We start from the raw sequence: 56,473 nt of genomic DNA, 5'->3' as shown, positions 1-56,473 counted from the left end.
GGTCAGGGGGCGAGGCGCTCCAGGAGCCAGACCGCCTCGTCGTGGGGGTCGGCCCCCGCGCCCCGCAGGTAACGGAATCGGTCGTGCATGCGGTCGACTCCGCCCTGCCAGAACTCCACCTCCTCGGGGACGATGCGGTAGCCGCCCCAGTAGGAGGGGCGCGGAACCTCTGCGTCCTCGGGCCAGGCGGCGGCGAAGCCGGCGTACAGGCGGTCGAGCGCGGCGCGGTCGGCCACGGGGCTGGACTGCCGCTCGCTCGCCCAGGCACCGATCTGTGAACCCCTGGGACGGGTGCGGAAGTAGGCGTCGTTCTCGGCGTCGCTGAGACGTTCGACACGGCCTGAGACGAGCACCTGGCGGCGGATCGCGTGCCAGGGGAACACCGCCGAGGCGCGCGGCTCGGCCTCCAGCGCGCGGCCCTTGCGGGAGCCGTAGTTGGTGAAAAACCGCAGGCCGGAGCGGTCGTACCCTTTGAGGAGGACGGTCCGGGCGCGGGGCGCTCCGCTGGGCTCGACCGTGGCCAGGACCATGGCGTTGGGTTCGGCCAGCCCCGCCGTGTGTGCCTGTGTGAACCACGTGTGAAACTGCTGCATGGGATGGGCGGCCATGTCGCCCCGCCGCAACGGCGGGCCGAGGTAGGGCTGGCGCAGTTCCGCCGGGTCGCACTGGCTCACAGTGGAGCATCCTCACACGACCTGTGGGGTAGCCGCCACCTGCACACCATCACCACTAGTGACACCTCACGTGCCACCGAAACATGACCGAACGGTTCAATGGGCGCACCCTTGCACATGGACCGAGAAACACGGAGGAAGCCGGTATGTCGGACTTCAAACCGGGGCTCGAAGGAGTCGTGGCGTTCGAGACGGAGATCGCCGAGCCGGACAAGGAGGGCGGCGCCCTCCGCTACCGCGGCGTCGACATCGAGAACCTTGTCGGCCACGCCACCTTCGGGCGCGTGTGGGGGCTGCTGGTCGACAACAGCTTCGAGCCCGGGCTGCCCTTCGCGGAGCCGGTGTACCAGGCGGTGCGGACCGGTGACGTCCGCGTCGACGTGCAGAGCGCGCTGGCCGCCCTGGCGCCGCTGTGGGGCTTCAAGCCGCTGCTGGACATCGACGACGCCGAGGCCCGCGACAACGTGGCGCGCGCCGCGTCGGCGGCCCTGTCGATCATCGCCCAGTCGGCCCGCGGCGACCTGCCGGAGGTGCCGCGCGCCCGCATCGAGGAGGGCACCTCGATCGTGGAGCGCTTCATGATCCAGTTGCGCGGCGAGCCGGACCCCCGGCACATCAAGGCCGTCGACGCCTACTGGACCTCGGCCGCCGAGCACGGCATGAACGCGTCCACCTTCACCGCCCGCGTGATCGCGTCCACGGGCGCCGACGTCGCCGCCGCCCTGTCGGGCGCGGTCGGCGCGATGTCGGGCCCCCTGCACGGCGGCGCCCCGGCGCGCGTGCTGCACATGCTGGACGAGACCGAGCGGATCGGCGACGCCCGCACCTACGTCCAGCGCGCCCTGGACCAGGGCGAGCGCCTGATGGGCTTCGGCCACCGCGTCTACCGGGCGGAGGACCCGCGCGCCCGGGTGCTGCGCCGCACGGCCAAGGAGCTGAACGCCCCGCGCTTCGAGGTCGCCCAGGCCCTGGAGACGGCCGCGCTGGAGGAGCTGCACGCCCGCAAGCCCGACCGCGTGCTCGCCACGAACGTGGAGTACTGGGCCGCGGTGGTCCTGGACTTCGCGGAGATACCGTCGGACCTGTTCACGTCCATGTTCACCTGCGCCCGGACCGCCGGCTGGTCGGCCCACATCCTGGAGCAGAAGCGCACCGGCCGCCTGGTCCGCCCCAGCGCCAAGTACGTCGGCCCCGCGGCCCGCGACATCAACCAGGTGTCGGGAGCCGCAGAGGCACTGGCCCAGGGCGTGTAAGGGCGCGTAAACGCCTCCAAGGCGTCCACCCCCCGCCTGAAAGCCGAGCCCGGCTCAGAAAGCCCAGCCCGGGGAGACCGGCCGGGAGAGTCCGGCCGGACGAGTTCAGCCCGCACGCGGAAGGCCCCGCGATCCGAAAAGGGATCGCGGGGCCTTCCGCCTTTCCCAGCAAATCCGCCCCTGAAGAATGTTCGCGTTCTCACTTGGCAGAGGCGTCGATCTCATCCAGGACAGAAATGTCCAAAGTGACGTACGGTTCCTCAATCAGCCAGTCCCTGGAGCGCCCTCTTTTGATGGCCATGACATCCACCTGGATCATTCCGGAGGAGTCAAAGGAAACGAGGCTTCCCCGCTCAAAGACGAGCATCAACGGCTCGAACGGGCCTGAAAGTTCGGGAACCTCAACCCCGGAATCCCACAGGGCGGCGAAGTGGAGCGCAAACTCACATGACAGACGCAGGACCTGGGGCACTTCCGGCAGACGGGCAGTCGCCTGCTGAATCACCGCCGGGTCGGCCCTCACCTCCGGAGCCACTTCTCCTGCGTAATCATAGAACGGCCATCCCGCGTCGGGAAAACGATCCGCCCACCACGCAGCCCGCCTCATGAACTCCCGCACAAGCAGGGCTTGCGAGGGACGATACGGCGGTGATTCCAAGGGTTCAAATTTGGATATCCGCTGAGCCAGAATAGAAACTCGGCTACCTGTCATTCCACTCATCCAGAAGGTTTTGGGCGAACTCGGGAAGTCCCCTCAGATCATCGTGGACGTCAAAGTCCGGCTCACTCCGCCCCATTCTGTAGTAGTGACCGAACGGTCGCAAGGAAGGTATTTGATTCGGAGCAAGGTCGTGAGCCCCGTAGTGCTCGGGTGTAGGGACCCCCGATCCCGTCGAGAAGTACTCGGGATGACTCGACCTGTAGGGAAGCCCATTTTCCATAAGGAAAGCTTCTACCCATTCGTGCATTACCATCCTGCGAAAATTGTAAACGTCTTTGTCTCTATACTTGTCGCCGTCCAGCATCCGCATCCATACGGCACTCACGTCACCATTGGGGCTGAAGAGGCCCTCTCGAACCTCCCCTACTCCGGTTTCCACTACATGAACCTTGTAGAACAGGTGTTTTTTCACTCGGTCTATCATATCGAAACTGATACCGGATCTTTCTGAGAGGATGTTGACATCGTTTGCCATCCCCCGGATGTTCTCATAATCCCGGAGAGCCCCCAAAGTATCTGGACCGTCAAGGAAGACGTTTCCATGCTGGTCTCGATATCGCCCTGCCCCGTCGGTATAGCCGTCACGGATCCGCGGACCCAAGCCAGGCTCGTAACCCTTTTCAGCGGAATCCCAGTCGAAATAGACCCGTTGCGCGTCGGGAACCACCGCAGGATTCGCAACCTGTTCGGCAACCGGCGGCCCTGATGACTCCACCGGCGTCTCCTCAGGCGCGTTCTCGGGATCATCATCTCCGTCTGCCGTGCCCTCCACACGGAACCCGTCCTGGGATCGCTGCTCCGGATCCGGCGCCTCCCCGTCTTCACCGTTCTCATCGGAGGACACGTCAGGTAGGCCGCTGACTGTTGGCGATGGCGGACCACCCCCCGAACCTGTTGTGATACCGCCGCTCGCGTTCGTGGGGCGCGATGCGGGGTCCTGCCTCGGCGGCTCGGTCTGGTTCGGCGTGTCCTCGATGTCGTTGCGCGCGCGGTGGGTGGTGTCGGGGTCGTCGGCGTTGGCCTGGATGTCGTATTCGGGGGCGCCGACCAGGGCGGGCTCTCTTGTAGCGGGGCGGGCGGCCTCCGGGGTGTTCTGGGGGATGTCGGGATGCTGCTCGTTGTTCGCGTACAGCTCGGTGGTGTCGAGGAACCGCTGCAACTCCCGGGCCGTGGGCAGTCCGTTGCCCGACGTCGGCATCTCCAACTCCGGTGTGCTGTCCATCCCGGCCCCGGAGCCGGCACCGGTGCGCGGTCCCGGCGCTTCGAAGTCGAGATCGGGCCACCGCCCCCCGATGTCCGGGCCGCCCGCGCGGGGGCCGTCGCCCACGGAGTTGAGGTTGCGCAGCGCGCCGAACCCCTTGCGGGCGAGGAGGGCCATACCCACCGGGGCGCCCACCCCGCTGGCGATTGAGGCCACGGCGATGACATCGGCGGTGATGTTGAGGCCCGCGGTCGTGCCCGCGTACCCCGGGCGGTCCTCCAGTTCCGTCCACGGGAAGAAGGCGTGGGCCATGTCGGCCCACGCCGCCCCCGTCGCCTCCAGGCTCTGGAAGCTGAGGCCGTTCTCCACCGAGACACCCATCAGCGACATCGCGCCCACGGCCGTCCCGTGCCAGAACTCCGCCGCGTTGGCCATCATCTGGTCGGCGTCGGCCGTCCACGTCTCCGTGGCGGGGTTGTAGGCGCCGATGGAGCTGGCCGGGTCGGTGACGAACGCCCAGGCGAAGTCACCGACCGCCGCTCCGACGTCGACGTACCATGCGGCGTCGTGCTGCTGCGGGATGGCCCACGGGGTGGCAACGTCGCGCGGAGCCTCGGTGTAGCCGTACGCCTGCGTGTTCGGCCCGAGGTCGGGGTCGGTGCCGGGCTCCACCGCGACGAACGTGGTGCCGCCGAAAAGCGCGGTGATCTTGTTGGCGCAGTCGCGCTCGGCGGCCATGAAGTCGTTCTGGACCTTGATCAGGTCGTTGTTGAGGGTGTTGAACTCCTCGACCTTGGCTTCGTCCTTGTCCCATTCGGCGTTGTCGGCGATGTGCCGCTGCATCGCCGCCGCGTCGGCCTTGAGGCTTTTCCAGCGCTCAAGGATCGGCCGCACCTCTTCGGCGAAGGTGAGCAGCGCGTCGCCGGCGACCGCTGACGCGCTCTGTACCTGTGTGCCCTTGGTCGCCACCGGGTCGACGGCCTCGAAAAGGATGTCCTCCTCCGGCGCGCTGTAGACGGCGGCCAGCCCGGCCCAGTCGGACTTGATGTCCTGCCCGATGTCGAAGATGTCCTGGCCGTCGTTCTTGATGGCCTCGGCCGCCGTCTCCAGTTTCTCCAGGTCGACCGGCGGGATCTCGATGGCCCCGGGTGCGATTCCGTCCGCAAGGCCCTCGGGGATCTCCGCTGTCATCCGCTCCGCCTCCGCCACGCGCTACTGTCCGCCAGCCGCGCAACACCCTAAGGCGCCAATGTGACGCAATGAGGTGATTTTTCGCCTCTCCCGAGGCGCGGAACGGAGCACTGCCTCCTTTCCGGGACACGGCCTGCGAATACGGACGCCGGTGACGGCACCCCGCCTGGCGGATGGCCGGAAGCGGCCACCCCTCGTGGGCGGTTGGATACGGTATGTCGTGCGTGTCGAGGCCGGGGTGCGGGGCCTGCTCAGTCCTGCCGCGCCTGCTCCGGCGGCGCACCCAAACCCGCCTGGAACCAGTCCGGCATGTGCTTGGGGGTGCGCGGGAGGCGGCGCTGTTCCTCGGTGAGCGCCTCCGTGGGGACCGGGGTCAGGAGGTCGGGCAGGGCGGTGTAGTCGTACTCTGCCGAGAACACGTCGGGCGGGTTGATCGCGTAGCGCATGGCGAACCACGTGCCCGTTCCCTCGCGGTACATCCCCTCGCGCAGCCGCAGGAACAAGGGCCGGATTTCGGACGGTACCGCCAGGCGCTCCATCCGGCCGCCGCCCATCCGCACTCCCGAGCGCGCCCGCACCCTGGTGCCGAGCGCGGCGTAGTCGATGAGCACCTGCCGCCATCCCGTGGGCAGGACGGGCAGCAGGTGCAGGGTGATCTCGCTGAGGATGTGGTGCTGCTCGACAGGGTTGAGCCAGCGGCGGTCAGGCATGCGGGTCAGTCCTTGGTGGTCGGTCGCGCCGGTTGCGGTCAGTGCGGTCCGACGCCCCCTGGCCCGGGGATGTTCCGCACCGCGCCGCTCCCGGCCGCATGCGGCCATCTGGCCGTGTGGCCTCTGGGACCTCTGCGGTCCTTGTGGCTCTCTGGTCATCCGGCTCCCGACCAGGCCGGAAGCGCGGTGTTGACGTCTTGCCCGCTACCGTCACCGCCCCCTCCCTCGGGCCGGGCGTCACTCACCACACCGGGCGCAGCGGCGGCACCTGGTCGCCGCTCAGCGCGCGGATGAGGCGGGCGAGTTCGCTCCGCAGGACTCCGGTGTCGGCCCCCGCGCCCTGCTCGGCGACCTCCGCCTCCAACCGGTGCAGGATGCGGCCCGCCACCGCCAGGTGCTCCCGGGCCGCGTCGGTGAGGACCACCAGGCGGCGCCGCCCGCCCGCCGGGTGGGGCTCGCGGCGCACGTAGCCCCGCTTTTCGAGGTCGTCCACGATCTGCCCGGCCGCCTGCTTCGTCACCCCCAGCCGCTCGGCCAGCTCGCTGCTGGTCGCCCCGCGCTCCCGCAGGGCCTGGAACGTCATGCCGTGGATCGGCCGCAGGTCGGCGTACCCGGCGGTCGCGAGGCGGTCGTTGAACTCGGTGAGCAGGAGCTGGAAGCCCATGCCCAGCAGGAAGGTCAACTCGGCGCGGGCAAGGGGGTCGTCACTGTGCGCGGGGTCCATGGCCAACCATGGTGACACACGGGGGTAAACCTGCTTTACTCACATGAGTAAAGCTCGTTTACTCACTGGGAGTCCCCATGCACGTCCTCACCCCCGCGCCCGCCGTCACCACGCCCAACGCCGTCATGACCGGCCTCGCCGCGCCCAGCCGGGGCAGCGCCGAACTCAGCACCTGGCGGGTCCGGATGGAGGCCGGTTCCGCCGGACCGGAGCACTCGATCGACCGCGAGCAGGTCTGGACGGTCACCAGCGGCTCGATGGAGGTCACCTCCGCCGGCCGCACCGAGACCGTCGCCGCGGGTCAGGCCGTCGTCCTGCCCGCCGACACGGTGCGCCGCGTGCGCGCCGGCGCCGAGCCGGTGGAGGCCCTGGTCGCGATGCCGGTCGGCGGCCGCGCCTTCGTCCCGGGGAGTTCGGAGGCACGGCCGCTGCCCTGGGCGGAGTGAGCGTCGACGACCGCCGATCCTGCCGCTCCCCGCTCCGGGCGCGGCAGCCGCGCCGCCTGCCTTAAGAAGACTTGGAGATGTGGAGCACCGCGCCCTCGTCGTCGGCGCCCAGGACGCGGACCGTCACGCCGTTGAAGCGGTTCGCCGACATCTCCGTGAACGGCGCCTCCTGGGAGCCGCCGAACTGGATGCCGGGCCCGTACAGGGAGAATGTGACCTTCCGCGGCTCGACGGTGTCCACGACCAGTTCCTCGATGCCGGTGTACCCGCCGAGGTCGATCTCGTCGCCCTGGCTGACGCGGACCTCGCACTCGGCGTCGGAGCAACTGGCGAGGTCGGTGCCGTTCGCCGGCTCGGGGATCTCCTCCTCAGTCGGCGACGGCGACGGCGAGGGGGCGGGGCTCGGCGTCGGGCTGGCCTCACTCCCGGCCCCTGAACCGGCGTCGGCGCCGCCCCCGCAGCCGGTGAGCAGCAGCGCCCCGGCCGCCACCGCTGCGGCGGCGAACGCGAGGCGCGGGGGGACGCCCCCGAACGGGGTCATCACGGTGTTCATGGTGTCTTCGTCCCTACTCTCGATCGACCAGCGGGCAACCCGGAAGCCCGGGCATGGGTACGGCCGAGCGCTCACGAACGGTTGGCGAGCCCTCACGGAGCGGACAGACACCGCGATTCTGCCGCTCCCCACCCCCGCCGTCACACCCGCGCGGCCACATCCGGCCACGTGCCATACGCCGCGTACCGCGTGCGGCCGCATACGGACACCGGAGGCCGATTGCCGCTGTCCGGAACGACGCGGTGGCACATTCCCATGGGTCCCGCGCTACTGGGGCAGCCGTGCGCTCTCGCCTGCGCGGGGCGGCATCTGCCGGACGATTCATGGATTATCGAAATCGGGAATGCAGAAGTATGTGAGATGTGAGGAGGCTCTTCGCCCCGCCGCGCCCCCTTCGCTTCTCCTAATACAGCCGATCGGCGCACCACCCGGTGTGCCGAGTCACCGGCGCTCCCAGTCCCAGCCCACCGGCCCCTGTAGACCCTTGTCGACCCCTGGACCAGGCGCCGCAATCCGGGGTCCCCGATTGCTCCCATCCGTGGCATCCGCTTGGCTTGCCTGCGGCGTAGGGGCGAGGCGAGGGCGGGGGCGACCATGCGGACGGGCAGGCGGGCGCGGCGGGGGCTGGGGCCGGGGTTCGGGTGGCTGTGGGGGTCCTTCGCCGTCAGTTCGTTCGGGACTCAGTTCGCCTTCGGCGCGTTTCCGCTGGTAGCCATCACCGTGCTGCACGCCGGACCGGCCGAGGTCTCGATGCTCTCGGCGGCGGCCCTGGCCGTCGGCGCGGCCGTGGCGGTGCCGCTCGCGCCGTGGGTGGAGTTCCGCCGCAAGCGCCCCGTCATGATCGCGATGGACCTCGTCCGCTTCGCCGCCCTGCTCAGCGTTCCCGCCGCCTACGTGCTCGGCGTCCTGTCGTTCGCCCAACTCCTGGTCGTGGCCGTGGTCGCCGCCACCGCCGACATCGCCTTCCGGGCCGCCCACGGCGCCTTCCTGAAGGGCCTCGTGCCGCCCGAGGACCTGGTCGCCGCCAACGCCCGCCTCGAATCCGCCACCTGGACCGCGACCATCGCCGGTCCGCCCCTCGGCGGCGCCGTCGCCGGGCTACTCGGCCCGGTGGCCACGCTCGCGGCCGACGCCTTCAGCTACCTGCTGTCGGCCCTCGGCCTGCGCGCCATCGGCGGCCGCGAGCCGAGCCCGGCGCCTGCGTCCGCCCCGGCTTCCGCTCCTGCGTCGACCCGCTCGTCGGCCCCGGCGTCCGCCCCCGCGCCGACCCCCGCAGCTCACCGAATGCGGGTCTCCGACCTCGCCGACGGCTGGCGGTACATCCTCACCGACCCCGTCTTGCGCCCCCTGTTCCTCAACACGGTGCCGGTCAACAGCCTCATCATGGCGACCGCCCCCCTGATGAGCGTCCTCATGCTCGCCGACCTCGGTTTCGCGCCCTGGCAGTACGGCCTCGCCTTCGCCCTCCCCTGCGTCGGCGGCCTCATCGGCGCCCGCCTCGCCCCGCCGCTCGTCGCCCGCTTCGGCCGCCGTGCCGTCCTCCTGGGTTCGGGCATCGTGCGCGTGTGCTGGCCGGTGGGCCTCGTCTTCGTCGGGCCCGGCACCCCCGGCCTGGTGCTGGTGATCGCGGTGCAACTGGCGCTGGTCACCAGCATCGGCGTGTTCAACCCGGTATCGGCGGCCTTCCGCCTCGACCGGACCCCGCCCGACCGCGTGGCCCGCATCCTCACCGCTTGGACCGTCACGGGGAAGGCCGCCGTGGCCGCCGCCACCGCCGCCGCCGGGCTGCTCGCGAGCGCCACCGACACCCGCACCGCCGTCGCCGTGGCGGGCCTGCTCCTGCTGGTGACCCCGTTCCCGCTCCTCTGCCTGCGTGATGCGCGCACGCCGGCCGAGGAGCGGGAACGGGGCCAGGGTCAACCCTCGAACGAGGTCAGGTCCGGTCGGCCTTGACCGCGCCGAGGAAGCGGATCCATTCAGTCGAGGGGAACTGAATGTCTCCCATCTGGCGGTTCTTGCTGTCCCGCACCGCCGAGGCGCCGGGGGCGTCGGCCACCTCTACGCAGTTCTCACTGCGTGTGTAACTGGAGGTACGGAAAGCATCGGTTGCGGATTGAGTTGTGGCGCGCATGCTTCTTTGTACATCGGGACTTTGGTCCTTTTCAGGCGTTTCGACATTCCCGCGTCAACTCCTCGTTGTGGGATGACCGGCTCATTTCCCGCCGTCCCGTCGCGGCCGCCGGCCTCGCGGAGTAGGCGCCCGGCCGGATCAGCCGCCGCCACCCCCGCCGCCGCCACCGCCCGCACCGCCGCCACCTCCTCCGCCACCACCGCCGCCACCGCCACCGCCACCGCTGAAGCCTCCGCCGATCCCGCCGCCCGCGCCGCCGTGGTAGCCGCCGCGCCGTCCCGAGCCCCCGCTGCCGGCGAGGTTGACGGCCTGCGCCACACCGACCATGAACATGACTCCCGCGATGGCCCCGACCGCGATGTAGAAGGGCGAGAGCTCGCTGTCGCCGGGGGCGGCGCCGGTTCCACCGCCGACCGGCTCCGCCTCGTTCACGGTGACCGGCGCGTCGGCGGGCAGGACCACGTCGACGCTGAACGCCTCACCGGGCGCCACCCGGTCCTGGGTGAACGTGACGGTCGCGGCGCCCGTCGTGGTCCCCGGGCCCGTGCACTCGTCCCGGGATCCGGGCGCGCCCGCGTAGCAGTCGACCGCCCGCGCCGCCACGGGCGTGGTGACCTCGGCGGTCACCGACTCCACCGGGACCTCCCAGCCGGAGCCGATGACGTCGAGGTACAGCCGCGCGCCGCCCGCCTCGGACTCGATGAGCAGGGTCTCGTAGGCGTAGGAGACGACGAACGTTTTGCGCCCCGTCAACTGGTCGTCGCCGCCCTCGGACCCGAACCGCACCGACGACCCGTCCGGCAGCACCTCGCTGTGCTCGACCCCGGCGTCGTCCTCGATGGTGAGTCCGGTGAGGCCGAGGGACTGCTCGGCCGAACCGTCGATCGGGGCGGACAGCGGCAGCGACCGGTGCGCGGGGCCGCCGCCTCCGTCGCCGAAGTCGTAGGTGATCTCCTCGCGGACCGACACGACACCGTCCTCGCCCACGGTGATGTCGGCGTCGAAGGCGACGACCGAGCGGTCGCCGCCGGGTGCTTCGGCCGGTACCGCCGCCGGAAGGGCGGCGGTTACCGCGACCATGACCAGGTTTCCGAAAAGGCCCACCATGAAAGGTGGGATGGCGCACTGCCGTCAGGGGTTCCCGATGATCTTAGAGCCGTCCCTGCTTGGCTTGATGGCGCAGACGAACGCGGCCCACTGCGCCGAGGGGGCCTTGATGTGGCCCGCATCGGGTCGATGGGAGTCCCGGAGCGCGGAGACGTGGGGGATGTCTGCCACCTGCTGCACAGTTGTTTTAGTTCGGTCAACTAAAACAACTCTGCCGGAACTTCAGAACAGAACCACTGGCCACAGCGGCTGCCCTCAGGCGGAGAACGCGTCCTGCTTCACGGCCACGACGAACGCCGCCCACTGCGCCGACGGGAACTCGATGTGGCCCGCCTCGGGCCGCTGGGAGTCCCGGACCGCCGAGGCACCGGGGAGGTCGGCGACCTCGACACAGTTCTCTGTCCTCGGACCTGAGTAGGAGGACTTTCGGAAGTTATAGCGGAGCGCCTTCGACATGGGTGTTCCTTACGTGCGGGACTCCAACATCCTTTCGAGGAGGGCACGCGACTCATCCACACTGAGCGCCGTTGACTGTACGTAGTCATACAGCAGCTTGTAGCGCTCTACTTCTTCAGGTTCCTCATGAAAGAGTTGAGTGGTGTGGCCCTCGACGTAGACCACGCTGGGGTCCTCCGGGAAGTCCAGGATGAGGAACTGTCCCATCATTCCCGCATGCGGCCCGATGGAGTCAGGAAGTACTTGCACCCTTAGGTTAGGGCGCTGGACCTGCACTAGATGACGAAGCTGCTCCTCGCGAAGCTCACGAGGGATCTTCCGTAGCGCTGACTCATCTATTATCGCCCAGTAACGCGGCGCATCCGACCGAGCAAGTATCTGCTTGCGCATCATCCGAGCTTCTACGCGGCGGTCAATCTCGGCGGCGTCGGTGATGCCGCTGCTCGCGATGAGGGCACGCGCGTAGCCTTCAGTCTGGAGCAGCCCAGGGATCACGGCCAACTCGAAGGTCCGAACAACCGACGCTTCCGGCTCGAGCCCCGTCAGCGTTCCCTTACCAAGTACGTCGGCGTAGCCGACCCACCAGCCTCGCTGACGCGCCTGCTTGGCAAGGATGACTATGGCATCCCGCTCGCCCGGGTCGTCGACACGGTAGATGTCGAGCAGAAGCTCCACGTCTTCGACCTTCGGGCGCACCCACTCGTTGCGCTCGATGCGGGTGATCTTGGAAGCGGACCAACGGCTCGCGCCGCGCTCGTGCGCCTGATTGGTGACTTCGTCCGCCGTCAGACCCGCTTGTTCTCGCAGCTCCCTCAAGCGCCAGGAGAGTCGGCGGCGACGAAGAGTTGGGCTACTGGCCAATGGATCGGTGCTCCTCGCATCGCGACGTCGCTGTCCCGATCGTAGGTGGCTCTGCTGGTTTCCCGACATTTTTCGCATCTCCTGAACACAAGTGGGGTTACCAAACAAGATTCTTCCACCTACTTAAAAGTTGGTCTTGCATTTTTAGCTACCGCACGTGACCATGGGGGTGCTGGTAACCGCCGGGGCTCCCCGGCCTGACCGCCTGTGAGGGCGTCATGCCTTACTTCAGTCCTGCTCCCGAGGGGCGCCCACGCCTCGCCCCTCGGGTACGTCCCTACGTGACGGCGCCTCCTCCCGCGCCGCCGCCTCCGCGTCCGCCCGACGTCTGCGACCCGGCTCCCGGCGAGGTCCACGCCGCCTTCTGCGAGGTCGCCGAGTACTACGCCGACCAGTGGCTCGAGATCCGCCGCTTCTCCGGCGCGGACCTCCCCTACCTGGCCGCCGACCGCCCGCGCGGCATCACCGTCCGGGCCAGCGACCTCGGCGCCTTCGCCGCCGCGCTCTCCGCCTACACCCCCTGGGACCCGCCGCTGGACCCGCCCTCGACGGCCTCCACGGCCTCGGCCGCCGCCTCCTGCTCGTCCTCCTCCGCCGAGCGGGGGTGGCCCCGGCATGAGTCCGCTTGAGCGCGCGTACGCCCGCCGCGTCATGGCCCGCTTCCCCGGCGCCACCGTCTGGCGCGGCGACCACACCGGATCCTGGTGGGCCATGCTCCCCGAACTCCCCCACCTCATCGAGGCGCGCGACCCCGACACCCTGGCCGCCCGCATCGCCTGGGTCCGCACCGCCCACCACCAGTGGATCCCGCACGAGGACCCGCCGACCCCGCCCGCGCGCCCCGCCCCCCGGCCGCGGCCGCAGGGCGCTCCGCGCCGCCCCCAGCCACCGCAGCAGCCGCCCCCTGCGCCCCCCGCGCAGCCGCCGCGACCTGCGGCGTCGCGCTCCCCGGGAAGGCGGCGGCGGACCTCTGACAACCGGCCCCCTTTCCTGCGGCGCGGGGGGCTCAGCCACTACGCTTCTGCGGGTGACCGACATTCAGATTCCCGCTAACCTGCTGCCCGCCGACGGCCGCTTCGGCTGCGGCCCGTCGAAGGTCCGACCCGAGCAACTGGCCTCCCTCGCGCAGTCCGGATCCGGCTACATGGGGACCTCGCACCGGCAGAAGCCGGTCAAGTCCCTCGTGGGGCGGGTGCGTTCCGGTCTGTCGCAGCTCTTCTCGCTGCCCGAGGGCTACGAGGTCGTCCTCGGCAACGGCGGCACCACCGCCTTCTGGGACATCGCGGCGCACGGCCTGATCCGCCGCAAGTCCCAGCACCTCTCCTTCGGCGAGTTCTCCTCGAAGTTCGCCAAGGTGGCCAAGGGCGCCCCCTGGCTGGCCGACCCCAGCGTCATCAGCACCGACCCCGGCACGCACGGCGACCCCGTCGCCGAGGACGGTGTCGACGCCTACGCCCTCACCCACAACGAGACCTCCACCGGTGTCGCGGCGCCCATCCGCCGCGTCCCCGGCGCCGCCGACGACGCGCTGGTCCTGGTCGACGCCACCAGCGGCGCCGGTGGCCTGCCCGTGGACATCGCCGAGACCGACGTCTACTACTTCGCCCCGCAGAAGAGCTTCGCCTCCGACGGCGGCCTGTGGGTGGCCGTCATGTCGCCCAAGGCCCTGGAGCGCGCCGCCGAGATCGCGGGGGGCGACCGCTACATCCCCGAGTTCTTCTCGCTCCCCACGGCGATCGACAACTCCCGCAAGGACCAGACCTACAACACCCCGGCGGTGGCCACGCTGGCGCTGCTCGCCGACCAGGTGGAGTGGATGAACGGGCGCGGCGGGCTGGAGTGGACCGTGGCCCGCACCGCCGAGACCTCCTCGATCCTGTACTCCTGGGCCGAGAAGACCGACTACACCACCCCGTTCGTGGCCGACCCCGCCAAGCGCTCGCAGGTGGTGGGCACCATCGACTTCGCCGAAGGTGTGGACGCCGCCGCCGTGGCCGCCGCGCTGCGCGCCAACGGCGTGGTCGACACCGAGCCCTACCGCAAGCTGGGGCGCAACCAGTTGCGCATCGGCATGTTCCCGGCGGTGGAGCCCGACGACGTCCGCGCGCTCACCGAGTGCATCGACTTCGTCGTCGGCAAGCTGGGCTGAGACCGGGCTTGCGCTGGGCTGAAGCCGGGCTGGCACTACGGCTGTCGCCCGGCTGACCCGGTCCGCGCCCGCCGCGAGCGGGCACGGCCGCACCCCTCAGCCGCTTCGCGATCACCTTCGGCCTGCCCGGACACCCCGTCCGGGCAGGCCGCGGCTCGCTGCGGGCGTCCCGCACGGCGCCCGCGGCCCCATCACCGGCCCGACCCGCGTCACCAGACCGCGTCACCGGACCGAGGCCCGCGACTCGCGGCCGGACCCCACCACCACGAACCTCCACGATCACCCATCACCACGACCACGACCCGAAAAGGCGGCTGTGCGCAGAAACAAGCAGGAGCCCCCCATCAAGATCATCTCCCACCGGGGCGCCTCGGGGCACCGCCCCGAGCACACGCTGGCCTCCTACGAGCTGGGCGCGCGCTTCGGGGGCGACTTCATCGAGGCGGACCTGGTCGCCACCGCCGACGGCGTGCTGGTGGCCCGCCACGAACCCGAGATCGGCGGCACCACCGACGTCGCCCAGCACCCCGAGTTCGCCGACCGGCGCACCACCCGCACCATCGACGGCCGCGAGTACACCGGCTGGTTCACCCAGGACTTCACGCTGGACGAGTTGCGCACCCTGCGCGCCGTCGAGCGCATCCCCGAGGTCCGCCCCGACAACGCCGCACACGACGGCGTCCACCCGATCCCCACGTTCCAGGAGATCGTCGACCTGGCCAAGAGCCTCACCCGCGAGCTGAAGCGGCCCATCGGCGTCTACCCCGAGACCAAGCACCCCGCCTACCACTCCTCCATCGGACTGGACCTCGAACCGCCGCTGCTGGCCGCGCTGCTGGACAACGGGCTGACCGGCCCCGAGCCGGAGGTGCCCGTGTTCCTCCAGTCCTTCGAGAGCGACAGCCTGCGCAAGCTGCGCGAGGCGCAGGTGCCGTGCGTGTTCCTGATGGGCACCGAGGAGCACTGGGCGCGCTTCCTCACCCCCGAAGGGCTGGCCGAGGTCGCGACGTTCGCCGAGGCCATCGGCCCGGCCAAGGACCTGATCTTTCCGCGCGACGCCGAGGACGCCATCACCGAACCGACCTCGCTGGTGGACGACGCCCACGAGGCGGGGCTGCTGGTGCACCCCTGGACGTTCCGCAGCGAGAACCACTTCCTCCCGGCCAACCTGCGCGGCGACGGCGCCCGCAGCTTCGGCGGGTTCGCCGCCGAGTACGAGGCGTTCTTCGCGACCGGGATCGACGGCGTCTTCACCGACCACTCGCGCCACGCCTTCCTCGCGCGCGAACTGTTCCTGGCGGAGGGGTGACGGCGGCGCCCGCGCCCGGGACGGGCGGTGCCGGCTGGGGCGGCGCCGACGCCGCGCGGGCTCGCCCAGGCGGAGCCGCGGGCGGGCGCGAGGGCGGGGACGCGGGCGGGCGCGGGAGCGCCTGGCCGCCGCCGCTGCCGCGCGAGGTGGCCGAGAACGTCGCCGCCCTGCCCGGCGGCCCGGCGTGGCTGGCGGACCTGCCCGAGCGGCTGGGGGCCGTGGCCCGGGAGTGGGACCTGGACCTGGGACGGCCCTTCACGGGCGGCAGTTGCTCGTGGGCGGGTCCGGTGCGCACGGCCGGGGGCGAAAGCGCGGTGCTCAAGCTGTCCTTCCCGCACCGCGAGGCGCGGGGCGAGGCGGCGGCGCTGCGCCTGTGGGCGGGGGCGGGCGCGGTGCGGCTGCTGCGCGTCTCCGACGACGGGTTCGCGCTGCTGCTGGAGCGCTGCCGACCCGGGGTGCCCCTGGTCCGCGCCCCCGGGGACGCCGAGGAGCGGCTGGCGGCGGGCGCCCGCACGCTGGCGGGGCTGTGGAGCCGGGGTGCGGCGGCCGGGCCGGGGCTGGAACTGCTGGCCGACGTGCTGGCGGAGTGGGCGGAGCTGACGGCGGACCGCCACGCGCGGCTGCGCACGGGGACCGATCCCGGGCTGGTGCGGGCGGCCGTGGACCTGATGGGGGCGCTGCCGGGTTCGGCGACGCGCACCGTGGTGCTGCACGGCGACTTCAATCCGGGCAACGTGCTGTCGGCCGAGCGCGCGCCGTGGCTGGCCATCGACCCCAAGCCGATGGTGGGCGACCCGGGCTACGACGTGTGGCCGCTGGTGACGCAGGTGGACGCGCCGATGGCGTATCCCGACCCGGTGCCGGTGCTGCGCCGCCGCTTCGCGCTGTGCGCCGAGATTCTGGGCGAGCCCGCCGAGCGGCTGGCCGCGTGGTCGGCGGCGCGGGCGGTGGAGTCGGCGTTCGACCGTTTCAACCGCGACGACGCCGAGGGCGGGAGTGCCGACCTCACGCAGGCGTCAGCCCTGGCGCGCGTGGCCGGGCTGTAGGCCCTCCGGTCAGGGCCGTCTGGAGGCCGCCTGGCGGGGCCGCCCGGTGGGCCAGGGCGGTTCACCGGTGCCAGGCGGCGGGGCGCGGCAGGCGATCGGCGCTCGCCCACGTGGTCGGCCTGTAAGCCATCCGGTCAGGCCGCCTCGGGGCCGCGCGGCGGGCGTGGGCGGTTCACCGCCACCGGGCAGCGGGCGCGGCGGGGCGTCGGCGCTGGCCCGCGTGGTCGGTAGGCCATCCAGTCGCAGCCGCTCCGCCTGAGGGCCGTCTGGGCGAACGCACGGCGGGCGCACCCGGCGGGGCCGCGCGGCAGGCCGGGATGGTTCACCGCCACCGGAGGGCGGGGCGCAGCGGAGCGCCGGCACCGGCCCACGTGGTCGGGCGTATAGACCCTCCGGTCAGGGCCGCCTGAGGACCGCCCGGCGGGAGCGCCCGGCGGGGCCGCGCGGCGGCCCAGGAGGGCTCACCGGCACCGGGCGGCGGGGCACGGTGGGGGCATCGCGCGGCCGTGGCGCGATCGTGGCGCGGCTGTAGCACAACCAAGGCGGGGCATTCGAACCGGTTGTCCACAGCTTGGGGATGGTTATCCACAAGGTGCCCCGTTTGTTGTTGAAAACCCGGGGAAACCGCTGTGGATAACGTGGGGATAAACCTCTCAACTGCGGCGGGCCAGGACCGCGATCCCCGCGATCACGACCGCCGCGATCCCCACCCCGGTCCAGATGAGGATCGAGGCCGTGCGCGGGTCCGGCCCCTGCTCGGAGGCCGCGGAGCCGCCCCCGCCACCGTCCGGTTCCCCGGTGTCGCCCGAGCCCGCGCCCCCGTCCGCGCCGTCTCCGCCGCCGCCCGTTCCGGTATCCACAGGCACCCGCCACACCGGGCTGCCCGCGCCCTCGGTTCCGGCGTAGAGCGCCGAGCCGTCGGGGGCGAACGCCAAAGACTCCCCCTGGTCGGACTCCGGCAGCGACACCCGGTCCACGATTCGCGCGCCCTCCACTCCATCGGCGGCGTCGTAGACGCTGGCTGCCCAGTAGGTGCGGATGGCGAAGTGCGAGCCGTCGGGCGCGAACGAGGCGTCGGTGGCGTACAGCGGCGCGGAATCCACCCGGGTGAGGGTGTTGACCCCCTCGGGGTCCAGGGTCTCGGGCGCCGCGTAGACACCGCCCGAGACCTCCTTGCTGATCACATAGAGCCGGTTGTCGTGCGGGTCCACCATCATGGCCTCGGCGTCGCGCCCGCCGTCGGCGTAGCTCAGCGTGAAGGTGGTGGCCTCGACCGTCTGGTCGGTGAGGTCGGCGGGCTCGGTGAACCGGTAGACCCGGACGTTGGGCCAGCCGCCCTGGAAGTTGTCGCCGATGTCGCCCACGTACACCGCCGGCTCGCCGGAGTCGTCGGCACCCACGGCCACGGCCTCCCAGTCGCGCGCCTCCACCCCGGCCCCGGTGAGGGAGACGGTGGCGACGGTGTCGCCGTCCTCGTTCACCGCGTACAGTTCCGGGCCGTAAGCGCCGCTGTCGTTGTGCGTCCAGAACACGCCCTCGTGGCGGCGCGAGGCGACCATGCCGCTGGACTCCTGGATCCGCTCGTCGGTCAGCGTGAACTCCGGCTCCGCCGAGGGCGGCGCGCCGGAGCCCGGGGTGGGCGACGCCTCGGCGGCGAGCGCCGCCGGACCGGCCAGCGTGAGGGAGCAGAGCGGCACCAGGGCGACCGAAACCGCGAACGCGGCGCCTCTCGTCATGCCGACAATCCTGCCATCATCGGCGCGCCGCCCTGGCTTGCGACCCGTGCCTTGTGGGCATGCTCCCCTTACTCACGCGCTAGAGCGAAAAGGACGGCACGCATGCGGATCGTCGCCTGCCTGAACGGAGACCGCCGCCCAGGGGCCCATCCCGCGCTCCCGATCTCCTTCGACCAGCTCGCCCTGGACGCCCGCGCGGCGGTCGAGGCCGGGGCCGACGAGGTCCACATCCACCCCCGCGACCGCACCGGCGCGGAGTCGCTGGAACCCCAGGTCGTCACCCCGCTGCTGGAGCGCCTGCGCGCCGACCTCCCCCGCACCCCCATCAGCCTCACCACCGCCCTGTCGGCCGAGCCCGATCCCTGGCGCCGCTACGACCTGGTGCAGCGCTGGAGCGCCCTGCCCGACTCCGCCACCGTCAACCTGCACGAGCCCGGCTCGGTCGAGGTCGCCCGCCTGCTGATCGACCGCCAGGTCGACGTGGAGGCCGGGGTGTGGACCCCCGAGGCCGCCCGCATCCTGGTGGCCTCAGGACTGGCCGAGGAGTTCGCCCGGGTCCTGGTGGAGCCCATGCAGGCCACCGTCCAGGACGCGCTGGCCAACGCCTCCACGATCGACGCGGTCCTCGACCGCGCGGGCCTGGACCTCCCCCGCCTCCTCCACGGCACCGACGACACCGCCTGGCCGGTCCTCGACACCGCCCTCGCCGCCGGCCGCGACATCCGCATCGGCCTGGAAGACACCCTCCGCGACCCTGAAGGCCAGGAAGCCGAAAGCAACGCCGCCCTGGTCACCCACGCCGCCACCCGCATGTCCACCGCCGCCTAGCCACGACGCGCCGGGTGGGGCGGGCCGGGTGGGGGCGGGTCGGTGGGTTAGTCCAGGAGGGCTCCGGCGACGACCAGGAGCATGATGGCCGCGAGCACCGTCGGCAGCAGCCAGCGCTGCTTGCGGTTGTTCGTCAGCATGCTCATGGTGGTGCCCTACTCCCCGCCCGGGTGCCGGGCAGTGCGGTGCGGCGCCCTGGTCGGGGCGCCCGTGTTCGGTTTCAGCCTAACCGCCATGTCTGGAGGGTCTCGTAACGGGGCCGCCGGGGGTGGTGGCTGCGCATGAGGCGCACCTCCTCGACCGTCCAGAACGCGGTGGCGAGCCGCCCCAAGGTGTAGCGCAGCGCGCTGACGTCGCCCGGCGGGCGGACGCGGGCCAGGGTGAGGTGGGGCGCGTAGGGGCGGCGGTCCACGCGGACGCCCGCCTTGCGCGCGGCGCGGCGCAGGCCGTCGGCCAGCAGCGTCAATTCGTCGACGTCGCCCTCCAGGCCCGCCCACAGGACCGACGCCTGCGCGGGGTCGCCGGGGAAGGTCCCCGCGCCGCGCACGGCCACCTGGAACGGGGCGTGCCGGGCCGCCTCCGCCGCCAGGCGCTCTGCGACCCCGGGCACGGCGTCGTCGGCGACCTCGCCGAGGAACACCAGCGTGACGTGCCACTCGTCGGGGCTGGACCAGCGCAGGCCCGGCGGCACGTGCCCGCCGGCGGGCGCGAACCCTCCGCCGGTGATGTCGGCCGCGCGGGCGTCGGCGGGGGCGGCGGCGCGGTCGGCCGCGCCCGGCTCGGGCGGGGCGAGTGCCTCGACGGCCAGCGCGACCTCGTCCAGGACGCCGTCGGGCGGCTGGACGGCGGCGAAGAGCCTCATGGATCACCCCGTGTCGTCGTCGGCCGGGCCGCGGCGGGCGCGCGGCCCCGGCCCGGCGCGCGGGCGCGCTGGCGAAAGGGTACTGGTGCGGGACCGCCGGTGGGGTGTCCTGCGCCACGCGCGGGGAGCGGGGCGTGGTCGGCGCCCGCCTCCGACGTGCGGGAACCCACCGCGGGAGGCCCCGCCACACGAGGCGCCCGCCCACGTGCACGCGACCGCCTCCCGCGCACGGCGACCACCACAGAAGCGCCCCTCCGCGTGAACGCGACGGCCTCAGGAGTCATGCGCGCGCACGGGGCCGCGCGCGCACGGGCGCTTCAGTCGGCGGCGGGCAGGGGCTCGCGGTCGCTCACCCGCACGAACGGGCGGTGGCGGGCCAGGCGGACGCGTACCCCCAGCTTGCGGGCCAGCAGCACGGCGACCACGAGCACCACGACCACGGTGACCGTGCCGCCCACCGCGAAGCTCGTGCGGGGGCCGAACGCGTCGGCGAGGAAGCCCACGATGGGCGCGCCGATCGGGGCCACCCCGAGGAACACCAGCATGTAGATGGCCATCACCCGGCCGCGCATCTGCGGGTCCACGCTGAGCTGGAACGTGGCGTTGAGCGAGGTCGTGAACGTCATGAACGCCACCCCCATCGGCACCAGGACCGCCACGAACGCCAGGTAGCCGGGCGCCATCGCCGCGGCGATCTGGAGCGCGCCGAACGCCAGCGCCCCGGTGAGGACGATCCGCAGCCGGGGCCGCTCGCGCCGCGCCGCCAGCAGCGCGCCCGCCAGGGCGCCCACGGCCAGCGCGGCGGCGGCCGAGCCGAACGCGGCGGCGCCGGTCTGGAACACGTTGTTGGCCATCAGCGCGATCTGGCTCTGCCCGTTGGCGCCGAAGAGCTGCACGAACACGGTCATGAGCAGCAGCAGCGCGAGGTCGGGCCGGCCCAGCACGTAGCGCACCCCGGCCAGGGTCTGCCCCTTGGCGCGCGGCGCGGGCTCGGTGACCTGGAGTTCGGCGGGCCGCATCAGCCACAGCCCGCCCAGCACCGCCAGGAACGACACCGCGTTGATGAGGAACACCGGGCCGCTGCCGATGGCCGCGATGAGCAGCCCGGCGACGGCGGGTCCGGCCACCCGGCCGAACTGGAAGCTGGCGCTGTTGAGCGCGACCGCGTTGGGCAGGTCGCGGTCGCCCACCATCTCCACGACGAACGTCTGGCGGGCGGGGTTGTCGACCACGGTGACCACGCCGAGGGCGAACGCGAACACGTAGACGTGCCAGACCTCGGCCAGCCCGGCGGTGGCCAGCACGCCCAGCCCGGCGGCGAGCACGCCCATGGCCGCCTGGGTCGCGATGAGCAGCCCGCGCTTGGAGAGCCGGTCGACCAGGGCGCCGCCCCACAGGCCGAACAGCAGCATGGGCAGGAACTGGAGGGCCGTGGTGAGGCCCAGCGCCATGCCGCTGCCGCCGCTGAGCTGGAGCACCAGCCAGTCCTGGGCGACGCGCTGCATCCAGGTGCCGGTGTTGGAGACGAGCTGGCCGCTCGCGAACAGGCGGTAGTTGCGGATGGCCAGGGAGCGGAACATCGCGGTGCGGCGGCGCAGGTCGGCGGCCGACTCCGCGGCGTCGGGCTCGTCGGGCCGGCGCGGCTGATCGGGTGCGCCCGGTGTGTCCGGCCCGCCCGGGGCGGCGGCGTCTCCGGTCACGGCGGCGGGCGCCTCGGCGGCCGGGCCGCCCTCCCGGGCGGCCTCGCGCGGCGGCACGGCCGGGTCCTCCCGCGCCCCGGCGGGCACCGGCCCGGCCGGGATCAGGACTGGCTCAGCCGGTCCAGGATCTCCGCCGCCCGGCGCAGGGTGTCCCGCTCCTCGGGGGTCAGCTCCTGGAGCCGCTGGGCCAGCCACGCCTCCCGCTGGCGCTGGTCGGCCCGCACCAGCTCGCGCCCCGCGTCGGTCAGGTCCACCAGTTGCCGCCGCTGGTCCCCGGGGTGCTTGGCGCGGCGCACCAGCCCGCGCTCCTCCAGCGCGGCCACGATCCGGGTCATCGAGGGCGGCTGCACCTTCTCGTGCTCGGCGAGTTCGCCGGGGGTCATCTCCCCGTGCCGGGCGAGGGTGTACAGCGCCGCGCCCTGCCCCAGCGACAGGGACGTGTCGAGCCTCTGCGCGCGCAGCCTCCTGGCCAGTCGGCCCACGACGACGCGGAGAACGGCCGCCAACCCCGCGTCCGTCCTCGTGCTCTGGCTGAAAGGAGACTTCTTCATTAGCAGAACTCATTACTTTTGCTAACAGTACGGGGCGCCTCCGAAATTCCGCCCGAAGCGGACCCGGGGGGACACCCCGGGCCGGGGCCGGGCGGCCGGAGGCGCCCGCGTACCGAGCCTAGTGACGCAACGTCACGATCACAGCCCCAACAGGGACTCGATCGGGCCGAGCGCGAAGTGCACCACGAACGCCGCCGACACGATCCACAGCAGCGGGTGCACGTCGCGCAGCCGCCCCTGCGCGGTCCGGATGATCACGTAGCTGATGAAGCCCACGCCGATACCGTTGGTGATGGAGTAGCTGAACGGCATCACCACGATGGTGAGGAAGGCCGGGATCCCGATCGCGTAGTCCTGGAACGGGATCTTGGTGACCTGGGTCATCATCATGAACCCGACGATGATCAGCACCGGCGTGGCCGCCTCGAACGGCACCAGCTCCACCAGCGGCGAGAACAGCGTGGCCACCAGGAACAGCACACCGGTGACGATCGGCGCGATCCCGGTGCGCGCGCCCTCGCCGACCCCGGCCGCCGACTCCGCGAACATCGTGTTGGACGACGCCGACGCAGCGCCGCCGGCGATGGTGCCCAGCGAGTCCACGATCAGCACCTCGCGGGCGCGGGGGACGTTGCCCTCCTCGTCCAGGAGGCGGGCCTGCCCGGCCACGCCCACCATGGTGCCCATGGTGTCGAAGAAGTCGGCCAGCAGCAGGGTGAACACCAGCAGGATCACCGCGATCGTGCCCGCGTGGGCGAAGCTGCCGAACAGGCTGAACTGGCCCACCAGGCTGAAGTCGGGCACCGCCACCAGGTCGCCCGGGGAGGTCGGCAACTGCGGCACGGTCAGCGACCAGCCGTCGGGGTTGGTGTTGCCCTGGCCGTCGGACATCGGGCCGATGCCCGCCAGCGCCTCCACCGCCACGCCCACGACGGTGGCCACGACGATGCCGATCAGCATCGCGCCGCGCACGTTGCGCACGATCAGCACGATGGTCAGCACCAGGCCGATGACGAACACCAGGATCGGCCAGCCCGACAGCGACCCCGAACCCAGCTGCACCGGCACCGTGGTGTTGGCGGCGTCGGGGATGCGGCGGATGAACCCGGCGTTGACGAACCCGACCAGGGCCAGGAACAGGCCCACGCCCACGGCGATGGCGGTCTTCAGCTCCGGCGGGATCGCGCGGAAGACGGCCGTGCGGAACCCGGTGAGGACCAGCACCAGCAGCACCAGGCCCTCAAGGACGATGATGCCCATGGCGTCGGCCCAGGTCATCTGCGGCGCCAGGGTGTAGGCGACGATGACGTTGAGGCCCATGCCCGCCGCGATGGCGAACGGGTAGCGGCTGATGACGCCCATGAGGATCGAGATGACCCCGCCCACCAGGGCGGTGGTGGCGGCGACCGGGGCCAGGCCCAGGGTGTCGCCGTTCATGTCCTCGGCCGTGCCGATGATGAGCGGGTTCAGCACGATGATGTAGGCCATGGCGAAGAAGGTCGCCAGGCCGCCGCGGATCTCGCGGGCGAACGTGGACCCGCGCTCGCGCACGCGGAAGTAGCGGTCGAGGCGGCCCGCGAAACCGGTGGCGGGCCGCGAGGGCGTGTTCTCGGCGGACTGTGGCGTTGGATTCACTCGTACGACCCTGGCAGAAAGGGGATGGACTTACGGGATCAGCACACGTCAGCCTAGTTGCAGGTTCGCACAACGGGACACAACCGGCACGCCCGCCGGCCTGGCCGAACCTCCAACCGCACCCTCCGGACGGCCCCTCCCGGTCCGGCCGAGCCCGGCCGCGCGCGGCGCCGGATCGTCTAGCCTGAAGGGGTGCGCCGTGCCCGCAAACCCGATCCCGAGGTCCTGGAGAGCGACTACCGCATCCCCACGGCCCTGGGCACCGTGGGCTGGTTCGTGGCGTTCGCCATACTGGTCGCCCTGGGCGACCGCGTGCCGCCGGCCGACCAGTGGTGGCGCTGGGTGTGCGTGACCGGCATGGCCTTCGGCGTGTTCGCCTACTTCTACATCCCCCGGCTGCTGCGCCGGCGCGCCGCCGAGGACCTCGCGCGCGCCCGCGCCCGCGAGGAGCGCGCGGCCGCGGGGTCGCCCGCGGCGGCCGAGCCCGCGCCCGGCCCTCTCGACTCCCCCGCGCGCACCCCCGCCGCTGAGGCGCCCGCCCCCGCCGCCGAGGCCGGCGGCCGCGACGACCTTTCCTGACCGCCCCGACCCCTCGGCGGGGCGCCCGGGCACCGCCTTCTCCGTGCCCGTCGGCAGTTCACGGCCTGCGGCCTTGCGCGCTCGCGGATAATGGGCGCGTGTCTGATACGTTCCGCCCGTTTCCGCCCGCGCTCGCCGACCGGTTGCGCAAGACGTTGATCGACGCCGACTACACCGTCTCGGGCGTGCGCGACCGCCTCGGCGACATGGCGGCGCGGGCGCTGGCGCGCGAGCAGCTCACCCCCGCCCTGCGCGCCACCGGCGGCGAGGAGCGGCTGGGCCTGCTGCTGCGGCTGTGGTGGCTGCGCGAACCGGTGGCCGCCGACGCGGCGGCGGCGATCCTGCCGGTGGCCGAACTCGCCGAGACCGGGCTGGTCTCGGTGCACGGCGACACCGTGCGGGCGCTGGTGCGGCTCTCGCCCTGGGAGATGGACGGCGGCCGCCCCGGGTTCGTGGTCTCCGACCCCACGGTGCGCCCCGGCCAGGGGGTCCCGCGCCCCGACCACGTGGTGGGCGCCGGCGGGGCCTCGGCCACGCTGTCCCAGCTCATCGTGGACGGCCCGTTCGACCGCGCGCTGGACATCGGCACCGGCTGCGGCGTGCAGTCGCTGCACCTGGCCTCGCGCGCCGCCGACGTCACCGCCACCGACGTCAACCCCCGCGCCCTGCGCCTGGCCGAGATCAGCTGGGCGCTGTCGGAGGTGCCCAACGTGCGCGCCCGCGAGGGCTCGATGTACGAGCCGGTCGCCGGGGAGCGCTTCGACCTGATCGTGTGCAACCCGCCGTTCGTGATCTCGCCCGGGTCGGCGCACTACACCTACCGGGAGTCCGACTTCGCCGGCGACGCGGTGTGCGCCGAACTCGTCCGCCAGGCGCCCGCGCACCTCACCGACGGCGGCTGGTGCCAGATCCTGGCGAACTGGCTGCACGTGGAGGGCGAGGACTGGCGCGACCGGGTCGGCGAGTGGGTGACGGGCACGGGCTGCTCGGGCTGGGTGGTGCAGCGCGACGTCCAGGACCCCGCCGAGTACGTGGAGCTGTGGCTGCGCGACTCCTGCGAGACCGGCAGCCCGGAGTACTACCGCCGCTACGACGCGTGGCTGGACTACTTCGAGCGCGCGGCCGTGCGCGCCATCGGGTTCGGCTGGATCTGTCTGCGCAACGACGCCGCCCAGGACGCGGCGGTGCGGGTCGAGGAGTTCCGGCACGAGATCGAGCAGCCGGTCGGGCGCTACCTGCCCGACGTGGTCAACGGCGCCATGACCGCGCACCGGCTCACCGACGCCGCGCTGCTGAGCGCGCACGTGGCGCTGGCGCCGGGCGTGGTCGAGGAGCGGATCGCCGTGCCGGGCGCGCCCGACCCCGAGCGGATCCTGCTGCGCCAGCGCGGCGGCCTGCGGCGGGTGGCCCAGGTCGGCACGATCGAGGCGGCGCTGGCCGGGGTGTGCGACGGCACGATGCCGGTGGGGCCGCTGCTGGACGCGATCGCCGAGCTGATCGACCGCGACCCCGCCGAGGTGCGCCGGCGCACGCCCGACGTGCTGCGCTCGCTGATCGCCGAGGGGTTCTTCCGCGTCGCCCGCTGAGGCCCGCGGACGCGCGGCCCCACCGGCGGCGCGGACCGCACGCGCCGGCCGGGCGCAGCGCACGGCACACCGCGGGGCGACTCGCCCGCCGCTCGGCCGGGCGCCCCGCGCCCCGCTAGTCGAGGTCGGCCTCGGCCAGCAGCACCGGCAGGGAGTCGGGGTCGCGCAGCACCGCCGCCACCAGGTGGCGGTCGGCCCAGCGGTCGGCGATCCGGCACAGCGCCCGCGCCAGGCCCTCGGGGGTGGAGGCGTGGGCGGTGGTGCCCTCGCAGAACCACTCGGTGGGGGTGTCGTCGACGGTCAGTTCGTCGTGGTGGACGTAGGTGTGGGCGCCGGTGTCGACCAGCGCGCCGACCTCGGGGGGCACCGGGCGGACCTCGCCGATGGAGGTGATGCGGCCCTCGACCTCCTCGCTGGCCAGGGCGAGGTCGAGCACGTCGGCCAGCGCCGGCGCCGCCCAGGCGGGCGCCAGCACGAGCGGGCGGTCGGCCAGCAGCGGCAGGAGTTCGGGGAGGTCGACCACCACGGTGTCCTCGGGGTCGGCCAGCACGATCGCGCCGCCGCGCAGCGCGCGCACCCGCTCGGGCGGGGCGACGCGGTCGGCGTCGACCTCGGCCAGCGCGGTCCACAGCACCCGCAGCATCCGGCGCGCGACGTGGCGGTCGGGGTCGGCCATGCGCTCCAGGAGGTCGTCGGGGCCGTCGGGGTCGGCGAGGAGGTCGGCCAGGGTGGAGCGCACGCCCAGCGCGGCGGCGAGGTAGGGGTCCAGCCCCTCGGGGGCGGGGTCGTAGAGGTCGGCGAGCACGGGTTCGGCGTCGGCGGTGCGCAGCTCGGTGGGGCGGCGTCCGGCCAGGACCGCGCCGGTGCGCAGCCACCAGGCGGTGTAGGGCGGGACGTCGGCCACCCGGCCGCCGCCGCCCAGCACCCGCGCGGGCGTGGTGACGGTGTCGCGCAGCAGCGGCCCCGACAGCAGCTCCAGTGCCTGGGGCCAGCGGTCGTCGCGCACGAACTCCAGGTCGGCGACCGCCACGAACTCGGTGACCACGGGCGGGAGGTCGGGGTCGCCCAGCCGTTCGGCGACGTCCTCGGCCCACTCCTCCAGGCCGTCCAATCCCTCCAGGCGGGGGTCGCGGGCGAGGTCGGCGGAATCGGCGCCCAGGGTGAGGTCGGCGGCGCGGACCACCGCGAAGGAGTCGAGCACCCCCACCAGGCCCAGCACGGCGGCGCCGTGGCGTTCGACCAGGTCGTCGGCGACCACGCCGAAGGGGGCGTCGGCGACGAAGATGTCGCGCAGCGGGCTGGTGGGCAGCAGCAGCTCGCCGGCGACGGAGTAGCCGCCTTCGTCGTCGCGCAGGGCGAGTTCGGCCAGCCACGGGGAGTCGGCTGCGGCGGTGCCGGCCATGGCCACCAGTTCCAGCACGGGCGCGGCGACGAGGTCGGGGTCGTCGGCGTCGAGGGAGTTCTCGACCGCCGCGCGGGTGCGGGGGTCGGCCAGGATGGCGGCGGGTCCGGCCTCGACCGCGCCGAGCCGGTCCAGCAGGGGGTCGGCGGCCTCGGGGTGGACGATGCGCAGGCCCAGCGGCGCCAGGGCGGCGAAGTCGAGGCCGTCGCCGAAGTCGTCGGCGGCGGGCACCAGCAGCCCGCGCGGGCCGCGCACGAGCCGGCCGTCGACCAGCGGCACCGGCAGGGCGCCCAGCTCGCCGAGGTCGGCGCCGCGCTGCCCGGCGGCGCGCAGGGCGGCGTACAGGCCGGCCCACCAGGCGGGGTCGCGGTCGAGGTCGGCCAGCAGGTCGGCGAGTTCGGCCAGGCCCAGGCGGCGCACCCGCAGTTGGGCCAGCGCGGGGTGGCGGGGGTTGAGGTCGCCGGGCAGGGCGGTGGCGACCAGGCCCGCCAGGGCGGCCACGACCTCGGGGCCGCCGTCGAGGAGCACGGCGTCGCGGGGGCGCACGGGGTCGCCCCCGGCGGTGGTCAGGAACGGGGTCTCGACCAGCGGCTTGGCCACGGCGGCGCGGAAGCGGGCGTCGAACTCGCCCTGGCCGGGCAGCGCCGGCGGCACGAGGTCGAGCGCGGACCGGGGCTCCACCCGGCACAGAAGTTCGCAGTAGCCCGCGGCGGCCTCGGTGATCAGCGCCTCGGCCACGGGGCCGGCGGCCACGCGGCGGCGGTCGGCGCCCAGCGGGAAGGTGCCCACCAGCAGCGCGGGCACGGCCAGGCGGTCGTCGGTGGGGGTGGGGGCGTGGACGACGTCGGCCACGCCGGCGGGCAGCGCCGCGGCGGCGCCCTCGGGGGTGACGGGCACCGCCCAGGTGAGGCTCCAGTCGAGGCGGGCGCGCTCCTCGGTGGGGCGGTCGGCCAGCAGCGCGGGGTCGAACCGGCCGGCGCGGGTGGCGGTGCGCCAGCGCACGGTGTCGGTGCGGGCGGGGTCGGCGGCGCCCTGGGGGTCGAGGTGGGCCACGCGGGTCACGACGTCGCCCTCGGGCGCGGGTTCGCGGGTGAGCACGCGTTCGCCGGCGGGGGTGGCCACCCGGATCTCGGCCAGTCCGGGCAGCGCCAGCAGCAGCGCGGGGCCGGTGTCATCGAGCAGGGCGCGCAGGCGGTCGGCGGACTCGGGGTCGCGGGCGGTCAGCGCGACCTCGGTGGTGTAGCCGGCCGGGGGGCGGGCGTCGGCGGGGAAGGGCAGCCGCAGCACCGGCAGGTGGCGGTCGCGCCGCTCCAGTTCGGCGGCCAGGCCGGGCGCGCGGCCGGGCTCCAGGAGTTCGGTGCGCAGGGTGTCGCGGGCGAGGTCGGCGCTCCAGCGCACCGCGCCGTCGGCCGAGGCGACGGTGATGTCGTCGCTGTAGGCGGCCACGGCGGCGAACCCGACCCCGAAGCGGCCGGTGGCACCCGGCGCGGAGTCGTCGCGCTTGGCCGAGGCGCGCAGGGTGGACAGGGATTCGACGCCGGCGGGGGTGAGGGGCGCGCCGGTGTTGGCGGCGGTGAGGCGGTCGCCGCGCAGTTCCAGCCGCAGGCGGCCGGGTTCGCCGGCGCGCAGGGCGGCGTCGGCGGCGTTCTGCGCGAGTTCGACCACCACGCGGTCGCGGTAGCCGCCGAGGGCGAAGTCCTCTTCGGCGTTGGCGTCCTCGCGGAACCGCGCGGGGGCGTCGGCCCAGCCGGCGAGGACGCGCCGCCGCAGTTCGGCCGTGCCGAACGGGTCGGTGTGCGTTTGGGCCATGGTGACTCCTCCACGTCGGTGCTGCACTACGGTACGCGACCCCGGTGACGTTCTCGGAGGGGTTCGCGAAACGCGCTGGGCGCCGCCGGGGGGCGGTCGCCGTGCGCGGGCGCAAGGCGAATGATGCCGTGTTCGGCGGCGGTCGGACAGGGGAGTCGCCCGGCTGGGGATCACGTCGCTGCCGGGCGGCCCGGCGGGCGCCCGCGCCGCCCGGCGCGCCCGCCCGGGAGCGGGGGCGCGGTGCCGGGGACGGGCGCGCGGTGCCGGGCGCGGGGGCGGTGCGGGTCAGGCGGTGGCCTGCGCCGGCGGGACGCCCTCGGACGCCTGGACCAGGACGAACCCCTGGCCCTCGAACGCCAGTTGGAACGCCTCGCCGCTGCCGCGCCCGATCAGCGCGCCGGCCTTAACGGTGCGGCGCATGCCGGTGCGCAGCGACGCCGCCCAGGCGACGGCGGCCTGGGGGTCCACGAAGGTGGGCTGGTCGACGTTGAGCAGCACGGGGGTGCCGTGGCAGGCCACGGCGATGCGCCCGGTGCCGGTGAACACGGTGTTGAACAGGCCGCCCGAGATCAGGCCGGCGCCCTCGACGCGGCGGATGTCCCACTCCAGGCCGGGCTCGAACGCGAGGACGTTCTCGCCGTTGACCGTGATGGAGTCGCCCTCCAGGTCGATGACGTGGATCTCCCAGGCGTCGCGGGCGAAGAACACGTCGCCGCGCCCGGAGACGGTCATCAGGGGGACGCCCTCGCCCGACAGCGACTTCTTGAGGAGCTTGGTGATGCTGCCCGCCCCCTTGTAGGCGAAGTCGATGTCGCCCTGGTAGGCCACCATGGACCCCTGGCGCGCGTAGACCTCGCCGTCGAGGCCCACCCGCAGCATCCGGGGGTTCTGGAGGGCCATGCCCCGGTGCTGGGTCTCCCGCATCTGCTCGCTGAACAGCTCGCTGCGCAACGTCACCCGCTCCTCTCGTGCCCGGCCGCGCTCGCGGACCGGCGTGGTGGTTCCCGGCGCGCCCGGGGATCGGGCGCGCGGGGATAGGACCCGGCCGGACCCCCGTGAGGTTCCGGCCGGGTGGGCGGGCGGGCCGGAGGGCGCGGTGCGCGGCGTCCGGCGGCGGCCGGGCCGGGCTCAGCCCTCCGAGGAGACGAGTTCCAGCTCGGTGGTGTCGTCGAAGACGATGTGGTCGTAGCCCATCTCGTCGACGACCGGCCGCATCGGCGGCTGGGTGGTGGCGGCGGCGGGCTGGGCGGCCTCGGAGTGCGCGCCGCAGCCGTGGTCGAGCGAGACGACCCGGCCGTCGTCGGGGGCGAACTCGTTGGTGCACACCCCGAACATCCGGCGGAACTCCCCGGCCAGCGGGGTCATGAACCCGCAGGTGGCGCACTGGGCGGGGGCCGCGCTGGCGATGGGGCTGCGCGGCCCGGCCTCGCCGTTGTACCAGCGCTCGGCGGCGGCCTCGCGGCCGGCCTCGGAGAGCACGCGCGGGCGGCCGAGGCCGAGTTCCCAGACCATCTGCTGGTCGACGCCGTCCTCGGCGAGTTCGTCGTCGGGGACCTGGGCGTAGCCCGGCATCAGGCGGTCGTCGTCCTCGGAGCTGGGCAGGAGGTCGCCCACGCCGAGGTCGCCGGGGCGCAGCCGCTCCTTCCACGGCACCCATTCGGGGGCGAGCAGGGCCTCGCCGCCGGGCAGCAGGACGGCCTCGTTGACCGTGACCTTCTTGGCGCGCGAGGCGCGCGCCACGGTCACGGCGTAGTGCCAGCCCTTGTAGGCGGGATCGAGGCAGGCGAAGAGGTGGGTGACGACGCGGTCACCCTCGACGTGGGCGGAGAGGTGCTCGCCCACCCACTCCGAGCGGGCGATCTCGACGGCCGCGGCGCGGGCGAGGTCGACCGCCTCCATGCATGCCTTGTCTGGTGCGGGAGAACGACGGCTTGGACTCACGATTTCATTTTCGCTGATAACGGGCACCGACATGACCACCACACCGATCGATAGTCGACCGTTACGTCGCAGGCGGCGGGGGTTGTGCCCGGCTGTCCGGAGCGGATGTGGCGGGAGTCACGTCCGCGGAGGGGCGCCGGGGCGCCGGTGGGCGCCCCGGCCGGGGTGGGCGCGGGCCTCACGCCTCAAGGTCGTCGGCGAGGATCCGCAGCACCTGGGCGATCTTGGCGGCCTCGCGGCGCTCGGGGTGCTTGCCGCGGCGGTAGGTGCCGGAGACGCCGTCCAGGAGCTTGATGAGGTCCTCGACCAGCACGACCATCTCGTCGGGGTTCTTGCGCTGGGCCTTGGCCACCGAGCGGGGGGCGTCGAGCAGGCGGACCTGGAGCGCCTGCGCCCCCTTGCGGCCCTCGACGACGCCGAACTCCACGCGCTGGCCCGATCGGAGCGGTTCGGCGCCGTCGGGCAGCGCGGAGGAGTGCACGAAGACCTCACCGCCGTCGTCGCGGGTGAGAAAGCCGAAACCCTTGTCGCTGTCGTACCACTTGACCTTGCCGGTGGGCACGGGTGACCTCACGCTCTCGCCGTCGTTGGAGTGGCCCTATCTTCCCATAGGACCCTTTTCAGGCTAGTGCGCCGCGTTCCCGGCGGGCGAGCGATTTCCGCGGTGAAATCCCGTGTGCCAGGGCGTTCCCGCACGGTCGGCGGCGGCCGCTACCGGCCACCGTGAAGGGGTGTGAACGGGGGGCCGAGAGGGCGCCCGGGATCGCCGGCGGGAGGCCGCCGCGCGGAGGACCGGGCGGCCAGGTCGGGAGGGGCCGGGGCGCGGGCGGCCGGGTGCGGGCCGGGGCAGCCAGACGCGGGGAGCGGATACGGGGAGCGGATACGGGGAGCGGCAGGGCGCGGGGCGGCGGGGCGCCGCGGGCAAAGGCGCGACGGGTGGGGGCGGCGAACGGATGAGGGGTCCGGACGCGGATCTCCGGACCCCTCGATCGGCGGTGCCCCCGATACCGCTGGTTGCGGAGTATTGGGACGGGACCCGGCGGAACCGGTGACCGCCGCCGACCCGGACGGCGCACTGTGTCCGTCACGGGCACAACGCCGCCAGCGCGGCCGATAGCGGTACGAACCCGCATCGGCACGCAGGTCCATGATTACCCGGCAGGTAGCTCGTCACTCGTAGGAAAACGCAGGTCAACGCCGATATTCCGGAGAATTGGCGAACGACTGACCGTGCGTTCAGCGGTCGCCCAGCCGGGCCAGGCGCACGGCCAGGTAGCAGCCGCAGCAGACCGCCGCCAGCCGCAGGCCGACGACGCCGGTGGCGGCCAGCGACTCCGCGATGACCTGGTCGATGTAGACCGCGTCGCCGCGCCACAGGGACATGCCCACGAGCGTGGCGGTGAGGGGCAGGCACAGGCCGACCGCCTTGTCGCGGCCCGACCACGCGCGGCTGAGCGCGACGATGGCGGCGCCGACCGGCCAGACGGGCGTAGCGGCCCCCACGATCCCGCTGAGCAGGTAGAGGATGACGGCCAGCACCTCGGGAGGGTGGCGGCGCAGCGGCGCGAGGGACAGGGCGGGCAGTCGCGCGGCGGCCGCGCGGGCGCCTCCGGCGCCGTGGGCACCGCCCGCGCGGGCGCGGCGCGCGCGGCGGGCGGCGGCCGGGTCGGGTCCGCCGCGCCAGGGCGGCGGCGGGCGGTGGGGCCGGTTGGGCAGGCGGGACGCGGAGGCGGCGGGGGCGGCGGAACCGGTGGCATCGGCGGCACGACCGTCGGCGTCGCCCTCCGCGTCCGCTCGGGTCCCGTTCGCCCCGGATTCGGACACCGGACGCACGGTCGGCGTCGCGGAGGCGGCGGACGCGGCGGAGTCGAGTTCGCGGGCCACCAGGTCGGCGGGGCGGCCGAAGCCGCGCAGCACGCGGACCACGTCCTCGTAGGTCTCGGCGTGGGCGTCGGCGCAGGCGCGCAGGATCCGCCGGCGGAGTTCACCGAGGTAGGCGGCGCGCCGCCGCGAGGGAAGGACGCCGTAGGCGGCGTCCCCGACCCGCGACACGTACTGGAGCACCAGTTGCTCGGCCCGCTCGGTCATAGGTCCCCATGGTGCCGCAAGATCGGGCGCCGCCGTAGGGCCGCCCGCACGGTCCGGGCCGCCGCCCCCGTTGCGGACAGCCGGGCGATCCCCAACCCGCGACCGAAAGTAGCAGCGAAGTGACGCTGCGGAGTGTATAGATGGAGGCCCGCCTCATACCGGCCCGCACGTGGGCACGCCGCGTCGGCGCCTCGTACGCCGCACCGCAGGCGGTCCCACCGGAACCCGGTGCCCGTCCCCGCGACACACGCCGGTGAAGGACACCCCGAACCGGTGGGGCGCACGGCACCGTTCGTGGGGCCGTGGGCCGCACAGGCCGCCGGTCGTCGGCCGTGGACCGCGCCGGTCGCCGGACGGGCTGGTCGGCGACCGCGCTCGCCGGGACAGCCGGTCAGCGGCCGCACGGGCCATCGGCCGCCGGTCGTCGGCCGCGTGCCGGGTGGCCGCGTGCGTGCCGAGTGCGTGCCGAGCGGCACTGAGGCGCGGCCGGGCGTCCCACGCGGGCGGCCGGTCGGGGGACACGACCGACCCCGCCGCACGGCACCCGAGCCCGTGCGGCGGCTTTCCGCCACACCAGGAGGCAGCATGCGCGCCCGTACCCGCATCACAACCCTGATCGGCGCGGCCCTGACCGCCGCCGCCCTCACCGCCCCGGCCCCGGCGGCCGCCCAGCCCACCGAGCCCGCCCAGGGAGCGGCGCCGACCGAGTCCGCCGGAGCGTCGTCCGGAACCCTGGAGACCTACGCGCTGCCCGGCCTGGGCTACGAGAGCTTCAACCTGGCCGACGGCTGCCACACCTTCGACGCCCCGCGCATCATCAGCTTCAGCGACGCCGAGCCGATCGCCGTCTACGCCTTCTACAGCGGCGCCGACTGCACCGGCAACCCCCTGGGCTCCGGCCGCGACGACACCCAGTGGATTCCCCCGCTCCAGGGTGCCCGCTCGGTGCGCATCGACTTCGAGTAGCCCGGGCGCCCACCCCGCACCCACACGGCTTCGGCGCCCCGGCCGACGTGCCCCGCACGCCGCCCGGGGCGCCGGTCGCCACCCGGCCCGCCCCGGTGGCACCGATGGGCGCCGAGCCGAGCCCCCGCCGCCCCGTCTCCCCCAGCCACCCGCCCCGAGAGCCGATGACCGCGCACCCGGACCGCTCGCCGCCGTCGCCGCCTCAACCAACCGCCGCGCTGAGCGGTGGCCGCACGCCCGAACCCGCGCCTCACCCCGGTGCCCTCCTCGCCGCCTCCGCCATCCGCCCCGCCGGGCGGCGGCAGCGCACCCGACCCACCCGCCGGCCTCGCTGCCCCGTCACCACCCCGGCCATCGACTCCGCTCGCCGATGGCCGCGCGCCCGAACCCACCTCCCTCCTCGGCGCCACCACGGCCGCCCACCGCCCCATCCCCTCCCGCACACAACCGGCCGTCGCCCGCGCGCCGGATGCCAGGGCATTTCACCGCGCCTTTTCCACAGGGGGTGGATCGGGCCTCCGCCGGGGTGGGGGATCGCATAGCGTTGAGAAAATGACCGACCACGCCGATCCGGGACCCGGTGGCACCAGCGGGCGTCCCCCGACCTTCACCTCCTGGCTGCGGCAGCGGTCCGACTCCGAACTCGCCGCGCTCTTCGCCTACCGGCCCGACCTCGTCACCCCCGTGCCCGCCGACATCGGCGCGCTCGCCGCGCGGGCCACCGCGCGGCCGGCCGTCCTGCGCGTGCTCGACCGGCTCGACCGGTTCACGCTGTGCGTGCTGGAGGGCCTGGTCGCGCTGGGCGACGACCGCATGGCCTCGGGCCCCGGCGTCCACCCCGACCGGCTCGCGACGGCGGTGCCCGCGCCCGCCGAACGCGTCGGCGAGGCAGCGGCCGACCTCCTGTCCCTCGCGCTGGTCTGGCGCGACGGCGACCTCCTGCGCCCCGTCACCGTGCTGCGCGACATCCTGCGCACCCCCGCCGGCCTGGGCCCGCCGCTGCGCGCCCTGCTGGGCGAGCGCCCGGCCGAACGCCTCAACACCGTCGCCGCCGACCTCGGCCTGCCCACCGGCTACGCCCAGGGCGACCCCGCCGACCGGATCGCCGCCGCGCACGCCGAGCCCGGCCGGCTGGACCGCCTCCTCGCCCTCGCCGGCGACGACGCCCGCCCCGTGCTCGACCGCCTCACCTGGGGACCGCCCCAGGGCACCGTCTCCGGCGCCGACCGCCCCACCGGCCTCGCCTCGGCCGCCTCGCCCATCGACCGGCTGCTCGCCCTCGCGCTGCTGGTCCCCGTGGGCGCCGACACCGTCGCGCTGCCCCGCGAGGTCGCCCTGCACCTGCGCGGCGGCCGCCTGTTCCAGGATGTCCCGGCCGACCCCCCGCCGCTCACCGGCGCCGCCGCCGACCCCGCCGCCGCCATGCGGGCCGCCGCCGGCCAGGTCTTCACCGTCCTGCGCTCCGTCGAGGAGCTGCTGGAGCGCTGGTCGGAGGACCCGCCCGGGGTGCTGCGCAGCGGCGGCCTGGGCACCCGCGACCTCCGCCGCGCCGCCCGCGACCTCGACACCGACGACACCGGCGCCGCCGTGCTCATCGAGACCGCGCACGCCGCCGGCCTGCTCGCCGCCAGCGGCGAGGTCGACGGCGAGTGGCTGCCCACCCCCGACTTCGACCTGTGGCGGCGGATCCCCGGCGAGCGCCGCTGGCTGCGGCTGGCCGAGGCGTGGCTGCGCTCGCCCCGCGTCGCCTCCCTCAACGGCACCCGCGACCCCCGGGGCCGCCCCCGCACCATCCTCGGCCCCGGCCTGGACCGCCGCTCGGCGCCCGAGGTCCGCATGGACGCCCTGCTGGCGCTGGCCGCCGCCCCCGAGGGCACGGCCCCCGCCCCCGAGGCGGTCGCCGCCCGGCTGGCCTGGCTCCGGCCCCGCCGCCAGGGCACCGCCTACACCGAACTCCTCGACACCGCGCTGCGCGAGGCCGCGCTGCTGGGCCTGACCGGCGCCGGCGCGCTGGCCCCGCACGCCCGCGCCCTGCTGGAGGAAGCCGGCACCGAGGACACCCCCCTCGCCGAACGCGACAAGACCCGCGCGGGCGAACTCCTGGCCGCCGAACTCCCCAAGCCGCTGGACCGCATCCTGGTGCAGGGCGACCTCACGGCGGTGGCGCCCGGCCCCCTCGTGCCCGACCTCGCGCGCGAACTGGCGCTGTCGGCCGATGTGGAGTCCACCGGCGGCGCCACCGTCTACCGGTTCAGCGCCGACTCCGTGCGCCGCGCCCTCGACGCCGGGCGCGGCGCCGACGACCTGATCGCGATGCTGGAGCGCCACTCCGCCACCGACCTCCCCCAGCCCCTGCGCTACCTGGTGGCCGACGTCGCCCGGCGGCACGGCCGGCTGCGCATCGGCACCGCCTCCAGCTACCTGCGCTGCGACGAGCCCTCCGTGCTGGACGAACTGCACAGCGACCGGCGCGCCGCCGACCTCGGGCTGTTCCGCCTGGCCCCCACCGTGCTCGCCTCGCGCACGATGCGGCCGGTGCTCATGACCCGCCTGGCCGAACTCGGCTACCACCCGGTGGCCGAGGCCGCCGACGGCACCGTGCAGCTCACCCGCCCCGAGGCGCGCCGCGCCGACCCCCGCACCGCGCCGCCGCCGGGGCGCGACCTGGAGGAGCCCGCGCCGCCCGGGCCGGAACTGCGCATGGCGGCGGTGCGGGCGGTGCGCGCGGGCGACGAGGCCGCCACCGCCCGGCGCCACCCGGTCCCCGCCCCCGACTCCGCCCCGCCGCGCTCCTCCACGGCCGCGACCATGAGCGTGCTGTCCCAGGCCGCCGCCGAGGGCCGCCGGGTCTGGATCGGCTACCTGGACTCCGACGGCCGCGCCAGCAGCCGCATCGTGGAACCCGCCCGGGTGGAGGGCGGCTTCCTCACCGCCTACGACGCCACCCGCGCGGCGGTGCACCGCTTCGCCGTGCACCGCATCACCGGGGTGGCCGACCTCGACTCCCCCGCCGACCCCCCGAAGGAGGGCGCGTGACCTCCGCCGACCGCCCCGCCGCTCCCCCGCCGACCGCGCCGGGACCCACACCCGCGCCCGCCTCGCCCGCCTCGCCCGCGAGACCGATCCGCACCCTGGCCGCCGTGGCGGCCACCGCCCTGGTCTGCCTGCCGGCGGGGGTAGTGATCGGCATGGGCGACCTCCCGGTGGTCGACCTGAACCTGTTCACCGAGGAGGTGCAGCGGCTCTCCTCCGCCGACGCCGGGGTGCGCTACGACCCCGACACCCCCGGCTCCGGTGCCGACCCCATGCCGGTGGAGGCCGTGCTGCTGCGCCACCCCGTGATCGGCGGCGACGACTACACGCTGCGCCTGGGCCACGACGCCGACTCCTACTTCCACGAGGTCCGGCCGCCCGTGGGCACCGGCAACGACGGCGCCCCCGTCCGCATCGACCGCGTCGACTGGGGCGCCGACCGGATCACCGTGACGTTCACCAGCGGCTACCGCCTGGGCGTGGACACCGAGCAGGTCACCGGCCTGCGCTGAGGCGCCCTCGCCCCGGCTGCGAGTCGCCGCCTGTGCGCCCCGGCGGCCGGACCGCCCGCCGGGAGCGCCGAGGAGGCGGGGCCGGGCGAAGCTGGTTCAACCGACCTTGGCGAAGAACGCCCGCAGGTCGGCCGCGTAGGGTCCGGGCGACTCCATGGTGACGAAGTGGTGCCGCCCCGGGTTGTCCTCGGGCCAGTGCACGACGTCGTTGCGCAGTTCGGCCAGCCGGCGGATCCCGGGCGGACCCGAGTAGACCCCGGTGGGCACGTGCCGCTGCCCCTCGGGCCAGGCCGACTCCTCGGTGTCGTACATCGGCCACGACGACGTCCCGGCCGTCCGGGTGAACCAGTACAGCGACACGTTGGCGAGGAACAGGTCGCGGTCGATCACGTCGGTGAACGCCCCCTCGGCGACGTGGAACTCCTGGAACTTGTGCGCCATCCAGGCCAGCAGGGCGACCGGCGAGTCGGCCCACCCGTAGTCGAACGTCTGCGGCCCCCGGCGCAGCAGGGCGTGGTGGTCCAGGCCGCCGGCGGACCACTTCCGCATCCCCTCGTAGTGGGCCAGTTCCTCGGGGGTCATGCCGGGGACGTCGGCCTCGGTGGGGAACCCGAGCCCGGCGGTGATGTAGACGCCGGAGACGCGGCCGGGGTCGGCCTGGGCCACGGCGGGCGCGATGTAGGCGCCCAGGTCTCCGCCCTGCACCCCGTAGCGGTCGTAGCCCAGCGCCCGCATGAGCCGCGCCCACAGCCCACCGGTGCGGGCCGTCGACCAGCCGGCGGCCGAGGGCGCCGCCGAGTAGCCGTAGCCGGGCGCCGAGGGCACCACGACGTGGAACGCGCGGGCCGGGTCGGCGCCGTGGGCGCGGGGGTCGGTGAGGTGGCCGATGAGGGGCAGGAACTCCACGAGGGAGTTGGGCCACCCGTGGTTGAGCAGCAACGGCACGGCACCGGGTTCGGGCGAGCGCACGTGCGCGAAGTGCAGCGCCTGGCCGTCGACGTCGGCGGTGAACTGGGGAAGGGCGTTCAGGGCGCGCTCCTGGCGCCGCCAGTCGAAGCCGGTGCGCCAGTGGTCGGCCAACTCCCGCAGGAACGGCAGCGGCACGCCCCGCTCCCAGCCCCCGCCCGGAAGCTCCCGGGGCCACCGCACGCGCCCCAGCCGCTCCCGGAGGTCGTCCAGGTCGGCTTGGGGCACCTCGATCGCGAAGGGGCGGATGGCGGTGGTGGTGTCCGAGCCCATGGCTGCTCCTCTGCTGGTGTACCGGTGGCGCCTGCCGCCCCCGGATCCGGCCGGTCGGAGGCGGTACGCCCCTCTCGCCGACACCAGGACGGTAGGAGCAGACGCGGAACATTCCGTTCCTCGATCGCCGAATGGATGCGGGGACTCCGCCGAGGGAACGCGCGCGCCACCCCGCCGGGGCCGCCACCGCACCGCCACAGACCGGGCGCCGCCCCGGTGCGGTCCGGCGCGGTGCGCCACCCCGCCGGGGTCGCCACCGCACCGCCACAGACCGGGCGCCGCCCCGGTGCGGTCCGGCGCGGCGCGGACCGTGCCGGGCCGTCCGGGCGCGGACGCGGCCGGGAACTCTGATGAGATAGGAGGTGCGCGAGCACGCGTCCCACGCCCACGGATTCGCGAAGAGGGAACCCCCTATGAGCAACCATTCGCTGCCGCCCGGCGCCTCCTCTCCTCGGGACGAGCCGCCTCCGGGGTACCGCGCGCGTCGGCGCGAGCCCGGGCGCGGGCAGGACGGGGAGCCGCGCGGCCCCCGCGATCCCTCCGCCGCCGACCGGGGCGGGGCGCCCGGCGCCGAGGGCGGCGCCCCCCGGGGCGGCCGATCCGGCCAGCGCGGCGAACGCCCCGCCGCCGCGCCCTGGGGCACCGACCCCGCCGGCCCCGCCGCTCCCGCCGACCGGCCCTCCGCCGGGGCGCCCCGGCCCGGTCCCGCGCCCGGCGCGCCCCACGGCGCACGCTCCGCGCCCGAGCCCGGGGCCCGCTCCGAGCCCGCGCCGCGCCGGCGGCCCCAGGGCCGCCCCGACCGCCCCGAGCGGCCTGGCGGCGGCGCCGGCACCGGCGAGTCCCCCGTCCCCCGGCGCGCCGCCCCCGACCCCGAGCGCGGCACGGAAAAGCGTGCTTCCGAGGGCCGCGACGACGACCGCGCCGAGGACCGCGACGGCGAACGCCCCGAGGCCGCGCCCACCGGCGCGGCGAGCAGCCCCACCATGGCGCTGATCCTGCACGCGCTGACGTTCCTGTGCTGCGCCAACTGGATCTTCGGCGTCATCGGCATCGTCTTCGCCGTCCGCGCCGGCCACAAGCGCGACCAGGGCCGCTACGCCGAGGCCGAGATGCTCACCCGCTACTCCTGGTACGCCCTGGGCGCCGCCGCCGTGATGTTCTTCGTCATGCTGGTGTCGAGCTTCTGGCTGCTCACCCAGGCCGGCTCGCTGTTCGAGGGCGTCGTCGGCGTGGGCTACTGACCCCCCGCTGACCCCGCCTGCCCCGCCGGGCCGTCCCTGCCCCCGATCGCCCGCCGCCCGGTGTTGAGCCGCCCGCTCGGGGCAGTGGGCCAGGCCCGGCGGCCGTCCGCCGGGGCCGTGGCCGCACCGGGGCGGCGGACACTACCCTGGCGGGCAGCGGCGGCGGGCGCGCGCTCCTGCCGCGAGGCGGCCACCGCTGCCCCGCCCGCGCGCACCGCCCGGACCACTCGAAAGGCGGGCCACCGATGAGCGATCCACTGCCGCGCCCCCGCAGCTACTGGGACACCGAGCCCGGGAGCGGTCTTGGCGGCCCGGCCGACCCGGGCGGCCTCGGCGATCCCGGCGCCTTCGGCGCACCGGGTAGCGGCCCGGGCCGCCCCGGCGCGGACCCCGCCCCGTTCCCGCGCGGCCCCGTGCCCGCCGGCCCGCCCCCGGGCGCGGGCGCCCTCCTGGGCGCGCCGCCCCCCGGGTACGGCCCCGGGTACGCCCCCGCCGCCGGCGGCGGCCTGCCGCCGCCCACCCCCCGCACGTCCGAGTACACCGGCCCGCCCGCGCGCGTGGGCGCCGCCGTCGCCGGCCTGCTGTGCGCCCTGGCCACGCTGGCGTTCCCCCTGCTGTTCGTGCTGCTGGGGTTCCCGCTGCTGGTGCTGCTGGTCAACGTCCCCGGCATCGCCTACGGCATCCTCGCCCTCACCCGCACCTCCGAGCCGATGGAGGTCGAGCGCTGCATCCGCTACATGTGGGGCTGCACGTTCGTCTACGTCGCGCTGATGTGCGTGATCCTCGCGGCGGCGGTCATGGTGCTGCTCTCCCTGCTGTGACCGCTGTGACCTCCGCCGCCCTCCCCCGGCGCGCCCGCCCCCGTCCATCCGCTCCCGCCGCCGCACACCCCGCGTGCGCCCCGCTTCCGCGCCTCCCCGTGCCCCGCGCCCGCTGCGCGTATGGTTGATGCGGTGACGCGGCGCGGGCATATCGCGGGCGGTCCCGGCGTTACACGCCCCGGCGCGCCGTGGGCGGCCCGCCTGCCATGACCCCTGCTGCGAGGTACGTGTGTCCTGCCTGATCGTCCAGTCCGACAAGACCCTCCTGCTCGAAGTCGACCACGAACTCGCCGACGAGTGCCGCCGCGCCGTCGCCCCCTTCGCCGAACTCGAGCGCGCGCCCGAGCACGTGCACACCTACCGCATCACCCCGCTGGCGCTGTGGAACGCGCGCGCCGCCGGGCACGACGCCGAGCAGGTCGTCGACGCGCTCATCACCTACTCCCGGTTCCCGGTGCCGCACTCGCTGCTGGTCGACATCGCCGAGACCATGGACCGCTTCGGCCGGCTGCGCCTCCAGGCCCACCCCGTGCACGGCCTGGTGCTGCACGCCCTCGACCAGGCGGTGCTGGAGGAGGTGGTGCGCGCCAAAAAGATCAAGGGCATGCTGGGCGAGCGCATCGAGCCCGACACCGTGGCCGTGCACCCCAGCGAGCGCGGCAACCTCAAGCAGGCCCTGCTCAAACTGGGCTGGCCCGCCGAAGACCTCGCCGGCTACGTCGACGGCGAGGCCCACGCCATCGACCTCGCCGAGGGCGACTGGGAACTGCGCGGCTACCAGCGCGAGGCCGCCGACAGCTTCTACTCCGGCGGCTCGGGCGTGGTGGTGCTGCCCTGCGGCGCCGGCAAGACGATCGTGGGCGCGGCCGCGATGGCGCTGGCCAAGACCACCACGCTGATCCTGGTCACCAACACCGTGTCGGTGCACCAGTGGCGCAATGAGCTGCTGAAGCGCACCACCCTCACCGAGGACGAGATCGGCGAGTACTCCGGCACCCGCAAGGACATCCGGCCGGTCACCATCGCGACCTACCAGGTCATGGCGGCGCGCCGGAAGGGCGTCCACACCCATCTGGAGCTGTTCGAGGCGCGCGACTGGGGGCTGATCGTCTACGACGAGGTGCACCTGCTGCCCGCGCCGATCTTCCGCATGACCGCCGACCTCCAGGCCCGCCGCCGCCTCGGCCTGACCGCCACCCTGGTGCGCGAGGACGGCCGCGAGGGCGACGTGTTCTCCCTCATCGGCCCCAAGCGCTACGACGCGCCGTGGAAGGACATGGAGAACCAGGGCTGGATCGCGCCGGCCGACTGCGTCGAGGTGCGGGTCAACCTCAGCGACGCCGAGCGGCTGGCCTACGCCACCGCCGAGCCCGAGGACCGCTACCGCTTCTGCGCCTCCACCGCCGCCAAGACCGAGGTGGTGCGGGCGCTGGTGCGCCGCCACGAGGGCGAGCAGACCCTGGTCATCGGCTCCTACATCGACCAGTTGGACGAGCTGGGCGAGGCGCTGGGCGCGCCGGTGATCAAGGGCGAGACCCGGGTGAAGGAGCGGGAGCGGCTGTTCGACGCGTTCCGCTCGGGCGAGCTGACCACGCTGGTGGTCTCCAAGGTCGCCAACTTCTCCATCGACCTGCCCGAGGCGGCCGTGGCCATCCAGGTGTCGGGGTCGTTCGGCTCCCGCCAGGAGGAGGCCCAGCGGCTGGGCCGGCTGCTGCGGCCCAAGGCCGACGCCCGCACCGCCCGGTTCTACGCGGTGACCGCGCGCGACACCATCGACCAGGACTTCGCGGCGCACCGCCAGCGGTTCCTGGCCGAGCAGGGCTACGCCTACCGCATCGCCGACGCCGACGACGTGCTGGCGGGCGACGAACTGTAGCCCGTTCGCCATCCGGTACGCCGGTGCGCGAGGGAAACGTGGCTACAGCGGCGGCAGCGCGCCCAGCACGATCGTGAACCCGGCGATGCACCAGGCCACCAGCGAGTAGCCCAGCGTCTGCGCGCGCAGCGCGGGGTTGCGGCGCACGGCCGGGGTGGCGAACGCGGCGACCATGAGGACCAGCGCGAGCATCGCGGGGATCAGCGACGCGATGACGAAAAGGCTCTCCTGTTCGGCGCAGGAGGCATAGCCGGAACTGTCCGGATCGCCGCAGAACACGTTGTCTCCCGGTCTCGTCTGTCTTCCCGGCGGGCGGGACGCGCGGGCGGGCACCCCCGGCCGACGTGCCGGGCGCCGCCGGCGTGGGCGGCGCCTCGGTGCGGGCGGTGCGCACGAAGAAGACCGTACCGCGCCCGCCGCCGCGCCCGCGCCGTCGGCGGGGCCGCGGCGCCGCCCGCCGATCCTCCTTTACACAGATCACTTCCGTGTCCAATGATGGGGTGGCACACACGACACGGAGGTGCCCCCCTATGACCGACCTCGCCGACACCGCGGCCCCCTCCCCCGTCCCCGAGACCCGGCAGGGCTTCCACTCGCTGCGCGCACGCGGCCTGAACTGGGACTCCTTCCCGCTGCGGCTGTTCCGCAAGGGCAACGCCCGGTTCTGGGACCCCGCCGACATCGACATGAGCCGCGACGCCGAGGACTGGAAGGAGCTGTCCGAGGAGGCGCGGCTGCGCATCATGCGGCTGTGCGCCCTGTTCGTGGCGGGCGAGGAGGCGGTCACCGAGGACATCCAGCCCTTCATCCGGGCGATGGCCGCCGAGGGCCGCATCGACGACGAGATGTACCTGACCCAGTTCGCGTTCGAGGAGGCCAAGCACGTCCAGGTCTTCCGCATGTGGCTGGACGCCCTGGGCATCACCGAGGACCTGCACTCCTTCGTCGACACCAACCCCGGCTACCGCGCCCTGTTCTACGCCGAGCTTCCGGCGGCGCTGAACGCGCTGGTGGACGACCCCAGCCCGCGCAACCAGGTGCGCGCCTCGGTCACCTACAACCACATCATCGAGGGCTCGCTGGCGCTCACCGGCTACCACGCCTGGAACCACGTGTGCACGGCGCGCGGCATCTTCCCCGGCATGCGGGAGATCATCAAGCGCATCGGCGACGACGAGCGCCGCCACATGGCGTGGGGCACCTTCACCTGCCGCCGCCACGTGGCCGCCGACCCCGCCAACTGGGACGTGGTCTCCGAGCGCATCAACGAGCTGCTGCCGCTGGTGAAGGCGTCGGTGCAGCGCGGCAGCGAGCCCCCGCCCAGCGAGGAGGAGAAGCAGTACATGCTCTCCGACACCGAGCTGATGGAGTACGCCGCCGACCGCGCCCTGCGCCGCCTGGGCGCGATCGAGACCGCGCGGGGGGTGCCGGTGTCGCGGATCGACGTGGACGCCTCCCCGGAGGAGCTGGAGGAGCGCTTCGGCGAGGAGGACCGCGCGGCACTCGACCGGCTGGGGTAGCGCCGGTCGAGGAGAGGTGCGGCGGGTGGGGCGGTGGGGCGCGGCCCGCCGTCGCCGCCCCCGTCGCACTCCGGCCACCGGCGCGCGGGCCGATCACCGCCCGCGCCGACCGCCCGCCGCCGTCGCCCTAGCGCTTGCCCTCGGCCAGCACCAGGTCCACGGTGATCCCCGAGGCGATCACCAGCGTCCTCAGCGGTTCGGGCAGGGTGGGGTAGCGCGGCCACAGCACGTAGGTGTCGGCGGCGGTGAACAGGTCGCCGAGGTCGGCCACCTGCCGGTTGACCTTGGCGACCTCGTGGTCGGTGTGGTCGACGATCTTGAAGTCGAAGCCCCAGAAGTCGCCCTTGATGGTGCCCAGGTGCCGCTTCCAGGGGTCCAGCAGCCGGAAACCGGCTTTGAACAGCTTGAAGTCCTGGTCGATGTAGCCGATCGGCGTGCCGTCGGGGTGGGCGATCGTGGTGGAGGCCGTCCACAGCGACCACGACTTCTCGATGTAGAGGCGCGGCCGGCGCCAGGCGTCGTTGACCATCAGCTTGCGGGCGAAGCCGGCGGTGTTGCCGGCCATGAACCGCAGCGCCTTCATGCCGCCGTCGAGGCCGACCTCGTGCACGTGGGCGAGGTGCCGGCCGTCGCGGTCGTAGCAGTGGTACTCCGACTCGTCGATGAAGAAGCGCTTGGGCTGCTTCACCACGATGGGGGCCGTGTTGAAGAGATCCTGCACGAACGGGTTGGACGCGCGGGGCGCCCCGGTGGTTCCCCTCGGCGCACGTGCGGCGCTCCCTCCCCGTCCCCCGCCCCGCCGGCGGCGCGCGGCCGCCCCCGTGATCCCGGCCGGGCGCCGCCGGTCCTAGAGTCGGCCCCATGACACCACGAGAACCCGCCGCGCCCGCGCCCGTGATCGACGCCCTGGCGTGGGTGCACGTGCGCGACCGGCGGCTGCTGTGCGCCCGCACGATCGGCCGGGAGCTGTACTACCTGCCGGGCGGCAAGCGCGAGCCCGGCGAGAGCGACGCCGAGGCGGTGGCGCGCGAGGCCGCCGAGGAGGTCGGGGTGACGCTGCTGCCCGGCACCATCGCCCCGTTCACGGTGGTCGACGAGGCCGCCGACCACTACCCGGAGGGCACCCGGGTGCGGCTGTCCTGCTACACCGCCGAGCACACGGGCACGCCGGTCGCCGCCAACGAGATCGCCGACCTGGCGTGGTTCGCCCACGCCGACCGCGACCGCTGCGCACCGGCCGTGCGCCGCGTCCTGGACCGGCTGCGCGAGCGCGACCTCATCGACTGACCCCGACTGCTCGGCGCGGCCGGCCACCGCCCCACCGCCCCTGCGGTGAGTGCCGGCCGCCCTCCTCCTCAGCCGGCGGCGGGGGCCGCCGCCGGCCGGGCGGGGGTGAGGCCCGCCAGGCGCGCCAGACGGGTGTAGGAGTCCAGCATCTCGGCGCGGTCGTAGGTGCTCAGCGTCACCAGCACCTCGTCGGCGCCGGTGCGCTCCACCAGGTCGGCCAGCCGCCGGGCCACCTGCTCCTCGGTGCCGTGGACGTGCCCGGTCATGGCCTCCTCGAAGCGGTCGCGCTCGCGCCCGGTCATCGTGCGCGCCTCGACCTCCTCGGCACTCACCAGCGGCGGGAACACCGCGTGGGTGCGCGAGTAGGCGAACGACCACGCCTCGGGGACCAGCAGCCGGCGGGCCGCCTCGGCGGTGCCGGCGACCGCGACGTTGGTCGAGACCACGACGTAGGGGCGCGGCGCCCACCGCGAGGGCCGGAAGCCCGCCCGGTAGTCCGCGACCAGCCCGGCCATGCGCTCGGTCCCGCCCACGGGCGCGATGACCAGCGGCAGGCCCAGTTCGGCGGCCGTCGCCGCGCCCGCGCCGGTGGCCAGCAGGAACGGCGCGGCCCCGGCGCCCTCGCCGGGGACGGCGTGCACGCCGGGGTGGTCGCTCTGCTCGCCGGTGAGGAACCCGAGCAGCCGGGCGAGCTGGTCGGGGAAGTCGTCGGCGGCGTCGGCGCCGCGTTCGAGGGCGCGGCGGATGCCCGAGGTGAAGCCCAGGGAGCGGCCGATGCCCATGTCGATCCGGCCGGGGTGCAGGGCGTCGAGGACGCCGAACTGCTCGGCCACCACGAGCGGCTGGTGGTTGGGCAGCATCACCCCGCCGGTGCCGACCCGGATGCGGGAGGTGGCCGCCGCGATAGCCGCCGCGAGCACGGTGGGCGCCGAGCCGGCGACTCCGGGGACGCTGTGGTGCTCGGCCACCCAGAACCGGTGGTAGCCCAGTTCCTCGGCCTGCCGCGCGAAGCGCACGGTGTCGCGCAGCGCCTGGGCGGGGGCCTGCCCCTGCCGGATGCTGGAGCGGTCGAGGACGGAGAGGCGGAGGTCGGGCGGCAACGTGCTCACGCTGGTTGCAACAGCCCGCACCGCCGGGAATTCCCGCCGCGCGGGGGGTGCCCCCGGGTGCCGTTCCGGCCCGCGCCCGGCCGCCCGCACCGGCACGCGGCGCGGGGGCGCGCCCCGGGGCAGGGGTGCGCCCCCGCGCCTGGCACGTGGGGCCGTGCGGATCCTTCAGGCCCGCGCGGTGGGCCGCTCGGGTACCGGCGCGCCGAACCGGCCGGCGGCCAGGGCGTCGGTGCTGAACCGGCCCGGCCCGTGGACCAGGACCAGCAGGCAGATGGCGGCGAGCACCATGACGTACTCGAAGCCGCCGTTGGCCAGCATCAGCCCGCCCTCGGCGTGGACGAAGACCCAGGCGCCGCCCATGATGACCGTCAGGACGACGGCGGCGGCGCGGGTGGCGGCGCCGACGATGAGCAGCACGCCGCCGACGAGTTCGCCGTAGGCCAGGAACGGGGCGCTCAACTCGGGGAGGGGGATGCCCATCTCGCGGTGGCCGGGGACCATCTCGGCCACGCCCCGGTTGACCACCGCGTCCCAGCCGTGGGCCAGGAAGACGGCGCCGACACAGACCCGCACCAGCAGGAACGCCACGTCGGTGAGAAGCGCGTCGGACCGTACCAGGTATTTCATCTGGTCTCCTTTTTTGGGGGATACCTTCCATTTGACCAGCGATGACGCTGTTACGGGAAATACCGATCGCGAATACCGATATACCCTTAAGGTATGGAGGACTTCGACGTGCGCGAAATCCGCTACTTCCTGGCCGTCGCCGAAGAGCGCAATTTCTCGCGAGCGGCGGCCCGCCTGGGCATGTCCCAGCCTCCGCTGTCCCGGGCCGTAAAGCGCATGGAGCGGCGGCTGGGCGCTCCGCTGTTCGAACGCGGCCACCGCGCCCTGCGGCTCACCGCCGCCGGACTCACCCTGCGCGACGAGGGCCGCAAGGTGCTGGAGGTCGTCTCGGCGGCCACTCGGCGCACCCGGCGCGCGGCCCGCGCCGCGCCCGCCCTCACCGCAACCGCCGAACCCGGACGCGGCACCGAGGTGCTGCGCCGGATCGTGGACGCCTACGCGGCGCTGCCGGGCGCCCCCGCCACCGCCATCGCGGTCAGCGGCTACCGCGCCCCGGCGGCCGCCGTGCGCGGCGGCCACGCCGACATCGCGGTCATCAGCACCCCCTACGACCGGCGCGGACTGGCCGTGCTGCCGCTGCTGGAGGAGCGGCGGGTGGCGGCGGTGCCCGCCGCGCACCCGCTGGCCTCCCGCGCCGAACTGCGCTGCGCCGACCTGGCGGGGGAGCCGTTCCCGCGCTGGCCGGGCGACACCGACGCCGCCCGCCGCTACGTCACCGGCCAGGACCGCGCCGACGCCGACCGCGCCGAACCCGGCGAGGCCGCCGAGGACCCCGCCGGCCCCCTGGTCCACGACATGCAGCAACTGCTGGAGGTCGTGGGCCTGGGCCAGGCGCTGGCGCTGGTGCCCCACCACGTCGCCGAGCGCAACCCGCGCCCGGATGTGGTGTACCTTCCGGTGGCCGACGCCAGCCCCTACGCCATGGCGCTGGCCTGGCCCGACGACCCGGCCGGCCTGCTGTGCCCGGCTGTGGACCTTTTCGTCAAAACGGCGATCGACGTCGTGGGAGCGCCGGTGGATTCGCCGCGGGGCACGGTCGGCACTGTGGACGCGGTGGGCGCAGGGCCGGCGTAACACGAGGTCGGCACCCGGCGGATTCCCACCGGATCGCCTCACGCATACCGTATCCAGTTAACGGTGATGGAAATGCGACGCCGCCCGCCGACCATTCCCGGGCGCCAATCCCAGTGTGCGAATACCGCATTCACAAGGCGTTTTCCGGGTTTCGGGGAATTTTCGGGCCGCCGGTGCGGCGGGTCGCTCGGCGCGGCCGCGCCCCGCCCTTCCGAACGGCCGGCTCCAAGGGCGCGGGCGGCACGACCGGCGGTCGGCGGCGCGGCGGGACGGTCGGCGCAGGTGCCGCCCGCCGCAACGCGCCCCCGCACCCCGTCCGAACTCCTCTCCTCAGGCCATCGCGGGCAGCGCGGGCAGGACCGCGGCCGGATCCGCCATCGGGGTGCCGCCCCGGTGCACGATCAGGGCCGACCCGTCGGCGCGCCCCGACAGCCAGGCGAGGAGGTCGCCGGCGGCGCCCTCGGCGGTGACGGCCGGGCCGGCCGCCGCGCCGATGCGGAACTCGGTGCCGGTCTCGGCGACGCGCAGCAGCACCGGCGGCACCTCCTCGGCCACCGCGAAGCGGCCGGTCAGCAGCGCCAGTTCGTGGCCGACGAACTCCTCGGGCCAGTCCTTGGGCCGGTAGCCGAGGCCGAGGTCGACGTGGTGGTACTCCACCTCCGCCAGCCGCTTCCACGGCAGCGCCGAGGCCGGGAACCGGGCACCGGAGCGGTGCACCACCTCGAATTCCCACGCCTGGCCGCCGGTCTCGCGCGCCACGCGCGCGAAGCGCTCGGCGGCGGCCTCGATGTCGGCGGCCTGCTCCTGGGGCGGCCGGCCGGCGCCGTCGGCGATGTCCTGGGCGCGCGCGTCCTCGCCGGGGTACATGTCCACCCGGCGCCCCTCCTGGGCGCCCTCCAGCACGCCGGTCAGGGCGTCGGCGTTGCGCGCCACGTGGGCGAGCACGTGGCCGCGCGTCCACTCCGGCAGCAGCGAGGGCTCGCCGACCTGGTCGGGGCGCATCGCGGCGACCGTGTCCAGCAGGCGGCGCGTGGCGTCCTCGACGAGGTCGAGGACCGCGGCCGTGTCGTCGGTGCGGATCCGGGGTGCGGTCATCGTCGCCTCCTGTGCTGGTGGCCGCGCGTGGCCGCCGCGCGGGGTGCGGGCCGGGCCGGCCCGGGGGTGGTGCGGCGCTTTCGGCCGCGCCCGGCGGGGCGCGGTCGAGGCGGTTGCGACGCTACCACCGGGGGCTTCGCGGCGGGTGGAGGCGGGGCGGCGGGGGATGGTGCGCCGCACCGCCGGCACCGCCGGCCCCGCCGCCCGGCGCTCCCCCGCAGTGCCCCGGCGCGCCGGCCCCGCGAACGCGAAGCGGGCGGCCCCCCTCGCGGGGGACCGCCCGTTCGTCGCAGGCACTGTGTTCGCGTACCCGGACTCCAGACTCCTCGGTGGAGAAGAGTCTCAGAAGTCCATGCCGCCCATGCCGCCGGCGTCGGGGGAGGCCGGGGCGGCCTTCTCCGGCTTCTCGGCGATGACGGCCTCGGTGGTCAGGAACAGACCGGCGATGGAGGCCGCGTTCTGGAGCGCGGAGCGGGTGACCTTGGTCGGGTCGATGACGCCGTCCTTGAACAGGTCGGTGTACTCGCCGGTGGCGGCGTTGAGGCCGATGCCGGCCTCCAGGTTCTTCACCTTCTCGGCCACCACGCCGCCCTCGAGGCCGGCGTTGATCGCGATCTGCTTCAGCGGCTCCTCGATCGCGCGGCGCACGATGTCGGCGCCGATGGCCTCGTCGCCCTGGAGGTCCAGCTTCTCGAAGGCGGGGACGCCGGCCTGGAGCAGCGCGACACCGCCACCGGGCAGGATGCCCTCCTCGACGGCGGCCTTGGCGTTGCGGACCGCGTCCTCGATGCGGTGCTTGCGCTCCTTCAGCTCGACCTCGGTGGCGGCGCCGGCCTTGATGACCGCCACACCGCCGGCCAGGCGGGCCAGGCGCTCCTGGAGCTTCTCGCGGTCGTAGTCGGAGTCGGTGCGCTCGATCTCGTTGCGGATCTCGTTGACCCGGCCGGAGATGGCGGTGGCGTCACCGGAGCCGTCCACGATGGTGGTCTCGTCCTTGGTGACGACGACCTTGCGGGCGCGGCCGAGCATGTCCAGCTCGGTGTTCTCCAGCTTCAGGCCGACCTCTTCGGTGATGACCTGGCCGCCGGTCAGCACGGCGATGTCCTCGAGCTGGGCCTTGCGGCGGTCGCCGAAGCCCGGGGCCTTGACGGCGACGGACTTGAAGGTGCCGCGGATCTTGTTCACGACGAGGGTCTGGAGCGCGCCGCCCTCGACGTCCTCGGCGATGACGACCAGCGGGCGGCCGGCCTGGAGGACCTTCTCGACGATCGGCAGGAACTCGTTGTTGTTGGAGATCTTGGAGTTCGCGATGAGGATGTAGGGGTCCTCAAGGACGGTCTCCATGCGCTCCAGGTCGGTGGCGAAGTAGGGCGAGATGTAGCCCTTGTCGAAGCGCATGCCCTCGGCGAGCTCCAGCTCGAGCCCGAAGGTCTGGCCCTCCTCGACGGTGATGACGCCTTCCTTGCCGACCTTGTCCATGGCCTCGGCGATGGCCTCGCCGATCTGGACGTCGCCGGCGGAGATCGAGGCGGTGGAGGCGATCTGCTCCTTGGTCTCGATGTCCTTGGAGAGGTTCGCCAGCTCCTCGCTGATGCGGGTGACGGCGGCGTCGATGCCCCGCTTCAGGCCGACGGGGTTGGCGCCGGCGGCGACGTTGCGCAGACCCTCGCGGACCAGGGCCTGGGCCAGCACGGTGGCGGTGGTGGTGCCGTCACCGGCGACGTCGTCGGTCTTCTTGGCGACCTCCTTGACGAGCTCGGCGCCGATCTTCTCCCACGGGTCCTCGAGCTCGATCTCCTTGGCGATGGAGACACCGTCGTTGGTGATGGTGGGGGCGCCCCACTTCTTCTCCAGCACGACGTTGCGGCCCTTGGGGCCGAGCGTGACCTTGACGGCGTCAGCGAGCTGGTTCATACCGCGCTCAAGGCCGCGACGGGCCTCTTCGTCGAACGCGATCAGTTTGGCTGCCATAGACTTCTTGTCCTCCCGGGACCGGGCTGATACGCGAAGTGGTACGAGCCGACGCCCGCGACGGACGACCGCTCCCGTGCCGGCAACCCCGCTGCCGACGGGTGCGGTCTCATCGCCTCGAACCAGGATTAGCACTCACCGTCGATGAGTGCTAACGATCCCCTTTTTAGCACTCTCCCTAGGCGAGTGCAAACGCCTCCCGAAGTTTTCCCCGGCGGGCTACCCGCAGGTCAACACGGCGTTCGCGGCCCGGCGCGGACACCCCCGCGACCCCGCGAAGCCGCTGGTCGGGTCCTGGTCCGGCCCTGGTCCGGTCCCGGTCCGGACACGACGCGGCCCGCGCCGGTCCGCCGCAGGGGCGGGGGCGCGGGCCGGGCGGCCGGCGGGTCAGCAGCCTCCGGCCACCGCCGGGATGATCGAGATCTGGGTTCCCGACACCGTGGGGGTGTCCAGGCCCTGGGCGAACCGGACGTCCTCGTCGCCGACGTAGACGTTGACGAACCGGCGGATCTTGCCGGAGTCGTCCACGACGCGCGCCCGGATGCCCGGGTAGTTGGCGTCGAGGTCGGCCAGGACCTCCTGGACGGTCTCGCCCTCGGCGGTGACCTCGGCGGCGTCCTTGGTGTAGGTGCGCAGGATGGTGGGGACGCGGACGCTGACGCTCATGGGGCGGTGTGCTCCTTGACTTGGCTCGTGCGGTACGGCGGTACGGCGGGTGCTGCGGTGCGTGGGGGCGGCGCCTGCGGCGGGCTAGACCAGCCCGGCGGCCTTGAAGACGTCCAGGGACGGCTTGATGGTGGCGGTCACCCCGGCCTGGACCGCGTTCAGGGTCTTCAGGCCGTCGCCGGTGTTGAGCACCACGGTCTCGGCCCCGGGGTCCAGCGCGCCCTCGGCCAGCAGCCTGCGCAGCACACCGGTGGTGACACCGCCGGCGGTCTCGGCGAACACGCCCTCGGTGCGGGCCAGCAGCGCGATGGAGTCGACCACCGCGGCGTCGTCGACGTGGGCGACCGCGCCGCCGGTGCGGCGGCAGATGTCGAGCACGTAGGGGCCGTCGGCCGGGTTGCCGATGGCCAGCGACTTGGCGATGGTGTCGGGCTTGACCGGCTGGATGACGTCGTGGCCCTCCTCGAACGCCCGCGCCACCGGCGAGCACCCGGTGGCCTGGGCGCCGAACACCTTGTAGGGGCGGTCCTCGACCAGGCCCAGCTTCACCAGCTCGCGGAAGCCCTTGTCGATCTTGGTGAGCTGGGAGCCCGACGCGATCGGGATCACGATCTGCTCGGGCAGCCGCCAGCCGAGCTGCTCGGCGATCTCATAGGCCAGGGTCTTGGAGCCCTCGGCGTAGTAGGGGCGCAGGTTGACGTTGACGAACCCCCAGTCCTCGCCGGCGGGGTCGCCGATCAGCTCCGAGCAGAAGCGGTTGACGTCGTCGTAGGTGCCGTCGATGGCCACCACCTGGCCGCCGTAGACGGCCGCCATGACGACCTTGCCCTCCTCCAGGCCGGCCGGGATGAACACGCACGAGCGGAACCCGGCGCGCGCGGCGGCCGCGCCCACCGCGCCGGCGAGGTTGCCGGTGGAGGAGCAGGAAAGCGTGCGGAAGCCGAAGGTGCGGGCGGCCTCGACGGCCATGGCCACCACCCGGTCCTTGAAGGAGTGGGTGGGGTTGCCGGAGTCGTCCTTGACGTGCAGGGCGCGCATGCCCAGTTCGGCGGCCAGCCGGTCGGCCCGCACCAGCGGGGTGAGGCCGGGGTTCATGTTCGGCAGCTCGGCGACGTCGGCCGGCACCGGCAGCAGGTCGGCGTAGCGCCAGATGTTCTTGGGGCCGCGCTCGATGGCCTCGCGGGTGATGTCGCCGAAGTCGTAGGCCACCTCCAGCGGCCCGAAACAGAACTCGCAGGCGAAGCGCGGGGCGAGGTCGTAGCGCTCGCCGCACTCGCGGCACGACAGCGCGGCGGCGGAGCCGAAGGGGCGGGTGGCGGCGGCGGAGGCCGGTTGGGCGGCGGTGGTCGCCATTGCGAGGCGTCTCCCCTCATCTTTCCTGATGACCACTTTGGTCCAGGCCGGAGTTGGCACCTGCCTCGGCCGCCTCGCGGGATCGCGAGTAACGCACACCGAGATGGTTGCCGGGGCTTCGCAGGGCCGGTCCCTCCACCCCTCTGGATGAGCAATGTGAAATTGTGCGGTCCGGACTCGGAATACAGCCGGATCCGAGGGACACTGTAACCCACGCTTCGTCCGCTTTGCCATCGAGGGTGATCCGGTAACACCCCCGCCGAGGGGCGGCCCAGGGGCCCCGCCGGACCTGCGCCCGCGCCGCCACCGGCCCCGCCGCGCGGCCGCACGCGAGCCCGCGCCCCTCACGTTCGTGTTTGCGCGCCTGCGCTGAAGGCGAGACCTATGACACCTTCCGTTAACGAACCCTGTCGCCGACGGCCACCCGTGTAGTCAAATCGGTGTAGTCGCACGAAACGTCGGCGCGATGACCGGGTGACCAGGTGAGAGGTGGGCGATCAGGTGGACAAGGCGCAGATCCTTGTTGCTTCCAACAGGGGACCGGTGTCCTTCTCGATCAGCGAGGACGGCTCCCTCGACTACCGGCGCGGCGGGGGCGGACTGGTCTCGGGCCTCAGCTCCGTGGCCGCCACCACCGACACCCTGTGGGTGTGCGCGGCGCTGTCGGAGGCCGACCGCAAGGCCGCGGCCACGGCCCCCGGCGCGCGGCTGGACCTCGCCGGGTTCGACCTGGGCGGCATGCGGGTGCGCATGCTCGACATCCCCGACGACACGTTCACCGACGCCTACACCCGCGTCGCCAACTCCACGCTGTGGTTCGTGCACCACATGCTCTACGACACCCCCAACAAGCCGCGGTTCGACGCCGCCTTCCGCCGCGAGTGGCAGGGCTACCGCGACTACAACGGCGCGTTCGCCGAGGCCCTGCTGACCGGGTCGGCCGACAACGCCCGCGTGGCCGTGCAGGACTACCACCTGGCGCTGGTGCCGCGCATGCTCCGCGGCCGCCGCCCCGACCTGCGCATCACCCACTTCTCCCACACCCCCTGGGCGCCCCCGGAGTACTTCCGCATGCTGCCGGCCGAGATCGGCCGCGAACTGCTGGAGGGCATGCTCGGCGCCGACCATCTCGGGTTCCTCAGCCGGCGGTGGGCCGACGCGTTCCTGCGCTGCTGCGAGGCGTTCCTGCGCGTCGAGGTCGACTGGAGCAAGCGCACCGTGGAGTTCGGCGGGCGGATCATCGAGGTGGCCGTGCACGCGCTGGGCGCCGACGCCGGGAACCTGCGCGAGCGCGCGGCGGCGGCCGACGTCGAGGAGCGCCGCGCCGCGCTGCGCGAGCGGGTGGGCGACCGCAAGCTGATCGTGCGGGTGGACCGCACCGAGCTGTCCAAGAACATCGTGCGGGGCCTGGAGGGCTACCGCGAGATGCTGCGCGACCACCCGGAATGGCACGGCCGCGTCACCCACCTGGCGTTCGCCTACCCCAGCCGCGGCGACGTCCCCGAGTACCGCGAGTACACCGAGTCGGTGCGCCGGGTGGCCAAGGAGATCAACCAGGAGTTCGGCACCGCCGACTGGAGTCCGCTCATCCTGGAGGTCAACGACGACTTCCCGCGCTCGCTGGCCGCCTACCGCATGGCCGACGTGCTGCTGGTCAACCCCATCCGCGACGGCATGAACCTGGTGGCCAAGGAGGGGCCGGTGCTGTCGGACAACGGCTGCGCGCTGGTGCTGTCCACCGAGGCCGGCGCCGCCGACGACCTCGGCCGCGACGCCCTGCTGGTCAACCCCTACGACGTCAGCGAGACCGCGCGGGTGCTGCACCGGGCGCTGGAGATGGACGACGACGAGCGCCGCGCCCGCTGCGAGCGGCTGGTCGAGCGCGCCTCGGCGCTGCCGCCGAGCCGCTGGTTCGAGGACCAGTTGCGCGCCCTGCGGTAGGCCGTGAGGGGGGCGGGGACGGTCGTCCCCGCCCGCAGAACCGATACCGGACCGGTCCGCGCCCGACCTCGGGAGCGCGCGGCGGCGCCGCCCTCAGGCGGGCTTGGCCGCCGCGCGGGCGCGCGCCAGGATCTCCTCGACCACCTCGGACTTGGCGTCGGCGTAGTCCTGCACCTCGCGCCAGGTGCGCTCGGCCAGCGCCCGCTTGGTGCGCAGGTACAGGTCGCGGTCGGCGCCGTCGGCGCGCAGCCGGTCGCGGAACAGCAGCATCCGCTCGATCTCGGGGCAGCCGGCGGCGAACACGTGCAGGTTGACGTTCACGTCGGGGCCGTTGAGCAGCCGGTGCTCGTGGAAGTCGGGCTCCCGGTGCCGCAGCACGTAGCCCGCCGCCTCAAGTTGCGGGACGTAGGCGTCCTCGTCGGCGGGGTCGGCCACCGCCAGCAGCACGTCCACGCACGGCTTGGCCGCCAGCCCGGGCACCGAGGTGGAGCCGACGTGCTCGACGGCGAGCGCGGCGCCGCCCAGGGCGTCGCGGATGCGGTCGGCCTCGCGCTGGTAGAGGTAGGGCCATTTGGGGTCGTAGTCGACCAGCAGCACGCGGCCGTCGCGGAAGTGCGGGCGCTGGAGGGGCGCGGGGGCCGCGCCCGGGGCGCGCGAGGGCAGGGGCGGCGGGGCGCCGGCACCGCCTGCGGGAGCACCGGAGCCGGCGCGCGGATCCTCGGCGCCCGGGGCCTCGGCAACGGGTTCAGGGAGCTGGTCGAGGGGCATGGCCCCAGACTTCTATGTTCGCCTGCCGCACGTCAAGGCGCCTACCAGCGACGACGCGCTGACGCAGCGCCACAACACGCCCCTGGTCAGCGGCGTCGCCGCGCACCCCCGCGCCGCCGCCCGCC

At 73.9% G+C, this 56,473-nt stretch carries 50 protein-coding genes, 1 pseudogene and 1 riboswitch; of the genes and pseudogenes, 20 read left to right on the top strand and 31 right to left on the bottom strand.

The features are described from left to right. Positions 1–2: 2 nt before the first annotated feature. Positions 3–674 carry a pyridoxamine 5'-phosphate oxidase gene (gene pdxH / locus LG943_RS20330; protein ID WP_270073915.1) on the bottom strand — a complete coding sequence of 224 codons (672 nt, stop codon included), beginning with the start codon at positions 672–674 and terminating at the stop codon, positions 3–5. Positions 675–820: 146 nt separating this feature from the next. Between pdxH and LG943_RS20325 the strand changes: the two genes are divergently transcribed. Continuing rightward, positions 821–1,927, top strand: a complete 1,107-nt coding sequence (locus tag LG943_RS20325; RefSeq protein ID WP_270073914.1) for a citrate synthase 2 — start codon at positions 821–823, stop codon at positions 1,925–1,927. 199 nt (positions 1,928–2,126) lie between these two features. On the opposite strand, the gene LG943_RS20320 is transcribed toward LG943_RS20325, so the two are convergent. The 4 genes from LG943_RS20320 to LG943_RS20305 all read right to left on the bottom strand — a co-directional run bounded on the left by LG943_RS20320 (position 2,127) and on the right by LG943_RS20305 (position 6,474). Then, the gene (locus LG943_RS20320) at positions 2,127–2,648 is read right to left on the bottom strand and encodes a hypothetical protein (protein ID WP_270073913.1); all 522 of its coding nucleotides are present in this window, start codon (positions 2,646–2,648) and stop codon (positions 2,127–2,129) included. Beyond that, positions 2,629–5,040 (bottom strand): hypothetical protein, encoded by a 2,412-nt coding sequence (locus LG943_RS20315; RefSeq protein WP_270073912.1) that lies wholly within the window; start codon positions 5,038–5,040, stop codon positions 2,629–2,631. The genes LG943_RS20320 and LG943_RS20315 overlap by 20 nt, the downstream gene beginning before the upstream one ends. A gap of 251 nt (positions 5,041–5,291) precedes the next feature. After that, positions 5,292–5,750, bottom strand: coding sequence for a hypothetical protein (locus tag LG943_RS20310; protein ID WP_270073911.1), 459 nt, complete (start codon positions 5,748–5,750; stop codon positions 5,292–5,294). Positions 5,751–5,991: 241 nt separating this feature from the next. Continuing rightward, the gene (locus LG943_RS20305; protein WP_270073910.1) at positions 5,992–6,474 is read right to left on the bottom strand and encodes a MarR family winged helix-turn-helix transcriptional regulator; all 483 of its coding nucleotides are present in this window, start codon (positions 6,472–6,474) and stop codon (positions 5,992–5,994) included. 77 nt (positions 6,475–6,551) lie between these two features. Here LG943_RS20305 and LG943_RS20300 point away from each other — a divergent pair, with 77 nt between their 5' ends. After that, positions 6,552–6,920 (top strand): cupin domain-containing protein, encoded by a 369-nt coding sequence (locus tag LG943_RS20300; RefSeq protein ID WP_270073909.1) that lies wholly within the window; start codon positions 6,552–6,554, stop codon positions 6,918–6,920. Between the two features lie 61 nt (positions 6,921–6,981). Here the strand turns inward: LG943_RS20300 and LG943_RS20295 are convergent, their stop codons facing one another. Beyond that, entirely contained in the window at positions 6,982–7,473 is a 492-nt protein-coding gene (locus LG943_RS20295; protein WP_270073908.1) for a hypothetical protein, read from the bottom strand. 594 nt (positions 7,474–8,067) lie between these two features. On the opposite strand from LG943_RS20295, the gene LG943_RS20290 reads away from it, so the two are divergent. Continuing rightward, a complete protein-coding gene (locus LG943_RS20290) occupies positions 8,068–9,426 on the top strand; it encodes an MFS transporter (protein WP_270073907.1) in 1,359 nt (452 codons plus the stop codon). Here the strand turns inward: LG943_RS20290 and LG943_RS20285 are convergent. The 5 genes from LG943_RS20285 to LG943_RS20265 all read right to left on the bottom strand — a co-directional run bounded on the left by LG943_RS20285 (position 9,407) and on the right by LG943_RS20265 (position 12,028). Then, on the bottom strand, positions 9,407–9,604 hold the full coding sequence (locus tag LG943_RS20285) for a DUF397 domain-containing protein (protein ID WP_270073906.1): 198 nt from the start codon (positions 9,602–9,604) through the stop codon (positions 9,407–9,409). The genes LG943_RS20290 and LG943_RS20285 overlap by 20 nt on opposite strands. Positions 9,605–9,742: 138 nt before the next feature. Further along, complete coding sequence (locus LG943_RS20280; RefSeq protein WP_270073905.1) at positions 9,743–10,684, bottom strand: DUF2207 domain-containing protein; 942 nt, start codon at positions 10,682–10,684, stop codon at positions 9,743–9,745. Between the two features lie 51 nt (positions 10,685–10,735). Further along, positions 10,736–10,882, bottom strand: a complete 147-nt coding sequence (locus LG943_RS20275; protein WP_270073904.1) for a DUF397 domain-containing protein — start codon at positions 10,880–10,882, stop codon at positions 10,736–10,738. A gap of 84 nt (positions 10,883–10,966) precedes the next feature. Continuing rightward, positions 10,967–11,167 carry a DUF397 domain-containing protein gene (locus LG943_RS20270; RefSeq protein WP_270073903.1) on the bottom strand — a complete coding sequence of 67 codons (201 nt, stop codon included), beginning with the start codon at positions 11,165–11,167 and terminating at the stop codon, positions 10,967–10,969. A 9-nt stretch (positions 11,168–11,176) separates the two neighbouring features. Further along, positions 11,177–12,028: a helix-turn-helix domain-containing protein gene (locus tag LG943_RS20265; RefSeq protein ID WP_270073902.1), complete on the bottom strand. Its 852-nt coding sequence runs from the start codon at positions 12,026–12,028 to the stop codon at positions 11,177–11,179. A gap of 281 nt (positions 12,029–12,309) precedes the next feature. Here LG943_RS20265 and LG943_RS20260 point away from each other — a divergent pair, with 281 nt between their 5' ends. The 4 genes from LG943_RS20260 to LG943_RS20245 all read left to right on the top strand — a co-directional run bounded on the left by LG943_RS20260 (position 12,310) and on the right by LG943_RS20245 (position 16,532). Next, entirely contained in the window at positions 12,310–12,657 is a 348-nt protein-coding gene (locus LG943_RS20260; protein WP_270073901.1) for a hypothetical protein, read from the top strand. A 392-nt stretch (positions 12,658–13,049) separates the two neighbouring features. After that, complete coding sequence (serC, locus tag LG943_RS20255) at positions 13,050–14,177, top strand: phosphoserine transaminase (protein WP_270073932.1); 1,128 nt, start codon at positions 13,050–13,052, stop codon at positions 14,175–14,177. A 316-nt stretch (positions 14,178–14,493) separates the two neighbouring features. Next, positions 14,494–15,486: a glycerophosphodiester phosphodiesterase family protein gene (locus LG943_RS20250; RefSeq protein WP_270073900.1), complete on the top strand. Its 993-nt coding sequence runs from the start codon at positions 14,494–14,496 to the stop codon at positions 15,484–15,486. A gap of 146 nt (positions 15,487–15,632) precedes the next feature. Beyond that, a complete protein-coding gene (locus LG943_RS20245) occupies positions 15,633–16,532 on the top strand; it encodes an aminoglycoside phosphotransferase family protein (protein ID WP_270073899.1) in 900 nt (299 codons plus the stop codon). A 653-nt stretch (positions 16,533–17,185) separates the two neighbouring features. On the opposite strand, the gene LG943_RS20240 is transcribed toward LG943_RS20245, so the two are convergent. Continuing rightward, on the bottom strand, positions 17,186–18,268 hold the full coding sequence (locus LG943_RS20240) for a hypothetical protein (protein ID WP_270073898.1): 1,083 nt from the start codon (positions 18,266–18,268) through the stop codon (positions 17,186–17,188). A gap of 102 nt (positions 18,269–18,370) precedes the next feature. On the opposite strand from LG943_RS20240, the gene LG943_RS20235 reads away from it, so the two are divergent. Beyond that, the gene (locus tag LG943_RS20235) at positions 18,371–19,096 is read left to right on the top strand and encodes a 3-keto-5-aminohexanoate cleavage protein (protein WP_270073897.1); all 726 of its coding nucleotides are present in this window, start codon (positions 18,371–18,373) and stop codon (positions 19,094–19,096) included. Positions 19,097–19,316: 220 nt separating this feature from the next. On the opposite strand, the gene thpR is transcribed toward LG943_RS20235, so the two are convergent. From thpR to LG943_RS20215, 4 genes are all read right to left on the bottom strand, one after another. Next, positions 19,317–19,958 (bottom strand): RNA 2',3'-cyclic phosphodiesterase, encoded by a 642-nt coding sequence (gene thpR / locus LG943_RS20230; RefSeq protein WP_270073896.1) that lies wholly within the window; start codon positions 19,956–19,958, stop codon positions 19,317–19,319. Between the two features lie 317 nt (positions 19,959–20,275). After that, positions 20,276–21,538: an MFS transporter gene (locus LG943_RS20225; protein WP_270073931.1), complete on the bottom strand. Its 1,263-nt coding sequence runs from the start codon at positions 21,536–21,538 to the stop codon at positions 20,276–20,278. Between the two features lie 221 nt (positions 21,539–21,759). Then, complete coding sequence (locus tag LG943_RS20220) at positions 21,760–22,209, bottom strand: MarR family winged helix-turn-helix transcriptional regulator (protein ID WP_179768073.1); 450 nt, start codon at positions 22,207–22,209, stop codon at positions 21,760–21,762. Positions 22,210–22,347: 138 nt separating this feature from the next. Beyond that, the gene (locus LG943_RS20215) at positions 22,348–23,844 is read right to left on the bottom strand and encodes an NCS2 family permease (RefSeq protein ID WP_270073895.1); all 1,497 of its coding nucleotides are present in this window, start codon (positions 23,842–23,844) and stop codon (positions 22,348–22,350) included. Positions 23,845–24,036: 192 nt separating this feature from the next. Here LG943_RS20215 and LG943_RS20210 point away from each other — a divergent pair, with 192 nt between their 5' ends. After that, a complete protein-coding gene (locus tag LG943_RS20210; RefSeq protein ID WP_270073894.1) occupies positions 24,037–24,423 on the top strand; it encodes a DUF2530 domain-containing protein in 387 nt (128 codons plus the stop codon). 98 nt (positions 24,424–24,521) lie between these two features. Then, positions 24,522–26,009, top strand: coding sequence for a DUF7059 domain-containing protein (locus LG943_RS20205; protein ID WP_270073893.1), 1,488 nt, complete (start codon positions 24,522–24,524; stop codon positions 26,007–26,009). 115 nt (positions 26,010–26,124) lie between these two features. Here the strand turns inward: LG943_RS20205 and LG943_RS20200 are convergent, their stop codons facing one another. The 5 genes from LG943_RS20200 to LG943_RS20180 all read right to left on the bottom strand — a co-directional run bounded on the left by LG943_RS20200 (position 26,125) and on the right by LG943_RS20180 (position 33,249). Then, a complete protein-coding gene (locus LG943_RS20200; RefSeq protein WP_270073892.1) occupies positions 26,125–29,220 on the bottom strand; it encodes an ATP-binding protein in 3,096 nt (1,031 codons plus the stop codon). A gap of 285 nt (positions 29,221–29,505) precedes the next feature. Beyond that, positions 29,506–30,171, bottom strand: coding sequence for an AIM24 family protein (locus tag LG943_RS20195; RefSeq protein ID WP_270073930.1), 666 nt, complete (start codon positions 30,169–30,171; stop codon positions 29,506–29,508). A 177-nt stretch (positions 30,172–30,348) separates the two neighbouring features. Further along, on the bottom strand, positions 30,349–31,119 hold the full coding sequence (locus LG943_RS20190) for a DUF3027 domain-containing protein (protein ID WP_270073891.1): 771 nt from the start codon (positions 31,117–31,119) through the stop codon (positions 30,349–30,351). A gap of 220 nt (positions 31,120–31,339) precedes the next feature. Continuing rightward, a complete protein-coding gene (locus tag LG943_RS20185; protein WP_270073890.1) occupies positions 31,340–31,723 on the bottom strand; it encodes a cold-shock protein in 384 nt (127 codons plus the stop codon). A gap of 674 nt (positions 31,724–32,397) precedes the next feature. Continuing rightward, entirely contained in the window at positions 32,398–33,249 is an 852-nt protein-coding gene (locus LG943_RS20180) for a hypothetical protein (RefSeq protein WP_270073889.1), read from the bottom strand. A 585-nt stretch (positions 33,250–33,834) separates the two neighbouring features. On the opposite strand from LG943_RS20180, the gene LG943_RS20175 reads away from it, so the two are divergent. The 3 genes from LG943_RS20175 (at position 33,835) to LG943_RS20165 (ending at position 37,760) form a co-directional block, all read left to right on the top strand. Then, entirely contained in the window at positions 33,835–34,215 is a 381-nt protein-coding gene (locus tag LG943_RS20175; RefSeq protein ID WP_270073888.1) for a hypothetical protein, read from the top strand. A gap of 552 nt (positions 34,216–34,767) precedes the next feature. Then, complete coding sequence (locus tag LG943_RS20170; RefSeq protein WP_270073887.1) at positions 34,768–37,251, top strand: helicase-associated domain-containing protein; 2,484 nt, start codon at positions 34,768–34,770, stop codon at positions 37,249–37,251. Further along, positions 37,248–37,760 (top strand): hypothetical protein, encoded by a 513-nt coding sequence (locus tag LG943_RS20165; protein ID WP_270073886.1) that lies wholly within the window; start codon positions 37,248–37,250, stop codon positions 37,758–37,760. The genes LG943_RS20170 and LG943_RS20165 overlap by 4 nt, the downstream gene beginning before the upstream one ends. A 96-nt stretch (positions 37,761–37,856) precedes the next feature. On the opposite strand, the gene LG943_RS20160 is transcribed toward LG943_RS20165, so the two are convergent. Then, on the bottom strand, positions 37,857–38,999 hold the full coding sequence (locus tag LG943_RS20160; RefSeq protein ID WP_270073885.1) for an epoxide hydrolase family protein: 1,143 nt from the start codon (positions 38,997–38,999) through the stop codon (positions 37,857–37,859). Positions 39,000–39,850: 851 nt separating this feature from the next. Here LG943_RS20160 and LG943_RS20155 point away from each other — a divergent pair. From LG943_RS20155 to LG943_RS20145, 3 genes and pseudogenes are all read left to right on the top strand, one after another. Next, positions 39,851–40,240, top strand: a pseudogene (locus tag LG943_RS20155) (hypothetical protein); the annotation flags it as partial. Between the two features lie 245 nt (positions 40,241–40,485). Next, a complete protein-coding gene (locus tag LG943_RS20150) occupies positions 40,486–41,061 on the top strand; it encodes a hypothetical protein (RefSeq protein WP_270073884.1) in 576 nt (191 codons plus the stop codon). 229 nt (positions 41,062–41,290) lie between these two features. Next, positions 41,291–42,937, top strand: a complete 1,647-nt coding sequence (locus LG943_RS20145) for a DNA repair helicase XPB (RefSeq protein WP_270073883.1) — start codon at positions 41,291–41,293, stop codon at positions 42,935–42,937. A gap of 42 nt (positions 42,938–42,979) precedes the next feature. Here LG943_RS20145 and LG943_RS20140 read toward each other — a convergent pair whose 3' ends face one another. Then, positions 42,980–43,216, bottom strand: coding sequence for a hypothetical protein (locus LG943_RS20140; protein ID WP_270073882.1), 237 nt, complete (start codon positions 43,214–43,216; stop codon positions 42,980–42,982). A 251-nt stretch (positions 43,217–43,467) separates the two neighbouring features. Between LG943_RS20140 and LG943_RS20135 the strand changes: the two genes are divergently transcribed. Beyond that, a complete protein-coding gene (locus tag LG943_RS20135) occupies positions 43,468–44,457 on the top strand; it encodes a R2-like ligand-binding oxidase (protein WP_270073881.1) in 990 nt (329 codons plus the stop codon). Positions 44,458–44,584: 127 nt separating this feature from the next. On the opposite strand, the gene LG943_RS20130 is transcribed toward LG943_RS20135, so the two are convergent. Next, on the bottom strand, positions 44,585–45,178 hold the full coding sequence (locus LG943_RS20130) for a phospholipid scramblase-related protein (protein WP_270073880.1): 594 nt from the start codon (positions 45,176–45,178) through the stop codon (positions 44,585–44,587). 140 nt (positions 45,179–45,318) lie between these two features. On the opposite strand from LG943_RS20130, the gene LG943_RS20125 reads away from it, so the two are divergent. Further along, complete coding sequence (locus LG943_RS20125; protein WP_270073879.1) at positions 45,319–45,744, top strand: NUDIX hydrolase; 426 nt, start codon at positions 45,319–45,321, stop codon at positions 45,742–45,744. Positions 45,745–45,812: 68 nt separating this feature from the next. On the opposite strand, the gene LG943_RS20120 is transcribed toward LG943_RS20125, so the two are convergent. Further along, positions 45,813–46,853 carry an LLM class flavin-dependent oxidoreductase gene (locus LG943_RS20120; RefSeq protein WP_270073878.1) on the bottom strand — a complete coding sequence of 347 codons (1,041 nt, stop codon included), beginning with the start codon at positions 46,851–46,853 and terminating at the stop codon, positions 45,813–45,815. 165 nt (positions 46,854–47,018) lie between these two features. After that, positions 47,019–47,480 (bottom strand): DoxX family protein, encoded by a 462-nt coding sequence (locus tag LG943_RS20115; RefSeq protein WP_270073877.1) that lies wholly within the window; start codon positions 47,478–47,480, stop codon positions 47,019–47,021. A 93-nt stretch (positions 47,481–47,573) separates the two neighbouring features. On the opposite strand from LG943_RS20115, the gene LG943_RS20110 reads away from it, so the two are divergent. Continuing rightward, positions 47,574–48,554: a LysR family transcriptional regulator gene (locus LG943_RS20110; protein ID WP_270073876.1), complete on the top strand. Its 981-nt coding sequence runs from the start codon at positions 47,574–47,576 to the stop codon at positions 48,552–48,554. 330 nt (positions 48,555–48,884) lie between these two features. On the opposite strand, the gene LG943_RS20105 is transcribed toward LG943_RS20110, so the two are convergent. From LG943_RS20105 to thrC, 4 genes are all read right to left on the bottom strand, one after another. Beyond that, positions 48,885–49,649, bottom strand: a complete 765-nt coding sequence (locus tag LG943_RS20105) for a maleylpyruvate isomerase family mycothiol-dependent enzyme (protein WP_270073875.1) — start codon at positions 49,647–49,649, stop codon at positions 48,885–48,887. Between the two features lie 342 nt (positions 49,650–49,991). Continuing rightward, the gene (groL, locus tag LG943_RS20100; protein ID WP_270073874.1) at positions 49,992–51,620 is read right to left on the bottom strand and encodes a chaperonin GroEL; all 1,629 of its coding nucleotides are present in this window, start codon (positions 51,618–51,620) and stop codon (positions 49,992–49,994) included. A 387-nt stretch (positions 51,621–52,007) separates the two neighbouring features. Then, positions 52,008–52,286 (bottom strand): MoaD/ThiS family protein, encoded by a 279-nt coding sequence (locus LG943_RS20095; protein WP_270073873.1) that lies wholly within the window; start codon positions 52,284–52,286, stop codon positions 52,008–52,010. 84 nt (positions 52,287–52,370) lie between these two features. Next, positions 52,371–53,639 carry a threonine synthase gene (gene thrC / locus LG943_RS20090; protein WP_270073872.1) on the bottom strand — a complete coding sequence of 423 codons (1,269 nt, stop codon included), beginning with the start codon at positions 53,637–53,639 and terminating at the stop codon, positions 52,371–52,373. 13 nt (positions 53,640–53,652) lie between these two features. Next, positions 53,653–53,793, bottom strand: a riboswitch (SAM riboswitch). A gap of 347 nt (positions 53,794–54,140) precedes the next feature. Here thrC and LG943_RS20085 point away from each other — a divergent pair. Further along, the gene (locus tag LG943_RS20085; protein WP_270073929.1) at positions 54,141–55,580 is read left to right on the top strand and encodes an alpha,alpha-trehalose-phosphate synthase (UDP-forming); all 1,440 of its coding nucleotides are present in this window, start codon (positions 54,141–54,143) and stop codon (positions 55,578–55,580) included. 93 nt (positions 55,581–55,673) lie between these two features. On the opposite strand, the gene LG943_RS20080 is transcribed toward LG943_RS20085, so the two are convergent. Next, on the bottom strand, positions 55,674–56,348 hold the full coding sequence (locus LG943_RS20080; protein ID WP_270073871.1) for a GrpB family protein: 675 nt from the start codon (positions 56,346–56,348) through the stop codon (positions 55,674–55,676). Positions 56,349–56,473: the final 125 nt, after the last annotated feature.

This window comes from Streptomonospora mangrovi (assembly GCF_027604915.1).
Taxonomy (GTDB): domain Bacteria; phylum Actinomycetota; class Actinomycetes; order Streptosporangiales; family Streptosporangiaceae; genus Streptomonospora; species Streptomonospora mangrovi.
This window is presented reverse-complemented; position numbering and strand designations above follow the sequence as displayed.

Bases quoted from the DNA above. Each gene is read 5' to 3' on its own strand.
- LG943_RS20125 (WP_270073879.1), top strand. From the start codon at position 45,319: ATGACACCACGAGAACCCGCCGCGCCCGCGCCCGTGATCGACGCCCTG.
- LG943_RS20170 (WP_270073887.1), top strand. From the start codon at position 34,768: ATGACCGACCACGCCGATCCGGGACCCGGTGGCACCAGCGGGCGTCCC.
- LG943_RS20220 (WP_179768073.1), bottom strand. From the start codon at position 22,209: ATGAAGAAGTCTCCTTTCAGCCAGAGCACGAGGACGGACGCGGGGTTG.
- LG943_RS20300 (WP_270073909.1), top strand. From the start codon at position 6,552: ATGCACGTCCTCACCCCCGCGCCCGCCGTCACCACGCCCAACGCCGTC.
- LG943_RS20180 (WP_270073889.1), bottom strand. From the start codon at position 33,249: ATGACCGAGCGGGCCGAGCAACTGGTGCTCCAGTACGTGTCGCGGGTC.
- LG943_RS20160 (WP_270073885.1), bottom strand. From the start codon at position 38,999: ATGGGCTCGGACACCACCACCGCCATCCGCCCCTTCGCGATCGAGGTG.
- LG943_RS20285 (WP_270073906.1), bottom strand. From the start codon at position 9,604: ATGCGCGCCACAACTCAATCCGCAACCGATGCTTTCCGTACCTCCAGT.
- LG943_RS20315 (WP_270073912.1), bottom strand. From the start codon at position 5,040: ATGACAGCGGAGATCCCCGAGGGCCTTGCGGACGGAATCGCACCCGGG.
- LG943_RS20240 (WP_270073898.1), bottom strand. From the start codon at position 18,268: ATGACGAGAGGCGCCGCGTTCGCGGTTTCGGTCGCCCTGGTGCCGCTC.
- LG943_RS20115 (WP_270073877.1), bottom strand. From the start codon at position 47,480: ATGAAATACCTGGTACGGTCCGACGCGCTTCTCACCGACGTGGCGTTC.
- LG943_RS20175 (WP_270073888.1), top strand. From the start codon at position 33,835: ATGCGCGCCCGTACCCGCATCACAACCCTGATCGGCGCGGCCCTGACC.
- thpR (WP_270073896.1), bottom strand. From the start codon at position 19,958: ATGAGGCTCTTCGCCGCCGTCCAGCCGCCCGACGGCGTCCTGGACGAG.
- LG943_RS20320 (WP_270073913.1), bottom strand. From the start codon at position 2,648: ATGAGTGGAATGACAGGTAGCCGAGTTTCTATTCTGGCTCAGCGGATA.
- LG943_RS20310 (WP_270073911.1), bottom strand. From the start codon at position 5,750: ATGCCTGACCGCCGCTGGCTCAACCCTGTCGAGCAGCACCACATCCTC.
- LG943_RS20280 (WP_270073905.1), bottom strand. From the start codon at position 10,684: ATGGTCGCGGTAACCGCCGCCCTTCCGGCGGCGGTACCGGCCGAAGCA.
- LG943_RS20290 (WP_270073907.1), top strand. From the start codon at position 8,068: ATGCGGACGGGCAGGCGGGCGCGGCGGGGGCTGGGGCCGGGGTTCGGG.
- LG943_RS20150 (WP_270073884.1), top strand. From the start codon at position 40,486: ATGAGCGATCCACTGCCGCGCCCCCGCAGCTACTGGGACACCGAGCCC.
- LG943_RS20235 (WP_270073897.1), top strand. From the start codon at position 18,371: ATGCGGATCGTCGCCTGCCTGAACGGAGACCGCCGCCCAGGGGCCCAT.
- LG943_RS20110 (WP_270073876.1), top strand. From the start codon at position 47,574: ATGGAGGACTTCGACGTGCGCGAAATCCGCTACTTCCTGGCCGTCGCC.
- LG943_RS20200 (WP_270073892.1), bottom strand. From the start codon at position 29,220: ATGGCCCAAACGCACACCGACCCGTTCGGCACGGCCGAACTGCGGCGG.
- LG943_RS20270 (WP_270073903.1), bottom strand. From the start codon at position 11,167: ATGTCGAAGGCGCTCCGCTATAACTTCCGAAAGTCCTCCTACTCAGGT.
- LG943_RS20325 (WP_270073914.1), top strand. From the start codon at position 821: ATGTCGGACTTCAAACCGGGGCTCGAAGGAGTCGTGGCGTTCGAGACG.
- groL (WP_270073874.1), bottom strand. From the start codon at position 51,620: ATGGCAGCCAAACTGATCGCGTTCGACGAAGAGGCCCGTCGCGGCCTT.
- LG943_RS20095 (WP_270073873.1), bottom strand. From the start codon at position 52,286: ATGAGCGTCAGCGTCCGCGTCCCCACCATCCTGCGCACCTACACCAAG.
- LG943_RS20105 (WP_270073875.1), bottom strand. From the start codon at position 49,649: ATGACCGCACCCCGGATCCGCACCGACGACACGGCCGCGGTCCTCGAC.
- LG943_RS20135 (WP_270073881.1), top strand. From the start codon at position 43,468: ATGACCGACCTCGCCGACACCGCGGCCCCCTCCCCCGTCCCCGAGACC.
- thrC (WP_270073872.1), bottom strand. From the start codon at position 53,639: ATGGCGACCACCGCCGCCCAACCGGCCTCCGCCGCCGCCACCCGCCCC.
- LG943_RS20190 (WP_270073891.1), bottom strand. From the start codon at position 31,119: ATGGAGGCGGTCGACCTCGCCCGCGCCGCGGCCGTCGAGATCGCCCGC.
- LG943_RS20225 (WP_270073931.1), bottom strand. From the start codon at position 21,538: ATGTTCCGCTCCCTGGCCATCCGCAACTACCGCCTGTTCGCGAGCGGC.
- LG943_RS20295 (WP_270073908.1), bottom strand. From the start codon at position 7,473: ATGAACACCGTGATGACCCCGTTCGGGGGCGTCCCCCCGCGCCTCGCG.
- LG943_RS20305 (WP_270073910.1), bottom strand. From the start codon at position 6,474: ATGGACCCCGCGCACAGTGACGACCCCCTTGCCCGCGCCGAGTTGACC.
- LG943_RS20080 (WP_270073871.1), bottom strand. From the start codon at position 56,348: ATGCCCCTCGACCAGCTCCCTGAACCCGTTGCCGAGGCCCCGGGCGCC.